Origin of the sequence: Komagataeibacter xylinus, from assembly GCF_009834365.1 — a bacterium.
GTDB lineage: Bacteria > Pseudomonadota > Alphaproteobacteria > Acetobacterales > Acetobacteraceae > Komagataeibacter > Komagataeibacter xylinus_D.
In genome coordinates, this window is sequence record NZ_CP041348.1 from 566,731 (window position 1) to 624,401 (window position 57,671).

The 57,671-nt window shown below is 63.3% G+C and carries 50 protein-coding genes and 1 riboswitch (2 of these 51 only partly in view); of the genes, 17 read left to right on the plus strand and 33 right to left on the minus strand.

From position 1 onward, the window contains the following. The 4 genes in view from FMA36_RS02735 to dusB are tightly spaced (at most 31 nt apart) and all read right to left on the minus strand, a layout consistent with a single transcriptional unit that may run on beyond the window. A protein-coding gene (locus FMA36_RS02735; RefSeq protein WP_159260628.1) for a sensor histidine kinase NtrY-like crosses the window boundary here: on the minus strand, positions 1 to 2,184 show its 5' portion. 84 nt of this gene lie to the left of the window's left edge; the window shows 2,184 of its 2,268 coding nt (coding positions 1–2,184); the start codon lies at positions 2,182 to 2,184; its stop codon lies beyond the left edge, outside the window. Continuing rightward, a complete protein-coding gene (gene ntrC / locus FMA36_RS02740; protein ID WP_159260630.1) occupies positions 2,181 to 3,635 on the minus strand; it encodes a nitrogen regulation protein NR(I) in 1,455 nt (484 codons plus the stop codon). The genes FMA36_RS02735 and ntrC overlap by 4 nt, the downstream gene beginning before the upstream one ends. A gap of 31 nt (positions 3,636 to 3,666) precedes the next feature. Continuing rightward, positions 3,667 to 4,812 carry a two-component system sensor histidine kinase NtrB gene (locus tag FMA36_RS02745; RefSeq protein WP_159260632.1) on the minus strand — a complete coding sequence of 382 codons (1,146 nt, stop codon included), beginning with the start codon at positions 4,810 to 4,812 and terminating at the stop codon, positions 3,667 to 3,669. Continuing rightward, positions 4,809 to 5,870 carry a tRNA dihydrouridine synthase DusB gene (gene dusB, locus FMA36_RS02750; protein ID WP_159260634.1) on the minus strand — a complete coding sequence of 354 codons (1,062 nt, stop codon included), beginning with the start codon at positions 5,868 to 5,870 and terminating at the stop codon, positions 4,809 to 4,811. Before dusB ends, FMA36_RS02745 begins: the two co-directional genes overlap by 4 nt. A 256-nt stretch (positions 5,871 to 6,126) precedes the next feature. Here dusB and ispF point away from each other — a divergent pair, with 256 nt between their 5' ends. Beyond that, positions 6,127 to 7,296, plus strand: coding sequence for a 2-C-methyl-D-erythritol 2,4-cyclodiphosphate synthase (gene ispF, locus FMA36_RS02755; protein WP_159263533.1), 1,170 nt, complete (start codon positions 6,127 to 6,129; stop codon positions 7,294 to 7,296). A 117-nt stretch (positions 7,297 to 7,413) separates the two neighbouring features. Here the strand turns inward: ispF and FMA36_RS02760 are convergent, their stop codons facing one another. The 7 genes from FMA36_RS02760 to fzlA form a co-directional block, all read right to left on the minus strand. Further along, the gene (locus FMA36_RS02760; RefSeq protein WP_159260636.1) at positions 7,414 to 8,175 is read right to left on the minus strand and encodes an ATP12 family chaperone protein; all 762 of its coding nucleotides are present in this window, start codon (positions 8,173 to 8,175) and stop codon (positions 7,414 to 7,416) included. After that, on the minus strand, positions 8,172 to 10,658 hold the full coding sequence (locus FMA36_RS02765) for an AsmA family protein (RefSeq protein WP_159260638.1): 2,487 nt from the start codon (positions 10,656 to 10,658) through the stop codon (positions 8,172 to 8,174). The genes FMA36_RS02760 and FMA36_RS02765 overlap by 4 nt, the downstream gene beginning before the upstream one ends. A gap of 31 nt (positions 10,659 to 10,689) precedes the next feature. After that, on the minus strand, positions 10,690 to 11,667 hold the full coding sequence (locus FMA36_RS02770) for an RluA family pseudouridine synthase (protein WP_159260640.1): 978 nt from the start codon (positions 11,665 to 11,667) through the stop codon (positions 10,690 to 10,692). Continuing rightward, a complete protein-coding gene (locus FMA36_RS02775; RefSeq protein WP_159260642.1) occupies positions 11,664 to 13,052 on the minus strand; it encodes a replication-associated recombination protein A in 1,389 nt (462 codons plus the stop codon). The genes FMA36_RS02770 and FMA36_RS02775 overlap by 4 nt, the downstream gene beginning before the upstream one ends. Positions 13,053 to 13,375: 323 nt before the next feature. Then, positions 13,376 to 14,752: an MBOAT family O-acyltransferase gene (locus tag FMA36_RS02780; protein ID WP_159260644.1), complete on the minus strand. Its 1,377-nt coding sequence runs from the start codon at positions 14,750 to 14,752 to the stop codon at positions 13,376 to 13,378. After that, complete coding sequence (locus FMA36_RS02785) at positions 14,753 to 15,985, minus strand: BaiN/RdsA family NAD(P)/FAD-dependent oxidoreductase (protein ID WP_159260646.1); 1,233 nt, start codon at positions 15,983 to 15,985, stop codon at positions 14,753 to 14,755. It abuts the gene before it with no gap. Between the two features lie 3 nt (positions 15,986 to 15,988). After that, entirely contained in the window at positions 15,989 to 16,657 is a 669-nt protein-coding gene (gene fzlA, locus FMA36_RS02790; RefSeq protein ID WP_159260648.1) for an FtsZ-binding protein FzlA, read from the minus strand. 179 nt (positions 16,658 to 16,836) lie between these two features. On the opposite strand from fzlA, the gene minC reads away from it, so the two are divergent. The 3 genes from minC (at position 16,837) to minE (ending at position 18,774) form a co-directional block, all read left to right on the plus strand. After that, the gene (gene minC / locus FMA36_RS02795) at positions 16,837 to 17,571 is read left to right on the plus strand and encodes a septum site-determining protein MinC (protein WP_159260650.1); all 735 of its coding nucleotides are present in this window, start codon (positions 16,837 to 16,839) and stop codon (positions 17,569 to 17,571) included. 112 nt (positions 17,572 to 17,683) lie between these two features. After that, a complete protein-coding gene (gene minD / locus FMA36_RS02800; RefSeq protein ID WP_159260652.1) occupies positions 17,684 to 18,496 on the plus strand; it encodes a septum site-determining protein MinD in 813 nt (270 codons plus the stop codon). Beyond that, a complete protein-coding gene (gene minE, locus FMA36_RS02805) occupies positions 18,496 to 18,774 on the plus strand; it encodes a cell division topological specificity factor MinE (RefSeq protein WP_159260654.1) in 279 nt (92 codons plus the stop codon). The genes minD and minE overlap by 1 nt, the downstream gene beginning before the upstream one ends. A gap of 24 nt (positions 18,775 to 18,798) precedes the next feature. Here the strand turns inward: minE and FMA36_RS02810 are convergent, their stop codons facing one another. Next, positions 18,799 to 19,473: a GntR family transcriptional regulator gene (locus tag FMA36_RS02810; protein ID WP_159260656.1), complete on the minus strand. Its 675-nt coding sequence runs from the start codon at positions 19,471 to 19,473 to the stop codon at positions 18,799 to 18,801. A gap of 247 nt (positions 19,474 to 19,720) precedes the next feature. On the opposite strand from FMA36_RS02810, the gene FMA36_RS02815 reads away from it, so the two are divergent. Then, positions 19,721 to 20,287, plus strand: coding sequence for a ferritin-like domain-containing protein (locus FMA36_RS02815; protein WP_159260658.1), 567 nt, complete (start codon positions 19,721 to 19,723; stop codon positions 20,285 to 20,287). A gap of 135 nt (positions 20,288 to 20,422) precedes the next feature. Then, positions 20,423 to 21,871: an aldehyde dehydrogenase gene (gene aldA / locus FMA36_RS02820; RefSeq protein ID WP_159263535.1), complete on the plus strand. Its 1,449-nt coding sequence runs from the start codon at positions 20,423 to 20,425 to the stop codon at positions 21,869 to 21,871. 191 nt (positions 21,872 to 22,062) lie between these two features. Here the strand turns inward: aldA and coaA are convergent, their stop codons facing one another. Next, positions 22,063 to 23,040: a type I pantothenate kinase gene (coaA, locus tag FMA36_RS02825; protein WP_159260660.1), complete on the minus strand. Its 978-nt coding sequence runs from the start codon at positions 23,038 to 23,040 to the stop codon at positions 22,063 to 22,065. Positions 23,041 to 23,331: 291 nt separating this feature from the next. On the opposite strand from coaA, the gene FMA36_RS02830 reads away from it, so the two are divergent. Further along, a complete protein-coding gene (locus FMA36_RS02830; protein ID WP_159263537.1) occupies positions 23,332 to 24,657 on the plus strand; it encodes a glycerate kinase type-2 family protein in 1,326 nt (441 codons plus the stop codon). A 111-nt stretch (positions 24,658 to 24,768) separates the two neighbouring features. Here FMA36_RS02830 and FMA36_RS02835 read toward each other — a convergent pair whose 3' ends face one another. The 3 genes from FMA36_RS02835 to FMA36_RS02845 form a co-directional block, all read right to left on the minus strand. After that, on the minus strand, positions 24,769 to 25,149 hold the full coding sequence (locus FMA36_RS02835; protein ID WP_240906460.1) for a hypothetical protein: 381 nt from the start codon (positions 25,147 to 25,149) through the stop codon (positions 24,769 to 24,771). A gap of 106 nt (positions 25,150 to 25,255) precedes the next feature. Further along, complete coding sequence (gene recA / locus FMA36_RS02840) at positions 25,256 to 26,299, minus strand: recombinase RecA (RefSeq protein ID WP_078526443.1); 1,044 nt, start codon at positions 26,297 to 26,299, stop codon at positions 25,256 to 25,258. 179 nt (positions 26,300 to 26,478) lie between these two features. Further along, entirely contained in the window at positions 26,479 to 27,900 is a 1,422-nt protein-coding gene (locus tag FMA36_RS02845) for a gamma-glutamyltransferase (RefSeq protein WP_159263541.1), read from the minus strand. A gap of 247 nt (positions 27,901 to 28,147) precedes the next feature. On the opposite strand from FMA36_RS02845, the gene FMA36_RS02850 reads away from it, so the two are divergent. Next, entirely contained in the window at positions 28,148 to 28,936 is a 789-nt protein-coding gene (locus FMA36_RS02850; RefSeq protein ID WP_159260662.1) for a DsbA family protein, read from the plus strand. Between the two features lie 137 nt (positions 28,937 to 29,073). Here the strand turns inward: FMA36_RS02850 and hemA are convergent, their stop codons facing one another. Continuing rightward, entirely contained in the window at positions 29,074 to 30,375 is a 1,302-nt protein-coding gene (gene hemA / locus FMA36_RS02855; RefSeq protein ID WP_159260664.1) for a 5-aminolevulinate synthase, read from the minus strand. 165 nt (positions 30,376 to 30,540) lie between these two features. Further along, positions 30,541 to 31,005: a hypothetical protein gene (locus FMA36_RS02860; RefSeq protein ID WP_159260666.1), complete on the minus strand. Its 465-nt coding sequence runs from the start codon at positions 31,003 to 31,005 to the stop codon at positions 30,541 to 30,543. 134 nt (positions 31,006 to 31,139) lie between these two features. Between FMA36_RS02860 and FMA36_RS02865 the strand changes: the two genes are divergently transcribed. Genes FMA36_RS02865 through FMA36_RS02875 form a run of 3 tightly spaced genes read left to right on the plus strand, consistent with a single transcriptional unit; the run spans position 31,140 to position 35,340 of the window. Then, positions 31,140 to 33,062: a transketolase-like TK C-terminal-containing protein gene (locus FMA36_RS02865; RefSeq protein ID WP_159260668.1), complete on the plus strand. Its 1,923-nt coding sequence runs from the start codon at positions 31,140 to 31,142 to the stop codon at positions 33,060 to 33,062. Between the two features lie 32 nt (positions 33,063 to 33,094). After that, complete coding sequence (gene gap, locus FMA36_RS02870) at positions 33,095 to 34,117, plus strand: type I glyceraldehyde-3-phosphate dehydrogenase (protein ID WP_159260670.1); 1,023 nt, start codon at positions 33,095 to 33,097, stop codon at positions 34,115 to 34,117. Continuing rightward, positions 34,117 to 35,340: a phosphoglycerate kinase gene (locus FMA36_RS02875; RefSeq protein WP_159260672.1), complete on the plus strand. Its 1,224-nt coding sequence runs from the start codon at positions 34,117 to 34,119 to the stop codon at positions 35,338 to 35,340. The genes gap and FMA36_RS02875 overlap by 1 nt, the downstream gene beginning before the upstream one ends. An 88-nt stretch (positions 35,341 to 35,428) precedes the next feature. On the opposite strand, the gene FMA36_RS02880 is transcribed toward FMA36_RS02875, so the two are convergent. The 4 genes from FMA36_RS02880 to FMA36_RS02895 all read right to left on the minus strand — a co-directional run bounded on the left by FMA36_RS02880 (position 35,429) and on the right by FMA36_RS02895 (position 39,258). Continuing rightward, the gene (locus tag FMA36_RS02880; RefSeq protein WP_240906461.1) at positions 35,429 to 36,067 is read right to left on the minus strand and encodes a LysE family translocator; all 639 of its coding nucleotides are present in this window, start codon (positions 36,065 to 36,067) and stop codon (positions 35,429 to 35,431) included. Positions 36,068 to 36,098: 31 nt separating this feature from the next. Beyond that, a complete protein-coding gene (locus FMA36_RS02885) occupies positions 36,099 to 36,401 on the minus strand; it encodes a hypothetical protein (RefSeq protein ID WP_159260674.1) in 303 nt (100 codons plus the stop codon). 157 nt (positions 36,402 to 36,558) lie between these two features. Continuing rightward, positions 36,559 to 38,451, minus strand: coding sequence for a hypothetical protein (locus tag FMA36_RS02890; RefSeq protein WP_159260676.1), 1,893 nt, complete (start codon positions 38,449 to 38,451; stop codon positions 36,559 to 36,561). A 162-nt stretch (positions 38,452 to 38,613) separates the two neighbouring features. Next, the gene (locus FMA36_RS02895) at positions 38,614 to 39,258 is read right to left on the minus strand and encodes a class I SAM-dependent methyltransferase (RefSeq protein ID WP_159263545.1); all 645 of its coding nucleotides are present in this window, start codon (positions 39,256 to 39,258) and stop codon (positions 38,614 to 38,616) included. Positions 39,259 to 39,344: 86 nt separating this feature from the next. On the opposite strand from FMA36_RS02895, the gene FMA36_RS02900 reads away from it, so the two are divergent. From FMA36_RS02900 to FMA36_RS02920, 5 genes are all read left to right on the plus strand, one after another. After that, entirely contained in the window at positions 39,345 to 39,746 is a 402-nt protein-coding gene (locus FMA36_RS02900) for a VOC family protein (RefSeq protein WP_159260678.1), read from the plus strand. 73 nt (positions 39,747 to 39,819) lie between these two features. Further along, positions 39,820 to 40,644, plus strand: a complete 825-nt coding sequence (gene dapF, locus FMA36_RS02905; RefSeq protein ID WP_159260680.1) for a diaminopimelate epimerase — start codon at positions 39,820 to 39,822, stop codon at positions 40,642 to 40,644. After that, on the plus strand, positions 40,641 to 41,888 hold the full coding sequence (mtaB, locus tag FMA36_RS02910; protein WP_159260682.1) for a tRNA (N(6)-L-threonylcarbamoyladenosine(37)-C(2))-methylthiotransferase MtaB: 1,248 nt from the start codon (positions 40,641 to 40,643) through the stop codon (positions 41,886 to 41,888). Before dapF ends, mtaB begins: the two co-directional genes overlap by 4 nt. Position 41,889: 1 nt before the next feature. Beyond that, complete coding sequence (ftsY, locus tag FMA36_RS02915; RefSeq protein WP_159260684.1) at positions 41,890 to 42,888, plus strand: signal recognition particle-docking protein FtsY; 999 nt, start codon at positions 41,890 to 41,892, stop codon at positions 42,886 to 42,888. Between the two features lie 469 nt (positions 42,889 to 43,357). Beyond that, positions 43,358 to 44,821: a carbohydrate porin gene (locus FMA36_RS02920; protein WP_159263547.1), complete on the plus strand. Its 1,464-nt coding sequence runs from the start codon at positions 43,358 to 43,360 to the stop codon at positions 44,819 to 44,821. Between the two features lie 252 nt (positions 44,822 to 45,073). Here the strand turns inward: FMA36_RS02920 and FMA36_RS02925 are convergent, their stop codons facing one another. The 10 genes from FMA36_RS02925 to FMA36_RS19115 form a co-directional block, all read right to left on the minus strand. Beyond that, entirely contained in the window at positions 45,074 to 46,396 is a 1,323-nt protein-coding gene (locus FMA36_RS02925) for a YaaC family protein (RefSeq protein WP_159260685.1), read from the minus strand. 319 nt (positions 46,397 to 46,715) lie between these two features. Continuing rightward, positions 46,716 to 47,642, minus strand: a complete 927-nt coding sequence (locus FMA36_RS02930) for a hypothetical protein (protein ID WP_159260687.1) — start codon at positions 47,640 to 47,642, stop codon at positions 46,716 to 46,718. A gap of 296 nt (positions 47,643 to 47,938) precedes the next feature. Then, positions 47,939 to 49,126, minus strand: a complete 1,188-nt coding sequence (locus tag FMA36_RS02935) for a zinc-dependent alcohol dehydrogenase (protein WP_159260689.1) — start codon at positions 49,124 to 49,126, stop codon at positions 47,939 to 47,941. Between the two features lie 194 nt (positions 49,127 to 49,320). Then, a complete protein-coding gene (locus tag FMA36_RS02940; RefSeq protein ID WP_167518001.1) occupies positions 49,321 to 50,043 on the minus strand; it encodes an ABC transporter ATP-binding protein in 723 nt (240 codons plus the stop codon). Continuing rightward, the gene (locus tag FMA36_RS02945; RefSeq protein WP_159263549.1) at positions 50,040 to 51,023 is read right to left on the minus strand and encodes a FecCD family ABC transporter permease; all 984 of its coding nucleotides are present in this window, start codon (positions 51,021 to 51,023) and stop codon (positions 50,040 to 50,042) included. The genes FMA36_RS02940 and FMA36_RS02945 overlap by 4 nt, the downstream gene beginning before the upstream one ends. A 35-nt stretch (positions 51,024 to 51,058) precedes the next feature. Beyond that, a complete protein-coding gene (locus FMA36_RS02950) occupies positions 51,059 to 52,111 on the minus strand; it encodes an ABC transporter substrate-binding protein (protein ID WP_240906462.1) in 1,053 nt (350 codons plus the stop codon). A gap of 227 nt (positions 52,112 to 52,338) precedes the next feature. Further along, positions 52,339 to 55,233 carry an aminomethyl-transferring glycine dehydrogenase gene (gene gcvP / locus FMA36_RS02955; protein ID WP_159260693.1) on the minus strand — a complete coding sequence of 965 codons (2,895 nt, stop codon included), beginning with the start codon at positions 55,231 to 55,233 and terminating at the stop codon, positions 52,339 to 52,341. Between the two features lie 32 nt (positions 55,234 to 55,265). Then, on the minus strand, positions 55,266 to 55,631 hold the full coding sequence (gene gcvH, locus FMA36_RS02960) for a glycine cleavage system protein GcvH (protein ID WP_061274479.1): 366 nt from the start codon (positions 55,629 to 55,631) through the stop codon (positions 55,266 to 55,268). Between the two features lie 48 nt (positions 55,632 to 55,679). Further along, positions 55,680 to 56,813, minus strand: coding sequence for a glycine cleavage system aminomethyltransferase GcvT (gene gcvT, locus FMA36_RS02965; protein ID WP_159260695.1), 1,134 nt, complete (start codon positions 56,811 to 56,813; stop codon positions 55,680 to 55,682). After that, entirely contained in the window at positions 56,810 to 56,950 is a 141-nt protein-coding gene (locus FMA36_RS19115; protein WP_167518002.1) for a hypothetical protein, read from the minus strand. Before FMA36_RS19115 ends, gcvT begins: the two co-directional genes overlap by 4 nt. 116 nt (positions 56,951 to 57,066) lie before the next feature. Beyond that, positions 57,067 to 57,154: riboswitch (glycine riboswitch) on the minus strand. A 126-nt stretch (positions 57,155 to 57,280) separates the two neighbouring features. Here FMA36_RS19115 and FMA36_RS02970 point away from each other — a divergent pair. Further along, the gene (locus tag FMA36_RS02970; RefSeq protein WP_159260697.1) at positions 57,281 to 57,592 is read left to right on the plus strand and encodes an antibiotic biosynthesis monooxygenase family protein; all 312 of its coding nucleotides are present in this window, start codon (positions 57,281 to 57,283) and stop codon (positions 57,590 to 57,592) included. A 78-nt stretch (positions 57,593 to 57,670) separates the two neighbouring features. Here FMA36_RS02970 and speE read toward each other — a convergent pair whose 3' ends face one another. Further along, position 57,671, minus strand: partial view of a polyamine aminopropyltransferase gene (speE, locus tag FMA36_RS02975; protein ID WP_159260699.1) — a 1-nt sliver only. It continues 860 nt past the right edge of the window; just 1 of its 861 coding nucleotides falls inside the window; the start codon falls outside the window, past its right edge; the stop codon is cut by the window's right edge — 1 of its three bases falls inside, at position 57,671.

Sequence of the window (57,671 nt, forward strand, 5' to 3'; positions counted from 1 at the left end):
GCCGCCATGATCTTCAAGAATCTTCTTGACGATCGCAAGGCCCAGGCCGGTTCCCTTGGGCTTGTGCGTCACATAGGGCTCGGTCAGCCGGGCGCGATCTTCGACCGGTAGCCCGATCCCGTCATCCTCGACGCGCAGGCGAACATGCGCGCCGTCATTTTCCAATGTAATACGGATGTGGCCAATGACGCCATCCCCGCCCGGCGCCACGCCCGGCGCGCGCATGGCAATGGCGTCGGCCGCGTTCTGCAGCAGGTTGGTCAGCGCCTGGCCCACCAGCCTGCGGTCGCAGCGCACCAGCGGCCCCCGGTCGGGCAGGTTTACATCATAGACCAATTCGGGGTGGGCGTTGCGTTGCAGGATCAGCGCCTCGCGCACGATGCGCGAGAGATCCTCGTTGCGCATCACCGGCTGAGGCATGCGGGCGAAGGCGGAAAATTCATCCACCATGCGCCCGATATCGCCCACATGGCGGATGATGGTGTCCACGCATTGCACAAACGTATCGGGGTCGGATGAAATCTCGCGCAGGAAGCGGCGCTTGAGCCGCTCGGCCGCAAGCTGGATGGGGGTGAGCGGGTTCTTGATCTCATGGGCGATGCGGCGCGCCACGTCCGCCCAGGCCGCCTTGCGCTGCGCCACCTGCAGGGCTGTTATGTCATCAAACGTAACCACATAGCCCTCGGCCGAGACACCGGCCACGCTGCCCTGCATTTCCGCGCCGATTCGCACCAGCAGCGTGCAGGCACGCCCCCCTGCCAGCACCTGCACCTCGCCCGTCAGTTCACGCGCGCCATCCTGGGCGATGCGGTCAAGCATGTCGGCAAGTTCGGGCACCACCTCGATCAGCGGGTGGCCCACGTAATCCGCCATGTCGCGGTGCAGCAGCACGCTGGCCGCCCGGTTGGGCAGTTCGATCATGCGCTGCGAATCCAGCCCGATCACCCCGGCCGAAACACCGGACAGCACGGCCTCGGTAAAGCGGCGGCGTTCATTGATCTGGTTGTTGGCCTGGATCAGCTCGGCGCGCTGGGTGGCAAGCTGGGTGGTCATGCGGTTGAAGGCGCGTGACAGACTGGCCACCTCGTCATCACGGTCGCCCTCAGGCACGTTGCTGTCGAGATCGCCCTTGCTCACCCGCTCCGATGCCAGGATGAGCAGGCCGAGCGGGCGCACGATCTGATTGGCCAGCATCAGCCCGATCAGGATGGCCGCACCAAGCACCAGCACCGCCACGAGGGCGAATATGAGCACGAAAGTGAACTGGATCTTGCCGCGATTGCCATTGAGCCGCTGGTAGTCGGCCACAACCTGTTCGGTGCGGTGCATGTGCTCGAGAATGTCGGGATCGACAGGGCGGGCGATCATGAGCATGAGCGGCGGCGTGTCACCCAGCGTCACCACCGCGCGGACGGTCTTTTCATCCGCCGAATCCAGGATCGCGATCTCGTTGGTGCGGGCCATGAGGGTGGCGGCTGGCGGCGGCAGGTCCTTCATGTTGGCCGCGCGCCCCATCAGCCCGCCCGAGGCCACGACGGTGTTGGTGAACGGGTCGTACACCACCGCCACGTCCAGCCCGCGCAGGGTGGCCTGTGAATCCAGCACCTGCGAGAGCGCATCGGGGTTGTGCAGCAGGTCATCGCCCGAGCCGGCCAGCGCGGTCTGGGCGCTGACCAGATAGTTGGCCAGCGAGAAGGCCTCCGTGCGGATATTGGCGTTATGCTCCTGCAGGTAGCCGCGCGAGGTTTCCAGCGCCTCGTTCAGCGCGGTGTTCACCCGGTCGCTGAACCAGATCTGGATGCCGTAATGAAAGAACACGGCAGCAAACGTGCCCACCACGATGGTGGGCGCCACCGCCACGATGCCGAACAGCGTGACCAGCCGCACATGCAGCCGCGCGCCCGCCAGCCCGCTGCGCCGCTCGGCCAGCACGCGCCCCACCTTCTCGGTCAGCGATGTGGCCAGCAGCAGCAGCACCAGAAAGTTGAGGATGAACACCAGCGCCTGGATTTGCGGGTGGTGGGCCAGCGAATTGCCGCCCGACAGCACCACGAAGGTCGCCACACCCAGCACGAGTGCGAGCAGCACCAGCACCAGGGCCACGTTGCGGCGCACGAGCATGTCGAGCATGCGCTGCGCCAGGCGGTAGGCAACGCCGGTGCGCGGCGGGGCGGGCGTGGTCATGCCCCCCCGCGCACCACGGGAATGTCGAGATCGCGGATTTTCTTGCGCAGCGTATTGCGGTTCAGCCCCAGCATGGCGGCGGCGCGGATCTGGTTGCCGCGCGTGGCCGAGAGCATCATGGCAATGAGCGGACGCTCCACCTCGGCAATCACCTTGTCATAGATATCGCTCATGGGCATGTCATCCTGCCCGGCACCCGCGGCGAGGAAGCGCCTGAGGTGCCGCTCGACCGCCTCGGCCAGGGTTTCGGTGCTGTTGCCCCCCTCGCCCGGCGCGCCGCAACTGCTCACCTCGGCAAGTTCGGCATCGATGATGTCGGCCCCGATGCTCTCCTGCGGGTGGAGTGCGGTGATGCGGCGCATCAGGTTTTCAAGCTCGCGCACGTTGCCCGGCCAGCGATAGGCCTGCAGGCGGGCCATCGCCTCCTCATCAAGCACGCGCACATTGCCCGCGCCATCGGCGTTCTCGTTAAGGAAGTGGCGCGCCAGCAGCGGAATGTCCTCCACCCGCTCGCGCAGCGGCGGCAGGCGCATGGGCACCACGTTCAGGCGGTAATACAGATCCTCGCGGAAGTTGCCTTCACGGATGGCCTGGCGCAGGTCGCGATGGGTGGCGGCGATGATGCGCACATTGGCGCGTATGGGCACGGTGCCGCCCACTGTGGTGAATGCGCCATCCTGCAGCACGCGCAAAAGCCGGGTCTGGGCCTCGGGTGGCATGTCGCCAATCTCGTCAAGGAACAGCGTGCCGCCCGCAGCCTGCTCGAAGCGCCCCGCCACACGGCTCGTCGCCCCCGTAAAGGCCCCGCGCTCGTGGCCGAACAGTTCGCTCTCGATCAGGTTACGCGGAATGGCGGCCATGTTGATGGCCACGAACGGCCCCGCGCGGCGCGGCCCGTAATCATGCAGGGCGCGGGCGACGAGTTCCTTGCCGGTGCCGCTCTCACCCGTAATCATCACGGTCAGGTCCGATGTCGTGAGGCGGGCAATGATGCGGTAGATGTCCTGCATCACCACCGAACGCCCGATGAGCGACATCTGCTCCTCGGGCCGGGGGGCGACGGCTGCGGGCTGCACCGGCATGGCGGGGGTTGCCAGCGCGCGGGCCACGACGGCCAGCACCTCCTTGAGGTCAAACGGCTTGGGCAGATATTCGAACGCGCCGCGCTGGGTTGCCTTGACCGCCGTCATGAGCGTGGACTGCGCGCTCATGACCACCACCCGCAGGTCGGGGCGGATGCGGCGGATGCGCGGAATGAGGTCCAGCCCGTTCTCATCGGGCATGACCACATCGGTAATCACGAGGTCGCCCTCGCCCTCCTCCACCCACTGCCACAAGGTGGAGGCCTGGGCCGTGGCGCGGACCTGATAGCCCGCGCGGCCAAGCGCCTGGCTCAGCACCGTGCGGATGGAGCGGTCATCATCGGCAACAAGAATGGTCGGCAGCGACATACGCTATAAATCTCTCAACTCTGGCGGGGCTTCAGGGCGTGCCGCGGTCTTCGGTCACGACAGGCAGGTGCAGCAGGACCTCGGTGCGGCCGGGGCGGCTTTCCACCTCGATCACGCCGCCATGGTCGCCCACGATCTTGCCTGCCAGCGCAAGCCCCAGCCCGCTGCCCGTGGTCTTGGTGGTGAGGAACGGCTCGAACAGATGCGGGCGGATGTTCTCGGGAATGCCCGGCCCGTTATCACGCACCGAAACCAGCAGCGGCAGCTGCACGCGCTGGCTGCCCGCCCCGGTGGAAACCCAGATGCCGGGGCGGTAGCTGGTGGTGAGCGTGATCTGTGGCGGCGCATCGCCCTCAGGGTGGTCGTGCAGGGCCTCGGCGGCGTTTTTCACCAGATTGAGCAGCACCTGCACCAGTTGGTCGCGGTTGCCCCACACCGGCGGCAGCGAGGGATCGTACACTTCCTCAAAGCGGATATCGGCGGCAAAGCCCTGCTGGGCCAGCCTGCGCACATGCTCGAGCACGCGGTGGATGTTGACCGGCCTGCGCTCGATCGGGCGGTCGCTGAACATGTCCATCCGGTCCACGAGGTCGCGGATGCGGTTGACCTCATCCTGAATCAGCACCGCAAGTTCACGGTCTGATTCGCCTACCGAGGTTTCAAGCAGTTGTGCTGCCCCCCTTATGCCCGAGAGCGGATTCTTGACCTCATGCGCCAGAATGGCCGCCATGCCAGCAACACTGCGCGCCGCCGAGCGGAAGGTGAGCTGACGGTCGAGCACCTTCACGGCCGAGAAATCATGGAATGTCAGCACGACAGAGCCCGGCTCCTCCATCACGGGGGCACCCTGCACGGTCACGCCCTCATGGCGCAGGCGCGGGCTTTCCAGCGTGACCTCGTGCTCGACCACGGTGTGATCCTGTGCCCGCACCTGCTCCATGAGCAGGAAGAGCGGACTGTCACCGGGCAGGATGTCGGTCAGGCGCATCTGCACCAGATGCACGCGCGACATGCCAAAAAATGGCTCGGCGGCGCTGTTGACGTAGCCAATGGCGTTATCGGCACGCACCACCACCACCGGCAGCGCCAGCGAATCGAGTATGACCCGCCCGTTGCCCGTTACGTTATCGGGCGCGCAGGGCACATGGCCGGAGGGTGCGGGCGGGGTATGGTTCATGCCGCGCGCGCTGCGGCCCTTTCCGCCTCCACGGTGGAGGGGCGCGGCCCGCGCACATGGCCTGCGGCGATCTGCCCGTCATAGAATTCATGGATCATGCCGATCACGCCATCGACCGTGTCCATCTTGTTCACGGCAGCGCGGAAGCCTGCCGAACCGGGCAGCCCCGCCGAGTACCATGACACATGCTTGCGCGCGAGCCGCAGGCCGGGATGGGCGCCAAAATGGTCGATCATCATGCCGTAATGCCTGAGCACAATGGCTTTTTCCGCCACCAGATCCGGCTCGGGAATATCCTCGCCATGCATGAGCGCGCGTGCCACCTGGGCCAGAAACCACGGGCGGCCATAGCAGCCGCGCCCGATCATGACACCCTGCGCGCCCGAGCGCTCGAGTGCCACACGGGCATCCTCCACGCTCAGGATATCACCATTGACGATAACCGGCAGGTCCACCGCATCGACCACATTGCGCACGAAGTGCCAGTCCGCCGTGCCGTTATAGAACTGCTGGCGGGTGCGACCGTGCACGGTTACCATGCGAATGCCCGATTCCTGTGCAATTCGGGCCAGCGTAGGGGCGTTGAGGCTGTTATGATCCCAGCCCATGCGCATTTTCAGCGTAACGGGCACATTGACCGCGCGCACCACGCCTTCAAGCAGGCGGCCCGCATGCGCCTCATCCCGCATCAGGGCGGAACCGGCAAGCTGGCCCACCGCCACTTTCTTGACCGGGCAGCCGAAATTGATGTCGATGATGTCCGCCCCGCGATCAACCGCAATCCGGGCCGCCTGGCCCATCGCCTCGGGGTCGCACCCGGCAAGCTGCACGGAATTTGGGCCATCATCCGCCACTTCGGCCATGCGCAGCGTGGTCTCGTTCTCGCGGATCATGGCCCATGACGCGATCATCTCGGACACGACCAGCCCCGCGCCGAGGCTGCGCGCCAGCCTGCGGAACGGCAGGTCGGTCACGCCCGCCATGGGGGCCAGAATGACCGGCGCCCTGAGAATGACCCCGCCACCCAGATCAATGGGCGAGAGCAGTTGAGACGACATGAACCCTACTTCCCCGCCGGCTTTCCAGCCGCATGCGGCAACGTGGAAACAGGCCAGCTACACTATCCATCAAGAATGCTTATGATTTAGGCAGAATACCTGCTCCCGCTGCCCCGTGCAATCAGCTTCGGTGCATGCAGGGAACATTTTTGCCCGCGCGTGACAACCCGAAAGGACGGCCGAAACAGACCCGACATTGCCCCTGCCCGCGCACAATGCTTGACGCGCGGCCCACATGGCCGCATTGCTCCGCATCATGCGTGTTGCAGCCATTCTTCTCGCCGCGGGCCAGGGCAGCCGGTATAGCGCCCAGACCGCGACCCCCGTCGCCAAGCAGTATGTCACGCTCGGCGGCTGGCCCGTCATCCGCCACGCGGCGGATGCCCTTGCCCCTCATGTCGGCCTCATTCAGCCGGTAGGCGATCCAGCCCTGCTCGCCCGTGCGCTTGAAGGCTTTGCGCCTGAAAGCTGCGTCATCCTGCCCGTGGTGCCCGGTGGCGAGACCCGCCAGGCCAGCGTGCGCGCGGGGCTTGAGGCGCTTGACCGCCTGCCCGAGGCTGAGCGCCCCGACCTTGTGCTGATCCATGACGGCGCGCGACCTTACGTGCCCGCCAGCGTGACGCAGGGCGTGATCGCAGCGCTTGCCGAGCATGCGGGCGTGATCCCTGCCGTGCCGGTGGCCGATACCATCAAGCGCGCGAAGGATGGCATCATTACCGATACCGTGCCGCGCACCGACCTGTTCCGTGCCCAGACGCCGCAGGGCTTCCGCTTTGGCCTGCTGCGCGACCTGCACCGCGCGGCCGAAGCCGCCGACGCCACCGATGACGCCGCCCTGCTGGAAAACGCGGGCCACCCCGTGGCCATCGTGCCGGGGGCGGAAGACAACATCAAACTGACCTACAAGGAGGATCTGGTGCGACTGGAACGCCTGATCGGCCCGACCCTGCTGCCGCGCACCGGCACGGGCTACGATGTGCATGCCTTTGCCGAGAACCGCCCGCTCATCATGTGCGGCATCAACGTGCCGCACACGCGCGGGCTTGCGGGCCACTCCGATGCGGATGTGGGCATCCATGCGCTGTGCGATGCCATTTATGGCGCTCTGGCCGAGGGCGATATCGGCCGCCACTTCCCGCCCAGCAAGAATGAATGGAAGGATGCCGACAGCGCGCGCTTCCTCGTGCATGCGGGCGAACGCATTCGCGCGCGCGGCGGCATGCTGGTCAATGCCGATGTGACGCTGATCTGCGAGCGCCCCAAGATCGGCCCGCATTCCGAGGCGATGCGCGCCCGCCTTGCCGAACTGCTCAAGGTTGATGTCGACCGCATCTCGGTCAAGGCCACCACCTCCGAGCGCCTCGGCTTTACCGGCCGCGAGGAAGGCATTGCCTGCCTGGCCAGCGCCACGGTGCTGGTGCCCTGAGGCACGGATAAAACGGACAGTAAATGCTTTTTGGGCCGCCTTTATTTTAATAAAGGCGGCCTTTTTTGAAGCTTTTTGAAAAAGGCTTCACCAGAAACTTTTATCATTAAGGTGGTTTCAAACTGCCCGGCAGAGCTGGAGAAAGCGCGCTGCATCCTCCACTTCCACCGCCTGCAGGCGCAGGGCTTCAAGCAGTTTCGCGTCCTCGCCCCAGATTTCCATCTGGCTGCGCTCATCCACGCTGGCAATCTCGGCCGCCCTGGCCGCGGGGAGTGCACCGGTCACCACCGCCAGCCCCAGCACGATGCTTTTCATTGCGGGCACCATCACCCCCAATGCGGCAAGGGTGGCGTTATCCATTTGCGTCAGCAGCGCCCGCCACGCGTCATGCACGGCGGGTGACTGCACGAGCGGCATGATGCCCGTCGTCACCGCCATGTCGATGTCATGACGCGCGCGCAGCCACGCAAGCTGCGGGTCCCATAACGCCTGCTGCTCGCGGCACAGGGGGGCAGGATAATCGGCGCGGTAGCACAGCAGTTCCCCATCCACGTAATGCAGCAGGGCCGCGACCTGTGCTGCGGGATCAGGGGCCACGCGCTCGATCATGGTGCCCGCGATGCGCGTCATGGGCAGGTCATCGGGCGTGAAATGACCGCCCTTTTCCCCACCTGCCTTCGCCCATTCATCGGCAATGGCCTGTGCCAGCGCGCGCGAGGGCACGCACAGCGCGGTGCCACCGGGCAGGCGGATGCCCCGCCCGTCGAGTTCCACCGTAAAACCGCCACCGGCCACCGGGCTGATCGCGGCCGCGACCCAGAACCGCCTGCGCTTGCCTGCGGTCTGGGGCGTGGGGGGGCGTACGCCGTCCTTCATCATTTGAGGATGCCCAGCCCCTTGAGCAGCCCGCCCACCTTCTTCACATCAGGCGAGGCCTTGGAGTTGTTCAGCAGGCCAGCCGCGCCATTGGCGCCACCTTCCGCCTTGGGCGCAGCCGTGGTGGGCTCGGGGCCGGTTGCCCCTTCACGCGCGGCCTTGAGAGTGGCCGGGCACGGATCGGCCACGGCGTTGCTGTTCGAGCCGCCGAGCAGCAGGCCGATGGCGTAGCGCCCGTCAGACCCCGCATCCATCTTGGGGCGCGGTGCGCTGAGCGTGCCACCCACGCGCAGCGGCACGGAGGCCCCGGTGCCGCTGATCATGAGCTGCGGCACCAGATGCAGGTCAAGCGCCTGCGACGCCATGCCCACCGTGCCCTTGCCGGTCACGGTCAGCGCATTGGTCTGCACGCCGATGGTATCGACATTGGCCGTGCCATCGGCCATGGCCATGTGCAGGCCGAAGCAGCGCAGCGCAATCGGGCCGGAACCCAGTGCGCCACGTGCAGCATCACCCAGCAGTTCGCCCAGCGCGCTGCCGCTGACCGTGCCATTGACCATCGACACGCCCAGATGCCCGTTCATGCCGTTACGCAGTTCGGTGCGGGTGTTGCCCTGCGTCTTGACCGAACCCACGACCTGCAGAGCACCCTGCACCATGTTCGAAAGCCCGGCCTTGCTCTCCAGCCAGGCGGCAGGCAGCACCAGCGTGCCGATCGTGCCGGAAACGGTGGGGGTCCTGCCCGCCGTCGCATCGACCTCGAACTGCCCCGACAGGCGGCGGCCCGTGCCTTCGGCCTGCAGGGGGTCAACCTTCAGCACGCCGCTGCGCAGGTTGATGTGGGTCAGGGCATTGCGGTACGTATCGCCCTCGAATTCCATCTGCGCGACCGTCAGGCGCAGGTCCATGTCCAGCTTGCGCAGCTCATCGAACGGCAGGGCATCGTCATTCGCCTTGGCCTGCGCGGGAGCCGCCGTGACCCCTTTTGCATCCGCCTTGGCGGGCGGGCCCATCAGGGCATCCGCATTGAGCCAGCTTGCATCAATCGTGCCGCTGACCAGCGGCACACCGCCTGTGCCACCATGCACGGACAGGTCAAGCCCGCCCTTGAGCGCAAGCTGCGTGCTCTTGACCACCAGATCGGAAAGCTGGAAATGCGCGCCGTTATCCTCGCTCACCAGATGGGTCGAGGCATCAAGATGATCGAGCACCGCGCCATTGGGCAGCGGAAGCTGCCCGGCCGAGGCCGTGACATTGACCACCGCGCGCGAACCGCCCAGCGTGCCCGCCACCCGCAGCGAGCCCGGATCACCCGACAGGTCGAGCGACAGCGGCAGCGCCTCGGCCAGGTGCGACATCACCGCCGCATCAAGCTGCTGCAGCGAGCCGAGCGTGCCGGTCAGCTTCAGCCCCTTGCCCTGCCACTGGCCCTGGCTGTTGATGGTGACCGCATCCTTCGGCCCCGGCGCATCGATCGACAGGCCCTGCAGGGTCAGGCCCGACAGGTACTGCCCCGCATCGACCGCGCCCGTGTCGAGATGCAGCGAATTGAGCAGTGGCACGCTGCCTTCCTTGTCGGCAGCGCTGCCGTCAACCACATTAGCCTTGAGCGTGAGGCGACGCACGTCGGGCAGGCTCAGCCCCGGCACGAAGGCGTCGATCGCCTTGAGGCTGGCGATGTTGCCATCAACCGTGACGTTATAGCCCTTCATGTGGTCAGGATCAGCCACGGTGCCGTCAAGTGCCACCTGCCCCACCTGCTCGCCGCCTGCCTTGAAGGCCGCCTTGAGCGCCACCGGCCAGCCGGAGCGTGCGGTGGAGGTGAGGTTGATCGATCCCGTATGCCCCGCCAGCGTAAAGCTGCCGGTATCGTTGTGGCCCGCCACGTCGATCTCGGGCTTGCTGCCATCCACATCGGTCAGGTTGATGTGGTCGAGCACCACCTTGCCCTTGCTGCCCGAAAGGCGGTCATCCCAGTCCACATCGGCATTGCTGATGCGGATGCTGCCGATCTGCACCTTCCAGTCTGATGCCGCCTGCTGGGTCGTGGCATCGGGCTTCGCGGTGGCCTGCGCGCCGGTGGGGGTGAGGCGCCAGTTGGCCATGCCCTGCTCGGTGCGCTCGAGGTGGATGACCGGATGATCGAGCTTGAGGCCATCAAGCTGGATCTCGTGGTGCAGCAGCGCCATCAGGCCCACGCTGGCCTGCAGGCTGTCGGCCGTGACCATGTCGGTATAGGCCCCGCCCGCCATGTCCGACAGGCCCACATCCTTCACCGAAAGCGAAAGGGTGGGAAAGACATGAAAGTCCAGCGCGCCCATGCGGACCTGCCGGCCGGTCTGTTTTTCAATCGCGGCAATGGCCTTGGCGCGCACGGCATCGGGGTCGAGCATGGATTTGAGCACCAGCCCCCCGCCGCCCGCTATCACCACAAGGGCGACCGCGCCCCCGATCAGGATCCGTTTTGCATTTCCGTTCTGTGCCATTTTTCTTCCTGTCCTGTGGTGCCGGGCCGCGCTATTTGCGCCGTGCCGGGGCGGCGGCCGGGGCAACGAACCCGATCTGCCTGAATGTCTCGCGCATGTGGGGCGAAAGGTCCGCCTCGACCACCAGCGTGCCGCCAGCGGGGTGCGGTATCTCGAGCCTGCGGGCGTGCAGGTGCAGCCTGTCGGTAAAGCCTGCGACATGCGCCGCATCACCGCCGTATTTCGGGTCGCCCAGTATCGGGTTGCCCAGCGCCTCGCAATGCACGCGCAGCTGGTGGGTGCGACCTGTCAGCGGCGAGAGCGCCAGCCACGACATCTTGCGCGCCGCCGCATCAAGCACCTCGTATTCCGACAGGGCATGCACTGCATCCGCATCGCCACGCTCGGCCACCACGCTGATGGCGCCAGCACCCGCGCCAAGCTTGGTCAGGGGCTGGTCGATGATGCCGGTAGCAGGCGAAGGCCGCCCCACCACCACGGCCCAGTAGACCTTGTGCACGTCACGCCCGCGGAAGGCGGCAGCAAGCTTGGCGGCAACGCCCGGCGTGCGGGCTACGAGCAGCAGGCCCGACGTGTCACGGTCAATACGATGGACAAGGCGGGGGCGCGGATCATCGGGGTTTTCACGCAGCCCCTCGAGCAGCGCGTCGATATGGTGGGTAATGCCGGGGCCACCCTGCACGGCAATGCCCGCGGGCTTGTTGAGCACGATCACGTGGTCATCGCGGTAGATGACCATTTTGTTGATCTCGCGCACCTGCCGCTCATCGAGCGGCTTGACCGCGAGCGGCGGCGGGCGGCTGGCATTGGGGATGGGCGGCACGCGCACGGCCTGCCCGGGTGCCAGGCGGGTGGCGGCGGTGGCGCGCCTGCCATCCACGCGCACCTGCCCCGTGCGGCACAGCTTTTGCAGCGCACCCTGCGTCAGGTGCGGGTAATGCCTGCGGAACCAGCGGTCGAGGCGGATATCGGCTTCGTCATCACTGACGGTAAGGGTAACGACACTCATGACCCACGGCTTTCGCGCACTCTGTTCCAACTGTCCAGCCGTCGCGCGACTTCACGTTCATATCCCCGGTCGGTCGGCTGGTACAGTTTTGGCCTGCGCATGCCATCGGGGAAGTAGTTCTGCCCCGATATGCCGCCCTCCGTATCATGGTCGTATTCATAGCCCTTGCCGTAGCCGATATCCTTCATCAGCGCGGTCGGCGCGTTGAGGATATGGGCGGGCGGCATGAGGCTGCCAGTGGCGCGCGCGGCCCGGCGGGCCATGTTGTAGCCCTTGTATACCGCGTTTGACTTGGGCGCCGTGGCCAGATGCACCACAAGCTGCGCAAGGGCCAGTTCCCCCTCCGGCGAGCCAAGGCGCTCGAACGTCTCCCACGCGGCAACGGCCAGCGGCAGGGCCTGCGGGTCGGCCATGCCCACGTCCTCGGCAGCGAAGCGGGTCAGGCGGCGGGCGATGTAGCGCGGATCCTCGCCGCCCTCGAGCATGCGGGCAAACCAGTACAGCGCGGCATCGGGGTCGGAACCGCGCAGGGATTTATGCAGGGCCGAAATGAGGTTGTAATGCTCCTCGCGGTCCTTGTCATACAGTGCCGCGCGGCGGGCGAGCAGGCGCGACAGGGCGGCGGGATCAAGCGCCTCACGCTGCGGCGGCAGGGCCAGAAGCTGTTCAACCATGTTGAGCAGGTAACGCCCGTCGCCATCGGCCATGGCGCGAAGGGTTGCGCGGGCCTCGGGCGTGAGCGGCAGGGGCCTGCCGGTGGTGGCCTCGGCGCGGTCGAGCAACTGCTCCATCACCGCATCATCGAGCCTGTGCAGCACCAGCACCTGACAGCGCGACAGCAGGGCGCTGTTGAGCGCGAAGGACGGGTTCTCGGTCGTGGCGCCGACCAGCACCACGGTGCCATCCTCCACCACTGGCAGGAAGCCATCCTGCTGGGCGCGGTTGAAGCGGTGGATTTCATCAACGAATAAAAGCGTGCCCCCGCCCGAGGCCGCCGTACGCCGGGCCTCCTCAAACGCGCGCTTGAGATCGGCCACGCCGGAGAACACGGCGGAAAGCTGCACGAAGCGCAGCCCTGCGGCAGCGGCCAGCAGGCGGGCGATGGTGGTCTTGCCCACGCCGGGGCCGCCCCACAAAATCAGGCTGGCAAGCGAGCCACGCGCGAGCATCTGCCGCAGGCTGCCATCGGGGCCGAGCAGATGGTCCTGGCCCACCACCTCATCAAGCGTGGTGGGGCGCAGGCGGTCGGCCAAAGGCTGGTTGCGGGCGGGCTGGGCCGAGGGTGCCTGCGGAAACGCGACCGGGCCACGCGCGGCAGGCTGCGGAGCCGTGTTGCCAAACAGGTCCGCCGGGCCCTCATCCATGCTGTCTCGCCTGCCTGCCATGTGCTCCTGCCTGTGCGTGGTGCAACCATGCCCTGATTATGGGCTGTATCTGCATAGATTGGGAAGCATCATGACCAATACCAGTCCCGGTTGCATGATACTGGCGTATGATATCTTGAAAAACGGGATCTTTTGAAGCTTTTTGGAAAAAGCTTCACCAAAAACTTTCTTTTGATTTTTAGCAGGTTTGGAGGCTGGTTTTAAAATTTCATGGATTGCGCAATGGGCAGCGTGAATATTGCAATAGATCCACAGAATAAAACGAATAAACGTTTTTGCATGCCACTTTTTTTTCAAACAGATGGCATTGGCTGCACAGGCTTTCAGAACTGGAAATAAATGAACGCTTCTGGCGGCCTGCCCCCCACCAGAAACACCAGCAGCACAAAGGCGATCCCCGCTACCACGGCCAGCCAGGGCGCAGGGCGCACGCGCTCCAGCACCACCTGCTGCGAGGCGGGGCCGATCACCGCAATGGCCAGCGCAAGGCCCAGCACCACGGGGTGCGCCACCACCATGCTCCTGCCACCATAGGCGCCCAGCATCCCCGCCAGCACGTGCCCTGCCGTGGGCAGGTCGGCAGCGCGGAACACCACCCATGTCAGCAGCACGAAAAGCATGGTCAACGCGTAGCCCACGCCGCGCGGCAGAACGCGCCCGGTGCGGTCCCACCCGTGGGCTGTGGCGAGGGCTGCGCCATGCAGCAGGCCCCAGACCACGAAATTCCACCCTGCCCCGTGCCACAGCCCGGCCAGCCCCATGGTAACCATGACGTTCACCGCCTGCCGCGCGGGCGCGCAGCGGTTGCCACCTAGCGGGATATAGACGTAATCACGCAGAAAGCGTGACAGCGTCATGTGCCACCGCCGCCAGAAGTCACGCACCGATACGGCACGGTAAGGCGCATTGAAATTGAATGGCAGGCGGATGCCCATCATCAGCGCCATGCCGATCGCCATGTCCGAATAGCCGGAAAAATCGAAATAGATCTGGAGCATGAAGCTGAGCGCTGCCAGCCATGCCGCACCAAATGCGGGCGCGTGGCCCATATGGGCGGCCTCGAATACCGGCGTGCAGATGCTGCCCAGCGTATCGGCCAGCCCCACCTTCTTGCCCAGCCCCACCAGCAAAAGCAGGCCGCCCCGGCCAAGGTTCTCCCACATAGCGGGGCCGCGCGGGCTGGCATCGAACTGCGGAATCAGTTCGTTATGCCGCACGATGGGGCCAGCCACGAGTTGCGGAAAGAAGGTTACGAACTCCACAAAATCCGCCAGCCGGTACACCCGCGCCTGCCCGCGCCCGAGGTCAACGAGGTAGGATATTTTCTGGAACACGAAAAACGACAGCCCCAGCGGCAGGATCACTGACCACGGCGCAGGGGCACGGCCCATGGCGGCCAGCACGCAACCTGCCAGCCAGCCTGCGTATTTGAAGCCGAACAGCACCGCCAGATTGCCCGCAATGCCCAGCCACAGCCAGCCCCGCCACCGCGTGCGCCCCCATAATACGGCAATGCCCTGGCTGAAGCCGGTCATGCCCAGCAGCAGGGGCACGAACCGCCAGTCCCACAACCCGTAAAAGACAAGGGAGGCGGCAATGAGCACGGCCTGCCGCGCGGCCCTGCTGGCGGCTATGGCATAATACAGCCCCAGCACCACCGGCAGGAATAGGAGCAGGAAAGGCTGGGCCGCAAACAGCATTCAGCCGCGACGGTCGGCCACGGCCTGCCCTGCCGCGTGCCCGCTTGCCCACGCCCACTGGAAGTTGTAGCCGCCCAGCCAGCCGGTCACGTCCACCGCCTCGCCCACCATGAACAGCCCCGGCACGTCGCGCGCTTCCATGTCACGCGAGGAGAGGCAGGCCGTATCCACGCCGCCGCGCGTGACCTCGGCCTTCACGTAGCCTTCCGTGCCATGCGGGTTGAGCCGCCAGGCCCCGAGCGTGCTCGCCATGTCGGTCAGCACCGAATCGGGCAGACCCGCAAGCTGGCCCTCGGGCAGGCAGGACTGCGCGAAAAGCTGGGCCAGGCGCTGCGGCAGCAGCATGGACAGCATGGCAACCCCGCCCGCGCGCGGGCGGTCACGCTTGATCTCGAGCAGCCGCGCGGCCGCGTTGATGCCGGGCAACAGGTCGAGCTCGAGCACCTCGCCCGGCTGCCAGTACGATGAGGCCTGCAAGATGGCAGGCCCCGACAGCCCGCGATGGGTGAACACCATGCCATCGCGGAAGGTGACATGCCGCGCCTGCCGCCCCGTGCCCTCATGGCAGGCAATGCCCACATTGACCGAAAGCCCGGCCAGCGGCTCCATCCACTCCCGGTCGCGCGCGCCAAAGGTCAGCGGCACGAGCGCTGGTGCCGGGGCCACCATGCCCAGACCAAAGCGGCGCGCGAGGTCATGCGCCAGCCCCGTGGCCCCGAGCTTGGGAATCGACAGCCCGCCCGTGGCCACGATCAGGTTAGAGGCATGAAACACGCCATGATCGGTCTCGACGCGGTACTGCCCCGCCCCATCACGCGCCACGTCGATGATGCGGTGCGACAGGCGCATCTCCACATGACCTGCAGCGCATTCGCGCATGAGCATGTCCACGATGTCGCGCGCTGAACGGTCACAGAAGAGCTGGCCCGCCGCCTTCTCGTGCCAGGGAATGCGGTGGCGCTGCACAAGGGCCAGAAAATCGGCAGGCGTGTACCGCGCCAGCGCCGACTTGGCAAAATGCGGATTGGCGGACAGGAACTGCCCGGCACCTGCATCCATGTTGGTGAAGTTGCACCGCCCGCCACCGGAGATGAGGATCTTGCGCCCCGCGTGCTGCGCATGGTCAAGCACCACCACCCGCGCGCCACCCTGCCCCGCCGTGGCGGCCGCCATGAGCCCCGCGGCCCCGGCACCCAGCACGATGGCATCATGACCGGCACCTTGCGTTGTCATGCGCTAGAAATCCAGGTCCGCGTAATGGGCGGGCGGCGTAAAGCCCGAAATACGGTCCTGCAGCACGGAGCGGAAACAGGGCCTGCTCTTGACGCGGGCGTACCAGTCCTTGGCGGCAGGCGCACGCGACCAGTCCACATCATCAAGAAAGTCGAGGCACGACAGATGGGCGGCGGCCGCGAAATCGGCCAGCGAGAGCTGGTTGCCCGCCAGCCACCGCCGCGTTTCCGCCAGCCAGTCGATATAGGCGAGGTGGGTGCGGATATTGGCATACCCCGCCCTTAGTGCAGCCCCATCGGGGTTGCCGGTGCCGGAGATGCGCTTGTACACCTTCTCGGTCAGCAGGTTGCGCGAGACCTCACGGCCGAATTTCTCGTCAAACCACACCACCAGCCTGCGCACCTCAACGCGCTCGGCCAGCGTGCGGCCAAGCAGCGGGGTATCGGGGTAGGCTTCCTCAAGGTATTCGCAGATCACCCACGAATCCGGAATGCACAGCCCGGTGTCTTCTTGCAGCATGGGCACGGTGCCGGCGGGGTTGCGATCAAGATAGTCGGGGCGCTGTTCCCACACACGCTCGATCTTGAGTTCAAACGGCAGCCGTTTTTCACCCATCACGAGGCGAACCTTGCGGCAGTAGGGCGAAAGGGGAAGGTGGTAGAGGATGCGCATGTTCCCGCTTTATTGCATTGCCACGCCCTTCGCCAAGCCTTGAGTGCGCGCGCATGCCCGCATTGATGCAAAACCCGCCCTGCATGCCCTTAAAGAGTCAGGATTTCCTCGACACTCGCAGCCCGGCGCGGTAGCTGAAACAGACAGGCCCCATTGACCCAGAGCAGGACAGGAACACGTTGCCAGACGAACTGCGTCCCACACCCAAGATCCGCGCCCGTGGCCGGTCCTTCCTGGCCCTGGTCCTCTCGCCCGAACCCCTGCTGGCCGACTGGCTGGCAGGCCTTGATGCGCAGATCGCGCGCTCGAGCGCCTTCTTTGCGGGCAAGCCGGTCATTCTCGACCTCTCGCTGCTCGAGGCAGGGACCGAAGGACTGGCCGAGCTATACCCCGCGCTGCGCGCGCGCGGTATCCGCATCATCGGAATCGAAGGCGGCGATACCTCCTGGGCGGCCTGCGCCGGGTGGGACTGGCCCGCAGGCTTTCAGGGCGGACGCGCCTCGGGCGCCGTGGACATCCCCGAAGATACGGCGCCTGCGCCCGTCGAGCCGCCACGCGGGGGCTCGATGATCATCGAGCAGCCGATCCGCTCCGGGCAGGTCATCATGAACCCTGATGGCGACATCATCATCCTCGGTTCGGTCGGCTCGGGGGCAGAGGTTACGGCAGGGGGGTCGATCCATGTCTATGGCCCGCTGCGCGGCCGCGCCATAGCCGGCATGAACGGCCAGCCCGATGCCCGCATCTTCGCCCATTCCATGCAGGCCGAACTGCTTGCGATCGACGGTTATTATATCACCGCCGAGGAAATCGACCCGCGCTATGTTGAAAAACCGGCGCAGATCATTCTCAATAATGACACACTTGTGGTCCAGCCGCTTGTGCCGCCCCCCCTCAGGGGCCGCAAACCCTGAGCTTTAACTCCCGCCCCCGTTGCGCTTCAGGCGCGCCCATCCATATTACAACCGTATCCATCAGGTCATGAACAAGAAAACACCCCCCAAAAGCGCACAAGGAACTACCCCCATGGCAAAAGTGCTGGTTGTCACATCCGGCAAGGGCGGCGTCGGCAAGACAACGTCTACGGCGGCACTCGGCGCGGCGCTGGCAAAGACAGGCCAGAATGTGGTGGTGGTTGATTTCGATGTCGGACTGCGTAACCTCGACCTGGTCATGGGGGCCGAACGGCGCGTGGTGTTCGACCTGATCAACGTCATCCAGGGCGATGCCAAGCTCTCGCAGGCGCTGATCCGCGACAAGCGGATCGAGACGCTCTCCATCCTCCCCGCCTCGCAGACACGCGACAAGGATGCGCTGACCGCCGAGGGCGTGGCCAGCGTGATGGCGCAGCTGCGTGAAAAATTCGACTGGGTGATCTGTGACAGCCCCGCCGGGATCGAGCGCGGTGCACAGCTTGCGATGTACCATGCCGACCACGCCATCGTGGTGACCAACCCCGAGGTTTCATCGGTGCGTGACAGCGACCGGATCATCGGCATGCTCGACAGCACTACCGAGAAGGCCAAGGGCGGCGGCAAGATCGAGAAGCACCTGCTGCTCACCCGCTACGACCCCGCCCGCGCCGCCCGTGGCGAGATGCTGCGCATCGAGGACGTGCTCGAGATCCTGTCCATCCCGCTGCTCGGCATCATTCCGGAAAGCGAGGAAGTGCTGCGCGCCTCCAACCTCGGCGCGCCGGTCACCCTGAGCAGCCCCGACAGCCCGCCCGCCCGCGCCTATGCCGAAGCCGCGCGCAGGCTGGAAGGCGAGAAGCTGGAGGTCACCGTACCGGTTGAGCGCAAGGGCCTGCTGGCACGCCTGTTCAAGGGGAAAAGCTGATGAGCCTGTTTGGTTCCCTCTTTGGCCGTAGCGCCAAGACCTCGGCCCCTGTCGCGCGTGACCGCCTGCAGATCCTGCTGGCCCACGAGCGCACCGGCAATGGCAATGAATCCGACCTGCTGAACAAGCTGCAGGCCGAAATTCTTGAAGTGATCAAGCGGCATATTGCCGTTGACCAGGACAAGGTTCAGGTGAAGCTGGACCGGGGCAATTCCGTCTCGATGCTGGAAATCGACATCGAAGTGCCGCAGCAGATGCGCCCCTCGGGCCAGCCTTAAGGCGGCCCGAGGCAGCCCCGCCGGTTACGACAGACGGGGCTCGATCCAGCGCCGCGCATGCTCGAAATCACGCGTGACGGCCGCCTGGGCCGCCACCACGTCGCGCTGGCGTAGTGCGGTGATCAGGTCTTCATGCGGGTGAGTGCGGCCTTCGTGCTCGGCCAGGATCATCGGGCGCGACAGGGCGTAGATCGGCCCGATCCGCATCCACAGGTTGCGCAGGATGTTTGCCGTGAGCGGCAGTTCGGCCAGGGCTGCGACCGTGGTGTGAAAATCGGCATTGAAAGCCGCCATGCCCCCGTCATCCCGCGCGCGCGAGGCATCCATGAACTGGTGCTGCAGGATGATCAGCGCCTCGATACCGTGAGAAGAAGCGCGCTGGGCGGCAGCGGCGGCAAGGCGCATTTCCAGATCCATCCGCAGGTCATGGATCTCGGCAAAGCTGCGCTGGGTCATGGCGGGCACGACAGCGGTATTGCGATCATTCAGTTCCAGCGCATGTTCGGATACAAGCCGCAGCAGCGCCTCGCGCACCGGCGTCGGGCTCAGCCCGAGTTCAGCGGCAAGCGGGCGCAGGACCAACCGTTCGCCCGAGCGATACCGGCTACGGATCAACCCACGACGCACATGATCATAGGCCTCCTCGCTCAAGGCGCGGCGGGGAAGCTTTTCGGGCTGGCCTGCGGTGAATGCTACCATGCGCTTGAGTCATCCTTAATGCAAATAGGTCTTATTAATGCAGATCAATAATGATCTGGCCGTGAATGGCAACGCCTGCACGGGCGAAAAACCTGCCTTACTGCTCATTTTCTTGGGTTTATGGGCGTTTTGTCATGAAAGGCAGGCCATTTGGGGGGAACCACGCGCTCTTTCGGTCCGTTACGCCTGCAACCCCTTCAATAGACCTGCCTCCTGTGCAGGCCACCACAATACAGGGAAACCCATCATGGCCGATGTTGCTGAAAATACGTTCCTGACCGACGTGAAGACCCTGCGCGAACGCGCGAAGAAAGCGATTGAAAAGGGCGCGCTCACCCCCGCCTATCAGGGTAACGTGCAGACCGCCATCGACCTGTTGCAAACGGTGGTGGCGACCGAGCTTGTATGCGTGCTGCGCTATACGATGCATTCCATCTCGGTCGAGGGCATTACCAGCGAGAGCGTGGCTGCCGAGTTCGCCACCCATGCCAAGGAAGAACGCGCCCATATGATGTGGGCAGCCGACCGCATCGACCAGCTTGGCGGCGTGCCCAACCTCTCGCCCGAGGGGCTCGCCACACGCTCCGCCACCGAATACGGCAATGGCGGCAACCTCGTTGAAATGGTGCGCCAGAACCTGGTGGCCGAACGGCTGGTGATCGAGCATTACCGTGAACTGATCCGCTATTTTGCCGATCACGACCCCACAACGCGCATCATGCTCGAAAAGATCCTGGCGGAAGAGGAAGAACACGCAACCGACATGCACGACCTGCTCGTGGCCCATGAGGGGCGTCCGTTCCTGGAATCCTGACCCGGCGCCCTGCCCCTGCTACTTTATACCCTGCGCGCATCCATCCTGCCCCATACCTCCGGGGGCGGGTAGTCTTGCCGCGCGCGTTATACTCCCCTGACCCGAACATGGAGAAACCGGACCATGAACCAGATCATGTCCAAACCGAAAACCTACAACCTGTTCATTGGTGGTGAATGGAGCGCGCCCGGCACGCCCGAGCGTGACACCATCCACAACCCCGCCACTGGCGAGGTACTGGCCAAGGTGGCCGTCGCCAGCGAGGAAGATGTCAACCGCGCACTACAGACCGCACAGAAGGCTTTCCCCGCATGGAGCAGGCTGGTTGCGACCGATCGGGCGGACTACCTGTACCGCCTGATCGAACTGATCAAACGCGACAGTGAAAAACTGGCCCGCATCATCACCTCCGAAAATGGCAAGCCGCTCAAGGAAGCCCGCATCGAGGTCAACTTCGCCATCCAGCTCATCCGCTTCGCCGCCGAGAATGTGCGCAGGCTTGAAGGCAACATCATTCCCGGCAGCCGCCCCGGCGAGAAAATCCTGATCGAGAAGATTCCCCACGGGGTGGTGGCAGGCATCTCGGCATGGAATTTTCCGCTTGCACTCACCGCGCGCAAGCTTGGCCCGGCCCTAGCTGCAGGCAACACATTCGTCATCAAGCCGCATGAACTGACACCGCTGGCCACTTTCGCACTGGCTGAACTCTCGGTCGAGGCGGGCTTCCCCAAAGGCGTGTTCAATGTCGTGACCGGCGGCGGCGCCACGGTGGGCAATGCGCTGGTGACCAATCCCATCACCAAGCTCATCACCATGACCGGCAGCACGCCCGCAGGCCGCAAGATCATGGCAGCTGCCTCGGAAGGGCTGAAGGAAGTGCGGCTTGAACTCGGCGGCAAGGCCCCATTCATCGTGATGGAGGATGCCGATATTGAAAAAGCGGTGGATGCTGCTGTTGCCGCACGCTTCATGAATTGCGGGCAGGTCTGCACGGCCAACGAGCGCACCTATGTGCACACCGCCGTATATGATGGATTCCTTAAACGCCTGCGTGAGAAGGTGGCCGCACTCAAGACCGGCAACCCGCTTGATGAAGCCACCGACATGGGCCCCAAGATCAGCGCCGCCGAGCTCGAAAAGGTCGATGCGATCGTGCAGAAGGCCATCAAGCAGGGTGCGAAGGTCGAACTCGGCGCCAAGCGCCTGACTGGCGGCGCATATGACGCGGGCAACTTCTACGCCCCCACCCTGCTGACCGATGTCACGGCGGATATGGATATTGCGCAGAACGAAGTGTTCGGCCCCGTGCTGTCGCTGATCCGGGTGAAAGACTTCGATGATGCCATCGCCCAGGCCAACAACTCGCGCTATGGCCTGTCAGCCTACATGTTCACGCAGAACCTGAAGAACATCATGCGCATGACCAACGAGCTGAACTTTGGCGAGATCTATGTCAACCGTGAAGGTGGTGAAGCGGCACAGGGCTTCCACCACGGTTATGGCGATAGCGGCATTGGCGGCGAGGATGGCCAGTACGGGCTTGAAGCCTATGTCGATACCAAGACCGTCTATCTGAACGCATAAGGCCTGGCAAACACACCCGAAGCCAGAGCGGCCCGGAGCAATCCGGGCCGTTTTTGTGTTGGCCTCCACGCCTGCGCCATCACGTAACGGATAAAAGTTTCTGGTGAAGCTTTTTTCAAAAGCTTCAAAGAACGCCGCCTTTTTGAAAAAAGGGGACACCCAGAAACCTTTACTCTTTTAACAACCGTTTTTTAAATCTGGCGCATCCACACCGTATCGATCGCATGGCTAGGGCTTTTGTGCATGACCACGCGGGCGCGCTCGCGCGTGGGCAGGATGTTCTGCTGCAGGTTGGGCAGGTTGATGCGCCGCCAGATGTCGCGCGCAAGCTGCTCGGCCTCGCGTTCGGGCAGGTCGGCGTAATGGTGGAAATAGGATGTCGGCTTGCGGAAGGCGGTTTTCTGCAATAGCAGGAAGCGCCGGACGTACCAGTCCTCGATCACCCGCGTATCTGCATCGAGATAGATCGAGAAATCAAAGAAGTCGGACGCCATGAACGGCTGCTCGGACACGGTCTGGAGCACGTTCAGCCCCTCGAAGATCAGGATATCGGGCTGGTCGATCACCTGATGGCGGCCGGGAATGATGTCATAGGCCTCATGCGAATAGACCGGCACCTTGAGGTTGCGCCCGCCCGCCTTCAGCGCTGAAAGGAAGCTGATCATCTGCCGCAGGTCATAACTTTCGGGGAAGCCCTTGCGGTGCATGAGGTTGCGCTTTTCCAGCTCGCGCGTGGGCAGCAGGAAGCCATCGGTCGTGACCAGCGCCACATTCGGGTGGTCGGGCCAGCGCGACAGCACGGCCTGCAGCAGGCGGGCAAAGGTGCTCTTGCCCACCCCCACGCTGCCCGCGATGCCGATCACGAACGGCATGGTCACGCCCGGCCTGCCCATGAACGCGCTCTTGACCATGCTGTTCAGGCTGCGGGTGGCCATGACATGCAGGTTGAGCAGGCGCGACAGCGGCAGGTAAATCTCGGTTATGTCCTCGAGCGAGACCGGCTCGTTATGTCCGCGCAGCGTGGCGATATCGGCCTCGCCCAGTGATTGCGGCACATTGGCGCGCAGGGCCGCCCATTCGGGGCGGGGAAAGATCAGGTAAGGCTGCACCGGGCCGGGGGCCGGATGCGTGGAGATGACGGGACGCGCGTCCAGCATGCAGTCCTCCATGCCCTTGTCCTTTCTGCTGTGGCAGTCTGCCCATGGGGGCAGGCCATCTGCCGCGTATCACCATCGCCTGCGCCAATCCAGAGATGGGCCGCCCAATTTAGCGTGTACGCCCTCCACAACCCGCCGCATTCCGCCCATCCTGACACAGACGTGACAATTGTGACACACCGCGCCATGCTGCATGAATGGTATGGACCCCACCGCGCCTCCACCGGGCATCCCGCCCGCAGGCAGGCCATCCGCCCCATGGCGGCTCATATGCCGCGCCACGCCAATGACAGGGATAGCGTCATGAACGACCCGACCATCCACCCGTTTTCCGCCGCTCCCCGGCAGAGCATGCCTGCGGACTGGACGGACGGGCACGCCCGCGCCACCCTGCGCCGCATTCTTGATTCCGCTATCCACAGTGCCCTGCCCGCTCAGGTGCTGGAGCGCTACCTGCCTTCAAAGCCAAAGGGCCGGTGCATTGTGGTGGGCGCAGGCAAGGCGGCGGCAACCATGGCAGCCGCCCTTGAACGCGCCTGGCCGGATGTGGAAATGAGCGGCTGCGTGGTCACGCGCGATGGACACGCCGCACCCACACAGCGCATCCGCGTGCTGGAAGCCGCCCATCCCGTGCCCGACGACCGCAGCGTGGCCGCAGGCCACGCCATGATGGCGGAAGTAGCCGGTCTGGGGCCTGATGACCTGGTCATCGCACTGATTTCCGGTGGTGGATCAGCGCTGCTGGAGTTGCCCAAAGCGGGCGTGACGCTCGATGACCTGCGCACCATCAACCGCGCCCTGCTGCATAGCGGGGCCAGCATACGCGACATGAACGTGGTGCGGCGCCACCTCTCGGCGATCAAGGGCGGCGGGCTGGCCGCGGCCGCCTGCCCTGCCCGGGTCGTGACACTGGCCATAAGCGACGTGCCGGGCGATGACCCGCTGACCATCGCGAGCGGCCCTACGATGGCGGACCCCACCACACCCGCCGACGCGCGCGCCATCATTGCCCATTACGGCATTGCCCTGCCCGAAGCCGCCCGGAACGTGCTGGAACACGATGCCGGGCCGATGGTGCTTTCGCCTGCCAATCAGGTCACGTTGATCGCAACGCCACTGATGGCGCTGCAGGCGGCAGCCAGCATGGCACGCGAATGCGGCCTGACGCCGCTGATTCTGGGGGATGCGCTGGAGGGCGAAAGCCGTGATGCCGGCACGCTCATGGCTGGCATTGCCCTGTCGGCCCGGCTGCATGGCCTGCCCGTGGCGGGGCCCGCCGTGCTGCTTTCGGGCGGCGAGACGACGGTCAGCATCAACCCGGCCGGTCCCGCGCCGGGGCGGGGCGGGCGCAATACCGAGTTCCTGCTCTCCATGGCCTGCGCCCTGCAGGGGCAAGCGGGCATCTGGGCCATTGCAGCGGATAGCGACGGTATTGATGGCACGGAGGACGCGGCGGGTGCGATCATCACCCCCGACACGCTGGCCCGCGCCGAAGCCGCAGGCTGCAACCCGCGCGCCGCCCTGCGCGCGCATGACAGTTACACGGTGTTCCGACAGACGGGCGATCTGGTCATGACCGGTCCCACCCTGACCAATGTGAACGATATCCGGGCCGTGCTGGTGCTGTAAGAGCGTATCTGGAAAACAATATAAAGTTTTCAGGCGCTGCATTTTTTCAAAAAGGCAGCGTTCTTTAAAGCTTTTTGAAAAAAGCCTTACCAAAAACTTCTTTACAGGCGGCTATTTTCTGCCCGGCTTGCCGAAGCTGACCTGCGTGTCAGGCACAACAAAATGCTTGCCATCATCACTGTCGGACTGGTCATCATCGCCAGCCTGATTGGCGTCGTAACCCGATGAGATCATCCGCATCGCCTCAGCATCAGGGGGCGGATGATAATCCTCGGTCGCCCCGTCTTCATTGGGGGTGGGCGGCTTGGGCAGGTGGCGCGAGAGCGGGCGCAGGGCATTGTCTGCATGCGTGGCGTGGTGTCCCTCCCACGCGCTGCGGCCGAGCGGGCGGGGGGCTTCATCCACATCGGCCGGATCATTATTGTCGTCATGCCCGCCGCTACAGGCGGCAAGGCAGGCCAGCAAGCCGATCATTGCAAGACGTGGTCTCATTCCGGCTGCCCTTACCCCCGCTTTTCAGACCCTGCTTCCGCCATGGCACAGGCCACGCCAGAGCGCAGGGACGATAGCCTGTTACAATGGAACAGGCCAAGGGCAATCAGTCCGCCCCTTCCTCATCGGGACCGACCAGCATGGCCTCGGCCACGACACCGGCCTGCTCGCGCACACGGCGCTCGATATCGGCGGCCATTTCCGGGTGGTCGCGCAGGAACTGCTTGGCGTTTTCACGCCCCTGCCCGATCCGCTGGCTGTCACATGAGAACCAGGCGCCGGACTTTTCAACAATGCCTGCCTTGACGCCAAGGTCGATCAGTTCACCTACCTTGCTGATGCCTTCGCCATACATGATATCGAACTCGACCTGGCGGAAGGGCGGCGCCATCTTGTTCTTGACCACCTTGACGCGGGTCTGGTTGCCCGTCACCTCGTCCTTGTCCTTGATCGAGCCGATGCGGCGGATGTCCATGCGCACGGAGGCATAGAACTTCAGCGCGTTGCCGCCCGTTGTCGTTTCCGGGCTGCCGAACATCACGCCAATCTTGAGGCGGATCTGGTTGAGGAAGATCAGCATGGTGTTGGAACGCGAGACCGATCCGGTGAGCTTGCGCAAAGCCTGGCTCATGAGGCGGGCATGCAGGCCGACATGGCTGTCGCCCATATCGCCCTCAAGCTCGGCGCGCGGCACCAGGGCCGCCACGCTATCGACCACCAGCACGTCAATCGCGCCCGAGCGCACCAGCGTATCGGCAATCTCGAGTGCCTGCTCGCCCGCATCGGGCTGGCTGATCAGCAGGTTGTCCACATCCACGCCCAGCTTGCGGGCATAGCCGGGGTCAAGCGCGTGCTCGGCATCGATGAAGGCGCAGGTGCCGCCCTTGCGCTGCGCCTCGGCAATGGCGTGCAGCGCCATGGTGGTCTTGCCCGAGCTTTCGGGGCCATAAATCTCGACAATGCGGCCACGCGGCAGGCCGCCAATGCCCAGTGCTATGTCTAGGCCGAGCGAACCGGTGGAAATCACGTCCACCTGCTCGGACGGACGCTCGCCCATGCGCATGATCGAGCCCTTGCCGAACGCGCGCTCGATCTGGCTCAATGCCCCTTCCAGGGCCTTGCTTTTATCTATACCCGGAGCCTGTGCCATTGCCTGCCTACCTGGTTCGTGTGGAATGAAACCTTAATAACGGGCATTCCGCCCTGCCACGCCAGCCTGAAACAGGGGGCGGGTCATGTTCTGCAATATGGAACAAAACAGGATCATTTACAATGGTCCTGTTCCTTTCCCGCCCTGATAATGATGGCCTGCCAGGCAATAATCGCCGTTCAGCGCGGCCCCATGGCCAGCCCCGCCCCACGCGGGTCGGTCACGGCGGTGCAGGTTGCGCCATCGCCCGGCAGGCCGCGCGGGCAGGAAATGGCGTTTACGCGGCCCTGTGCCGTAACAGGATGGGAATCAGGTGTCTGGCCCGCAAGCAGTTGCCGCATGGCGATGCCGGTAGCCGCGGCCGCATCATTCTGGCCCGACCCCGCCACCACCGCACGGAAGGCGCGGCCCTGGCTGGCAATGGCGGCAGCATAAAGCGGCTGCGGCAGGCGCGCGGGCGAGGCACCGAGCACGATGCCGGTATTGCCCGCCATGCGCCCGGTACCAAACAGGTTGTCCATGCTCAGGCTGCATGCAACTGCCATGCCCCCGTGGTCAACCACGGTAAATGAGGTGGAAGCCGGCAGCGACGGCAACCCGCCGCCCCCTGCCCCGCCTGCATTGACAAAGGCCTGCGCGCGGGCGGTCAGGTCATCACCCGTGCCGCTGGCGTGGCTGCCATTCTGTGCGCGCCAGCCCGCAACACTGGCCTGCGCGCGCGTTGCCGCATCGGATGAGGATGCGGCACGGAACGCCACCGCAGCACCCAGCCCGCCATCGGCCGGCGGCGGCAGGAAGCTGACCTGCGTCTCGCCACTGCTCACGGAGAGCGGCAGCCGCTCGGACGGAATGGCCCCTCGCATGTCGGCCATGGTCAGGCCACCGCCAGCCTTCTGGCTGCCCGCCACGAAGGACTGGCCCAGCGCCCCATTATAAAGATCGCCCACGCCCATGCTGCGGATCTGGTCCAGCGCGCCGGAAAGATGGGTCTGCACCAGCGCATCGCCCTCGGCCAGCGCCTTGCCATCCGAGCGGGCGAATACAGCGCGCACGCCAGCATCAGCCAGAAGCGGCACCTGGACTGCGGCCAGATCGGTGGCAAGCTGGCGGCTCACATTGACGCCATTGGCCGCGAGCGTGATCGCATCCGGCACCATCTCGGAAAATGCGGCCGAGCCATATTGCAGGTGCATGAGGTACAGCCCGCGCGCCAGCATGGGCACCGCTGCCGGGCGGTCGGCATGCGACATGCCCGACCCGTCGGTCGCCCCAGCCACTGGCAGGAACATAAAGGCGCGGCCCCCGTTCTGGTCACCCGGACGGTAGGCAAGGCATGCGCCGCCCGCGCCAAGCGAGGCACGCGAAGGCAGTGTCACGGCCAGGGCCAGCCCCATGGCCGTGGCCGCATCCGCCGCATTGCCGCCGCGCTGGAGAATGTCTCGCCCGACCAGCGTGGCCTGCGGCTCATCGGAGGAGACAGTGCCGATCAACTGCCCCGGTGAGGGGCCAAACATGCTGGAAACGATCTTGACGGGCGAATAGTTCTTGAAGGCGCAGCCCGTAACCGAAAGGGCCAGAACGGCACAGAGCGCCGTACGCATGGACCGACGGGCGACAGGGGTGATCGACGAATGCTCAGGCACGCAACGCTTCTCCAATGGGCAGGTCGGCTTCATTCCGTTCAACAACGCGTAACGACCGCGCGATCATAGCAGACCCTTCACGACTTAGCGGCGTTCCGGGCCATCGGCAACAGGCATGGCGCCCCCACGGCCCCATGGCCCATTTCTTTCCGCTGCCCGATCCTTTACACACCACCCTATCGCGACATGACAACGGAGCAAACCCGTGACCTTTCTTTCGCCCCGCCGGAACCGACCACGCCTGCTGCCCACCCTGCTCGCCACGGGGGCAATCCTGGCTGCCACGGCGGGCGCGGGCAGGGCTGCTGAGGCACAGGCCAGCTTCACCCCTGCCCAGCGGCAGGAAATTGTCGAGATCATGCGCAATGCGCTGAAAACCGACCCCACCATCCTGTCAGACGCCATTGCCGCCCTGCGCAGCAACGCCAATGCCGCCCAGCAGAACGCGGCCCGCTCCGCGCTGGAAAGCCACCACGGCGACCTGACCACGCCCACCGCAAGCGATGGCGTGCTGGGCAATGCCAGGGGGCAGACCACCGTTGTCGAATTCTATGATCCGCGCTGCCCCTACTGCCGCAAGGTGCTGCCCGACCTCGACCGCCTGACGCGCGAGAACAAGGACCTGCGCATTATTGAAAAGGTCATTCCCGTGCTCGGCCAGCCCAGCCTGATTGCATCGCAGGCGCTTGTAGCGGCCTTCGTGCAGGGCGGGCAGGACGCCTATTTCCGCATGCAGGGCGTGGTGATGAACGATTCCGTGCAGCCCACGGTCGAGCGCATGCGCACGCTGGCTGGCCAGGCGGGGCTGAACGCCACCCAGCTGGTCAGTGACATGAATGGTGCAAAGGTCACGTCCATCCTGCAGGCCAACATGGAACTCGCGCGTGCGATCGGGCTCGATGGCACGCCCACCTTCGTGTTCAATGCCCGCCAGATCATTCCCGGCGCCGTCAGCTACGATGACCTGAAAAAGGCCATCGCGCAGAATCATTAAGAGAATAGAAGTTTCTGGGCACCGCCTTTTTCCAAATAAGGCGGTGTTATCCTGAAGCTTTTCTCTGTTGCAGGGTATCGGATCAGGCCCTTTCCCGGCTCCCATGATGGCGGGCGACCGGGAAAGGGCATGTGGCCTCAGGCCATGGCCACGGCAGATGCATCGGCCAGGTCATTGACCCGCAGCAGGTGGCCAAGGGCCGCCACCATCTCGTCCATCATCGCATCCGTATGGCGCGGCCCCGGCGTCAGGCGCAGCCGCTCCGTGCCACGCGGCACGGTGGGGTAGTTGATGGGGGTGGTGTACATGCCGTAATCATTGAGCAGCCGGTCGCTCAGTTCGCGGCAGCGCCGGGCATCGCCCACGGGGATGGGCACGATGTGGCTCGGCGTCATGTTGAAGGGAATGCCCGCTGCCCTGAGCTTGGTGCGGAAGGTATCGACACGCTCGAAAATGCGCTCGCGCCGCCAGTTGTCCTTGCGCACCTGCTTCACGCTTGCCAGCGCCGCCGCCACGACCGCAGGCGGCAGGGCTGTGGTAAAGATGAAGCCCGAGGCGCTCAGGCGCAGATATTCCACGATATTGCTCGAGGCGGTGATGTAGCCGCCATGCACGCCAAAGCCCTTGGCCAGCGTGCCCTCGATGATGTCCACCTGATCGGCCACGCCATCGCGCTGCGACACGCCGCCGCCCTGCGCGCCATACAGGCCCACGGCATGCACTTCATCAAGGTAGGTCATGGCGCCGTATTTGCGGGCCAGCGCGCAGGTGCCCGCGATGTCGGCAATGTCGCCATCCATCGAATACACGCTCTCGAACGCAATCAGCTTGGGCGCATCCTTCGGGGCCGCAGCCAGCTTCGCTTCAAGGTCGGCAAGGTCGTTATGCTCGAAAATGATCGTGCTCGACCCGCGCGCGCCCTTGATGCCCGCAATCATGGAAGCATGGTTCAGCCGGTCGGAAAAGCAGATCCAGCCGGGCATGCTTGTCAGGATGGTCTGGAGCGAGGCCTGGTTCGACACATAGCCCGAGCCGAACAGCAGCCCCGCCTCCTTGCCATGCAGATCAGCAAGCTCCGCCTCCAGCGCGGTGTGCACCGGGCTGGTGCCCGCGATGTTGCGCGTGCCGCCCGCACCCGCCCCATGTTCATGGATGGCGCGGATCGCGGCCTCGGTCACAACCGGCTCGACACCCATGCCAAGGTAGTCATTGGAGGACCAGACCACGACCTCCCGGTCTTCGGGGCAGGCGGGGGTGGATGGCGTGGGTGCGGTCTCGGGCTGCTCGTATAGCGGGTAGCGGTCGGCCAGCCGTGACAGGGGCGTAAACTGCCGGTATCGCCCCTGGGCGCGGATATCGGCCAGCGCCGTCTGGCAGAACCGGAAAAACGGATGCCCATCCACATGATTACTGGACACTGCTGGTTTTCTCCATGGCATACCCCGATCGTGTTTACGGGGCCTTCATTCATTACGCCCACCGTGCGGGGTGGCCCAGGCCGGGGGCGTGAAACCGCCCCTCATCGGTGCCAGGGCTGGCGGTTAACCACCGGCAACGGGGCCTTTATGGCATGATGGGGGCGGAAATTGCAAAACCGCATTGGACTACTCGACGTAAATGCAGACCTGCGTTGCGCTGCCGGCGGGCACGCCCCGGGCATCCATCTCGGTCTGGGCGGTGCCTGCGCCCGCATCCATCACCGCCTGCAGCACCGGCTGGCCATCCGTATCCACCGCCGCCTTCATCTCCGGCAGGCCGCTTGCGCCCCCCACCGGCACATTGACCACGATGGTGAACAGCGCGTTGGGCTTGCGCGCAAGCGCATCGGCCACGGCAGCCCTGACTGCAGGCTGCCAGTGCGCAGGCGGCGTGCCCGCCACGATGGTGACAAGCGGCGGCGCCTCGATGGCCACGATCCTGTGCGCCGGCATGGCAGGCGGGCTGGGCGGATCGCCTGCGTGGCGGTTGAAGGTTTTCTGGCTGACCAGCCGGCACCCGCCCATGGCTGGCAGGCACAGGACCGCCACAATAATGGCACGGCGGGCGAAACGGGGGGACGGACGGAGCATGACCTGCTACCGATACAGTATCCGCCACGCCGGGCATAGGGGCGCGTGCAGCAATGTTGCCGCAGCGCACCGGGCGCAGTAACAGTACTCCACCGGCTCCGACTGATCATACCCTGCTCCATGGACGACGCCGCATGCCCGAAGACCAAGAAGCCCTCGAGATCTCACCTGCCCTGCCGCCAGCGGCCCCTTCCATGCCCGAGCGGCTGGCAACGGCGATCCGCCATGCCATCGGCGTGCATGAAACCGACCGGCGTCATGCCCCGCATGCGCGCGTCATGGCCGGTCTGTGCGCGGTGCTGTGGAGTCGTTTCCTGCGCTTCGACCCGGCCAGCCCCGACTGGCCGGATCGTGACCGCCTGGTCATCTCCTCGCCGCGCTACCGGGTGCTGCCGCGCATCATGGCCGAACTGTCGGGGCAGGCCCCCCGCCCCGACACGCCTGCCGTGACCGACCGGCAGGCCTGCGGCCCCAACGGGCAGGGGCTGGGCGCTGCGATCGGCATGGCGCTGGCCGAGCAGAAGCTGGCGGCCCGCTTTGGCCGCTCGGTGGTCAATCACCGCGTGTGGGCGCTGGGGTGCTGGAGCGAACTTTCCACCGGCGTGGCGCTGGAAAGTGCCGCCCTGGCAGGCCAGCTCGGCCTTGACCGCGTAACCCTGGTGGTGGGCCTGTGGAGCACCGAGCGCGAGGAGGTGGACACCATCCTGCCGCGCTACAGCGCATCGGGCTGGTCGGTGCGCAAGGTCGATGCGGGCAATACCGAACAGATTGCAAGCGTCATCGCCTCGGCCCAGCGCACGCACAAGCCCTGCCTGATCGCGTGCATCGCCCCGCCCGAGACCGATCCGCCACCGCCCTTTGTCGATGATCCGGGCCTGTGGGCGGGGGCTGCGCGGCGGGGTGCCAGCGCGCGGCGCTCGTGGCTGCGCCGCCTGTTCAAGGACCGGCAGAAAGCCGAGTTCGAGCGCATGGCCCGCAACCAGCGCCCCGCCTTCTGGCAGCCTGACTGGCAGCGTTCATGGCGCGAGCACAGTGCGCTGCTGGCCCGTGCCTCGCCAGCTTTCTCGGCCCGGCGCGGACTTGAAACCCTGCATGAACTGCTGCCCGAACTGACCTGCCTGCGCTCGCGCCAGGGCATGATGGCCGATTTTTCCGCCCTGCGGCGCAGCAGTGCCGAGCCCGATCTTTCATGCGGCACGCAGGTGCATGGCATGGCCGCCCTGCTCAACGGCATTGCACTGCATGGCGGGCTGCTGGCTTTTGGCGCCACCACCATCATCGCGGTGGACCGCATGCGCCCCGCCCTGCGCTACGCCGCCATGACCGGCCAGCAGGTGATCTACCTGCTCAGCGATGACGACATGCCGCGTGGCGAGAACGCGGGCGGCTGGCAGCCTGTCGAGCAACTGGCAAGCCTGCGCGCCATGCCCAACATGGCGCTGTTCCGCCCTGCCGACCACCGCGAGACCATGGAATGCATGGAACTGGCGCTGCGGCGTACGACCGGGCCAAGCCTGCTGGTGCTGGAATCCGCCCCCTCGATTGCCGCTGCCGTGCCCGAGCGCGAACAGCATGGCCTGACCAACCTGTGCGCACGCGGCGGCTATGTGCTGGCCGAGGCCGAAGGCCAGCGGCAGGTCACGCTGGTGGCTACGGGGCACGAGGCCATCGTGGCGCTGGCGGCGCGCGCGCTGCTGCGCGCGGCGGGCATCGGAGCGGCGGTTGTATCACTTCCGTGCTGGGAACTGTTCGCCGCCCAAAAAATGACGTATCGTGCTGCCGTGCTGGGAACAGCGCCCCGGATCGGAATCGAGGCCGCATCGGGTTTTGGATGGGATCGCTGGCTTGGGCCGGACGGGCTGTTCGTGGGCATTGACGGGTTCGGGGCCTCCCCCACGCCTGATGCGCCCGACAGCCTGGCTGACATCACGCCCGAGCGGATCTGCCGCGACGCCATGCGGCTGCTCCACGCCCATGCCGGAACCGCGATGGAAACCATGGGAGGAAACGGCGCGCCTCCACCACCCGGGCTGGCATCGCTCGATGCCAGTGTGTGAACATGTCTGACCCTTACGGAGATAATAAGAACATGGCTGTTAAAGTCGCAATAAACGGTTTTGGTCGCATTGGTCGCCTCGTGCTGCGTGGCATCATTGAAAGCGGGCGCACCGACGTGGTGCCGGTCGCGATCAATGACCTTGGCAGCGTGGCCGACAACGCACATCTGCTGTCCTATGACAGCGTGCACGGGCGCTTCCCCGCCGAGGTGAAGGTCGAGGGCAACCAGATCATCATCACCGCCAATGGCCGCACCTACGCGCCCATCACCGTCTCGGCCGAGGCCGACCCCACGAAGGTGCCCTTCAAGGGCGTGGACGTGGCCCTTGAATGCACCGGCCGCTTTACCGACAAGGGAAAGGCCGCCCAGCTGATCACGGCAGGCGCCCGCAAGGTGATCGTGTCCGCCCCGGCCTCGGGCGTGGATGCCACCATCGTCTATGGCGTGAACCAGGACGTGCTGACGCCTGACATGACCGTCATCTCGAATGCCTCATGCACCACCAACTGCCTTGCCCCGGTAGCCAAGGTGCTTGATGATACGTTCGGCATCGAATGTGGCTACATGGTCACCATCCACTCCTACACCGGCGACCAGCGCACGGTGGACACGCTGCACAAGGACCTGCGCCGCGCACGCGGTGCCGCCCTGAACATGATCCCGACCTCGACCGGGGCCGCGCGCGCCGTGGGGCTGGTGCTGCCGCACCTCAAGGGCCGGCTCGATGGCACCGCCATCCGCGTGCCGACCCCCAACGTGTCGCTCGTCTCGCTCGACTTCGTGCCCAAGAAGGCGCCTGCCTCCGTTGAAGAGGTCAACGAAGCCATGCGCAAGGCCGCCGAGTCGGGCCCGCTCAAGGGCATCCTTTCCTACAATACTGCTCCCCTGGTCAGCACCGACTTCAACCACTCGCCCGCCTCCTCCACCTTTGACGCCACCCAGACGGCGGTGATCGATGGCGGCAAGCTGGTGCGCATCTGCAGCTGGTACGACAATGAGTGGGGCTTCTCCAACCGCATGGCCGACACGGCCGCCGCATTCGGGGCACTGTAATGAGTGCCGCAAGCTTCAAGACGCTGGATGACCTTGATGCCACGGGCAAGAAGGTTCTCCTGCGCGCTGATCTGAACGTTCCGGTGCGCAACGCCCAGATCACTGATGCAACCCGCATCCTGCGCCTGCTGCCCACCATTCAGGAACTGGCCCAGAAGGGGGCGAAGGTGATTGTTGTCAGTCACTTCGACCGCCCCAAGGGCAAGCCGGTGCCAGAAATGTCGCTCGGCCCCATTGCCGATGCGCTTGGCGATGCGCTCGGCCGCCCGGTCACCTTTGTTGATGACTGCACCGGCCCCAAGGTGCAGCAGGCCGTTGATGCCATGCACGATGGCGACGTGGTGGTGCTGGAAAATACCCGCTTCTACCCCGGCGAGGAGCAGAACGACCCGGCCCTGGCCAAGGAATTCGCAGCGCTGGCCGACTATTACGTCAATGATGCCTTCTCCGCCGCCCACCGCGCCCATGCCTCGACCGAGGGCGTGGCCCGCCTGCTCCCTTCCTTTGCAGGCAGGCTGATGGAGACGGAACTCAACGCGCTCAACATCGCGCTTGAGAACCCCGCCCGCCCGGTGGGTGCCATCGTCGGCGGGGCCAAGATCTCGACCAAGCTCGACCTGATCGGCAACCTGCTTGAAAAAGTGGACGTGCTGATCATTGGCGGCGCGATGGCCAATACCTTCCTTGCCGCACAGGGCGTGGATGTGGGCCGCTCGCTGCAGGAGGCCGAGATGCACGACACCGCGCGTGACATCATGGCCAGGGCGAAGGAAAAGAACTGCACGATCATCCTGCCGGTTGATGTCGTGACCGCGACCGACTTCAAGGCGGATGTGCCCACGCGCACGGTGCCGGTCAGCGCCATTCCGGCTGATGCCATGGCGCTAGACGTGGGACCGGAAACGGTCAGGCTGATCAACGAGAAGCTCACCACGCTCAAGACGCTGGTCTGGAACGGCCCGCTTGGCGCGTTCGAGATCACGCCGTTCGATACGGCCACCAATGAAGTCGCCCGCGAAGTCGCCCGCCTGACCGATGCGGGCGCGCTCAAAAGCATTGCGGGCGGTGGGGATACGGTCTCCGCCCTGCGCCATGCGGGGGTGGAGAAGCATATCTCCTACATCTCGAGTGCGGGTGGTGCCTTCCTTGAATGGCTGGAAGGCAAGACCCTGCCCGGCATCATGGCGCTTGAAGCCGTGTTTGAGCGGGCCATGCCCATCTGACAGGCCATGCAGTCATGACGTGAAGGAAGGGACCATCATCTGGTGGTCCCTTTTTTCATGGGCGCGCCGCTTTTTTTCAAACAGCCGTTCAGTACCGCGACAGGCCCAGCCGCAGCCCGAAGCCGATGAAGACACAGCCGGTCAGGCGGTCCATCAGGCGTGCCGTCGCCCCCCGGCGCAGCAGGCGCGCGAAGGAATGCGCCATGCAGCCCACCACCACCAGCCATAGCAGGCTCACCCCTGCCTGCACGCCCGAGAGCACAAACAGATAGGGACCGACCTGCACATGCGCCGGCACGAATTGCGGCAGGAAGGAAATATAAAAGACCCCGATCTTGGGATTGAGCAGATTCTGGCACAGCCCACGCAGGAAATGGCCCCGTGGCGGCCCGCGCCGGACGGTATCAGGGGGCAGCATGTCACTGCGGGGCCGCAGCAGCATCTTCACCCCCATCCACAGCAGGTAGGCTGCGCCGCAGACACGGATCGCATCAAACGCCAAACGCGAGGCCGCAAGCAGCGCCCCCAGCCCGGTTGCGGCGGCAAGTCCCCACGCCAGGCAGCCACAGGCGATGCCCATGGCGGTTTCCACCCCTTTCCCCCACCCATCCCGCGAGGCCGTGCGCAGCACGAGCGCCGTATCCAGACCGGGGGTCAGCGCCAGAATGAGGGCCGCAAGCACAAAGGAAAGAAGGGATTGCGAAACCGTCACGCTGGTCTTCCTCATGCCATCGGGGCTGAAATTCCGCTGCTGCCGCCTAGCGGTTGTAGGGGTTGGTATCCACGCGCACGGCCTTGCCGGTGCGGTCGTAATACAGTACGGCGGTGCCGCGTTTCTCCGCGTAGCCATCCGGCTCGCCGGAGGGCGTCCAGAACAGCAGGCGGTTCACGTCTGGCTGTTCCTTGATGCGGTCACCCTTGGGAATGAAGCGGTACTGGCTGTAATCCATATGCAGGGTGGGCAGCGGCGGCTTTTTGGAAAGCTGGTGCATGGTGGCATGGCGCTGCGAGGCCTCGCCGGGGTCTTCATTGCCTGCATCGGCATGACCGCTCTCCGCCATGGCCATACCTGGCGCGACAGCAGCGCCCAGCCACGCAGCAAGGACCAAATGCCGTAACCTGATAGACATGAGCGCAGGCCTTTCCGTTCTTCCCGATTGCGGGGCCACCATCCCCCTTTTCCCGGCCTGACGCAATATCCGCCGTGGCACGCCTGCCTTACTGGAAAGGCAGGTAGCGGAAATCAAAGAAAATTTCGCTCAGGCTGGTCGTGGGCGCGCCGCCCATGCCACCCCATGTATGCACGCGCGAATAGGCCAGTTGCGTGCCAGCCTGCACCGTGCCGTACTGGCCGTGGATGAAACGGTACCATGCCCCGATGGTGAACTCCTCCACCGAGCGGATATTGGCCGTGCAGTTGCCCAGCGCGGCACTGACCGCATCGGAGGCCTCGGTCTCGCAGCCGGTATTGTTGGCCATGGGGTTGCCGTAACCATAAACCCCGCCATTTTCATCAAAATAACTGCGCCCCGAACGCTGCATGCCAAAATAGCCATACACGTCGATCGTTTTGTTGGGGTGCGCGATCACGCCTGCCGTGGTCTGCGCACTCGACAGCAGGGCGGGCGCGCCATTGGCACGCAGCGTGGCATCAGGCAGCAGCACCGAGCCGTAACGGCCAATGCCCTTGCCCGCCAGGCCAGCCAGCCGCACTTCCAGCCGGTGGGGAATGACCGGCAGGATCATCGAGCCACCCACCCCCCAGGCAATGGCGGTGTGGTTCTCGCCCACGCCGTTGCTCATGACCGAACGGTCATGCGGGAAGTGGACAACGCCCTCGACCTCGTAATGGCCCCATGAGGGGTCCCATGCCACCTTGCCAATGACGTCGGGCGCGATCTCGTTGGAATAGTTGGTGGTGGCGCTGCTCAGCCCCACGCCGTTCGAGCCAAGCTTGGCGTAGCCGCCGTTGGCCAGGCTGTATTCACCATTGTCACCCGCGGCAGAGAAGCCGGTGGTGTCATAGATGGTGGCCGGGTTCTCGATCGACAGGCCGGTCCACAGGCGGTGCTTGAGGAAGTCCTTGACGATGCGCACCTGCCACTGCCGCGACCAGGTCTGGCCCGCGAGGATGGAGGATTCAATCGTTTCGGGCAGGCTTTCCTGGCGGGGCACGATGCCCACGCGGTCCGGCGTGAGCATGGTCCAGGCCTGACCGATGAGGAAATGCAGGTCCGCACGCGAATCATCCAGCGTCAGGTAAGCCTGCCGCAGCCGGGGCACGTAGGAATTGCTCTCGTACGGGTTGGTGGTCTCGGCACTCGCGCCAAAATCGGTTTCAACAAAGCCCGCCACGGTCAGATGCGGGTTGAGCTGCCCGCGCGCCATGAGCGAGAAACGCGAATACCGCGCATCGCCATTGAAGTTGGTGGTGTGGAAGTTCGAGCTGTTGCGGAAGGGAATGGCGTTCCAGTAGTTGAAGATGCCCGATGAAACCTGACGGTTCTCGACCAGCGCCGCCGCATCGAAAAACCCGCCAAGGATAATCGCCACCGGGCCAAGGTGGAACACCTTGCTGCCCAGCGCACCCGCCGACTGCGCGCCCACCGTCTCGCGGTTATGGGGGCCGACATTGTTGTTGGCCATGTGCGAGATCAGGTCTTCCTCGCGGTGCGCCACCACGGATTCAACCGTAGGCTGGTCACCAAGTGCGGATGTGGGGTCGGAATAGCCGCCAATATGGGGGCGGCCCGCCAGTTCGCCGCCTGCCACCGCCTGCTGCGTTGCATGGCCTTCCACCGGCACCCAGCCGCCGCGCACATGCCCGCCCGAGCCCGTGACCTCAAGCGGATGGCCCGCGCTGCCACTACCTGCCGCCGACGTGCCGCCAAGGCGGGCGCGATGCTGGGCGATCTGCTGGTGCATGGCGGCGAGTTCGTTCTGCAGGGCCTGCTGCTGCTGCTGCAGGTGGGCCATCTGGCGTTCCATGATATCCAGCGATTCGGGGTCCTCATCGCCCCATGCGGCGGCCATGGGCACCAGAACGGAACACAGCATGAGCAGGCTGGCCAGACGGCCGGCAGGCTTGCCGGAGAGGAACGGAATCTGCATGTATCGCCAGAAGGCCCCAGAACAGGTTTAAGACAGGATGTGACAAAACATGTCCGGCAGGCCGGGTAAATGATAATTTGTTTTAATAAGTCATGATCCGCCGCGCCGTGCTGTTTGTGCCACGCGCTTCGTGGCGGAATACAGCGCTGCGTGCCGCCAATGTTACAAAATGTCAGGACGGCGGGCCGTCAGCGCCATGACCGCATCCTTCCAGAACATGTCCTCCGGCGCGGGGGTCACGCTGCCGGTATCCACCGGGCCGAAACCCGCGCGCTGCAGCAGCACGCCAAGCATGCGCCCGCGATCATCGGGTTCAAGCGCCTGCCACAGCGCCGTGGCCTTTTGCGGTATGAAGCGCGTGCCATATGTAATGATGATCAGGCCACCGGGTTGCAGCACGCGCGCAATTTCACGAAACACCTGCACCGGCTGGCGCAGGTAGGGCACCACATCGCACACAAGCGCGGCATCCATGCTTTCATCAGCGAGCGGCAGGTCGGGGGTTTCGTTGATGTCCTCCACCACTCGGTCGGTCAGGCGGGTATTGGCATCAAGCGCCTGCGCGTTCACGCCGATGCCGATCACGCTGTCGAATTCCATGTCGGGCGGCAGGTGGCTGTCAGGGCCTGCCATCAGGTCGAGAATGTTGCCATCCTCGGGCAGGAGCGTGCGATAGAGCGCCGTGATGGCCGTCTGCGCACCCTGATCGAGCAGGGGGCCGGTAGGTCTGCGCGAATAGAACAGCGTATCGGACTCAGCCGAGGCGACGGTGAAGGAATGCGGGTGAAACCCGTGCAGGTCGTTCATGAATGTGCCAGACAGTGCAGGTGTAACAATGCGATACGGGGTGGGCGTATCACGCCCCATGCCGTGGAGAACAGGAGAAAAGCCGAATGGCCCGTATGATCCATTCCATGATCCGCGTGCTTGATGAAGCCGCGAGCCTTGCCTTCTATGAAACCGCCTTCGGCCTGAAAGTGGCCGACCGGCTTGTTTTTGATAGCTTCAGCCTTATCTACCTGTCGAATGATGAACAGACATTCGAGCTGGAACTGACCGTAAACCACGGCCGCACAAAGCCCTATGATCTTGGTGATGGCTATGGCCACCTTGCCGTGTCGGTGGCCGATGTGGATGCCGAGCATGCCCGGCTGACAGAGGCCGGCCTTGCCCCGCTGGCCGTGAAGGACATGGCCTGTGGCGAGCGGTTCGTGGGCAGGTTCTTCTTCATCACCGACCCCGATGGCTACAGGATCGAGGTGCTGCAGCGCGGAAAGCCGGGGCGTTTTATCTGATCGGGCTTGCAAGCGGGCGCGGGCGGTGTCATCCCGCTCGCATAAAGGGGTAGCGAACCGCTATACAGGACGGATGATGACCGGTTTTTTGAAAATGCACGGGCTGGGCAATGATTTTGTGGTGGTGGATGAGCGCGCGCAGCGCCATGACCTCACGCCTGCCCGCATTGCCGCCCTGTCCGACCGGCACACCGGCATTGGCTGCGACCAGTTCGTGATCCTGCGCCCGGCCTGTGCCGAGGGAGCGGATGTGTTCGTACGCTTTTTCAACGCCGATGGCTCGGAAGCCGGTGCCTGCGGCAACGCCTCGCGCTGTGTGGCCGACCTTGTGGCGCGTGAGAGCGGTCGCACCAGCGTTGGCTTGCAGACCCGCGCGGGCGTGCTGCCCGCCACCATCATCCGCCCCGGCATGGTTACGGTGGATATGGGCGTGCCCGCTCAGGGTTGGGAAGATGTACCGCTGGCCGAAGCCATGGACACGCTTTACCTGCCCATTGCAGGCGACCCGGCGGCGGTGTCGATGGGTAACCCGCATGCGACCTTCTTCCTGCCCACGCCCGATGCGGTGAACCCGTGCGTGGCGGGGCCGGAACTCGAGCACCACCCGCTTTTTCCCCAGCGCGCCAATATCGGCTTTGCCCATGTCACAGCACCTGATGCCATGCGCCTGCGCGTATGGGAGCGTGGCAGCGGGCTGACACGCGCCTGTGGCTCGGGTGCCTGCGCCGCCGTGGTCAACGCCATACGGCGCGGACTGGTCGGGCGCACCTGCACCGTGGCGGTGGATGGCGGCGAACTGAACATTACGTGGCGCGAGGCCGATGGCCACGTGCTCATGACCGGCCCCGCCGTGACCAGCTTTACGGGCCATTTCAACCCTGAAGACTATCCCCGATGACCAAGCCCGAAATCCTGACCTTCGGCTGCCGCCTCAACACCTATGAGAGCGAGGTGATGCGCAGCCATGCCGCGGGGCTGGACAATGTAGTGATCGTGAACACCTGCGCGGTCACGGGCGAGGCCGAGCGGCAGGCACGCCAGGCCGTGCGCCGCGCCCACCGCGAGCGCCCCGATGCCCGCATTGTGGTGACCGGCTGCGCCGCCCAGATCGACCCCGAGCGCTGGGCGGCCCTGCCCGGCGTAACCCGCGTGCTGGGCAACCGCGAGAAGCTTGAAGCCGCAAGCTGGAGCGAGATGGCGCTGGGCGAAGGCCATGCCGTGTCCGACATCATGGCCGCGCGAGAGACAGCGCCGCATCTGGTCACCGAGTTTGCCGGGCGCACCCGCGCATTTGTCGAGGTGCAGCAGGGCTGCGACCATCGCTGCACCTTCTGCATCATTCCCTTTGGTCGCGGGCCGTCGCGCTCGGTGCCGGTGGGGGCTGTGGTGGAGCAGGTGCGCGCCCTTGTGCAATCGGGCTACCGCGAGGTGGTGCTGACCGGGGTGGATATTACATCATGGGGGCATGACCTGCCGGGCAAGCCGCTGCTGGGGCAGTTGTGCCGCAGGCTGCTTGCGCTCGTGCCCGAACTCGAGCGGCTGCGCCTCTCCTCGGTTGATCCGGTGGAGATTGACGAAGATATCTGGAAACTGCTCGAGGCCGAGCCGCGCTTCATGCCTTACCTGCACCTGTCGTTGCAGGCGGGGAGCGACATCATCCTCAAGCGCATGAAGCGCCGCCACCTCACGGCCGATGCCGCCGCTGTCGTGGCGCGCGCGCGGGCGCTCAGGCCCGATATCGGCATCGGGGCGGACATCATTGCAGGCTTCCCGACCGAGGATGATGCGTTGTTTGAACAGACACTCGAATTCGTGCGGGCCAACGCCCTGCCCTACCTGCATGTCTTCCCCTATAGTGAACGCCCCGGCACGCCTGCGGCGCGCATGCCCGCCATTGCGGTGCCCGAGCGCAAGGCGCGCGCGGCACGCCTGCGCGCGGTAGGGGCGGAGGCGGCACGCGCGTTTCATGAACGCCTGCGCGGGCGCACCCTGCGCGTGCTGATGGAAACCGACACGGCGGGCCATTCGGAAGAATTCGCGCCCGTGCGGCTGGCGCAAGGTGCTGTGTCGGGTGCGGGGCGGATCGAGACGGTGCGCCCGGTGGCGGTTGACGATAACGGACTGGTGGCGGAAATTCTCTGATATGGCTCTTGGCTTCTTCTCACGTCTCAAGGCGGGGCTTTCGCGCTCCACGCAGAAACTCAGCGGCGGGCTGACCGCCGTCTTTACCCGGCGCAAGCTTGATGACCAGGCGCTCGAGGATCTGGAAGACCTGCTGATTTCCGCCGATCTCGGCCCCAGCGTTGCGGGCAAGGTGATCGAATCCTTCCGCCGCTCCAAATTCGGCAAGGAAGTGACAGATGAGGAAGTGCGCCAGGCCCTGGCCGAGGAAATTGCCAACATCCTCCAGCCCGTCGCCATTCCGTTCGAGCCTGACCCGAAGCACAAGCCGCATGTAGTGCTGGTGGTGGGCGTGAACGGCACCGGCAAGACCACCACCATTGGCAAGATGGCCCGCTATTATGGCGAGCAGGGCAAGAAGGTGATGATGGTGGCAGGCGATACGTTCCGCGCTGCCGCCGTCGAGCAGCTTCAGGTCTGGGGCGAGCGCACTGGCGTGCCGGTGATTGCGGGCAAGCCCAATGCCGATGCGGCGGGGCTCGCGTTCGAGGCGCTGAAGCGCGCCACAGCGGAAGGCGCCGACCTGCTTTTAGTCGACACCGCAGGCCGCCTGCACAACAAGAGCGCGCTGATGGAGGAACTGGCCAAGATCATCCGCGTCATGCGCAAGTTTGATGAAACGGCTCCGCATTCCGTGCTGCTGGTGCTCGATGCCACCACCGGGCAGAACGCGGTGGAGCAGGTGCGGGTGTTCAAGGAACTGGTCAATGTGACCGGCCTTGTGGTGACCAAGCTCGATGGCTCGGCGCGTGGCGGCATTGTGGTCGCACTGGCCGATGCGTTCGGCCTGCCGGTACATCTGGTGGGTGTAGGCGAACAGGCCGAGGATCTGCGCCCCTTCTCTGCCGAAGCCTTTGCCAAGGGGCTGGTGGGTGATTCCATCAAGGTGGTTGAACGCGACGATGCCCCCGCTACCGAAGCGGACGAGACGCCCGAAGCCGGTCAGCCTCCGGCGCAGTAATGTCCGCGCCCCGGCTTTTGGGGATAACAGATCAAAGTTTCGGGGTGCCGCCTTTTTTCAAAGGGGGCGGCATTCTTTGAAGCTTTTTGAAAAAAGCTTCACCAAAAACTTCTTTATGATTAAAGCGCGTTCAAAGCGCTTTCATCTTTTCTCCTGCTAAAGAAATACATATATTTTTAAGGCCACCCGGCAGCATGGTGATGTATTTTCGAGAAGAAATATTCTTCTTGACAATACTTTTACCATATCTTGATCCATTTCGCAGCACAGGCCTATCGTGATTGCGGCTTCAGGCGCGTTTATGGGCAAAAATTTACTAAAAATTCGGATTTATGAACATTTTTTAATTATTTTATTTTAAATAGCAGGTATTTTACATCAATTCACCCTTATTTTATTAAATATGTTCAAAATATTACAAATTAATTAGATTTTATAGTTTGAAGTCAATTATGAAAATAATGCAATTATCGGGAAATTCTGGAACGGATTCCTCGTGAAGCAAATACTGACATCGATTGCTTTGATTTTCATAGTCGTGATCTGCATTGATGATGCGTTTGCCCAGAGTGAAACCTCCAAGTCCTTGCCCGTCGAGCTTGAACCTTACGCCGCCCATGCCTTTCCGCTTGAAGGCTGGGGCAACGCCGTGGTTGACCCGCAGGTGCCCACCCTGCATGGCGCACCGCATCTGCTTGGCCAATGGTTTGGCGCACGCCGGTGGCTGAACAAACATGGCCTGTACCTTAACTTCGCGGTCAATGAAGAATTCATGGGCAATGTGCGCGGCGGGCGCACGCGCTCCGACGTGCTGGCAGGCCAGGTTGCCGGTGAGCTGGATATTGACTGGCAGCGGCTTGCGCATGTGAGCGGGTTATGGACCCACATGCTCGTCATCAACGGTCACGGGCGCAACTTTGGCTACAACCTTGGTGATTCGGTCACCAACCCCGAGCAGATCTATGGCGGGCGCGGTAATGTCGTGGCGCATCTGGTGGCGATGTATGCCGAAAAGACATTCCTGCACAAACGGATTGTTGTTTCCGGCGGTGATATTCCGACCGGCAGCTTCTTTGCCTATGATTACGTGGCCTGTTCTTTCATGAACGTGTCGGTGTGCAGTAATTTCGCGCCGGGCAAATACGTGCCGGGCGGGCGTGACTGGCCTTCGGGCAATCTGGGCGGGGTGCTGCGCGTTTTCCCGGCCAAGAAAGTCTATCTCATGGGGGGCATCTTCATGGTGTCACCCCATTCCTATAACGGCGGCATTTCTGGCTGGGCGCTGGCCCAGAGCGGGATGAGCAAGGTCACATCACAGGTTGAGCTGGGCTGGATGCCGTGGTTTGGCAAACATTCGCTGCGCGGCAACTACAAGCTTGGTGCGTGGTATGACAATTCGCGTTATCCCAACCTCTATTCCGATATTCATGGCAACTCCTTCCAGCTTACGGGCCAGCCGCGCCGGTATGAGGCGGGCATGAGCACGGCGTGGTTCATGTTCGACCAGATGCTGGTGCGCAACGGCCCCGGTGTGGCGGAGGGCCTGGTGGCAGTGGGCGGTGCGGGCTATTCGCAGGGCAACCTGGTGGCCATGCGCGACCATGAATGGATTGGCCTTGTTGAATCAGGCTCGCCCTGGCACCGCAGGCAGGACCAGATCGGGGCCATGTTCCAGCATATGGACATGAGCAGCACGCTGTCGCTGCAGCAGGAATCATCGCGCGCGCTCGGCCTGCCCTACCTGAGCAACCAGTGGGGGCCGGTATGGGGCGTGCAGCATTGGGAAAATGTATACGAAGCGTTTTACAGCACGCACGTGCTGCGCAATTCCACCACGATGCAGTTTGACTTCCAGTACCTGCAACACCCCGGCGCCACGACGACCTTCCATGATGCTGCTGTGCTTGGTATTCAGTTGACGGCTAACCTTTAAGGGCACGTGGGAAAGACGAGCGGTGTCCGGCATTGTGTCGGCCTACCGTAACCTTTCCATTTTCATCTCTTGTCGCGCATAGCAGACTGGCAGGATACGCCTTCTTTGCGGACGTAAGAAGCTCTGAGCAGCGTTCGCATAGCGGACATACTCGGTTCCAGCTTAACGCGGCCGCTTCGGGCCGATAGCGCTCGCCGTCATGTCAGACGATAAGGGGATCAAGCTATTTTTCACAAAGTGGTCACATTCGCTTTATATTGTATAAGGAATAAATCTTGAAGATGCTCTCAAAATTACAAGCATAAATTTTCTTTGAAAAGAGGAAAAATAATGCCTTGTGAGAAGAGAAATATTTGATGAAACCTCATTCAATAATACGCTACCCCATTCGTCAGGGCGATACCTCATAATGTTAGAAAATATACTTGTAATCAAAAAGTGAACGGCAATTTCTGGCAACATAACCGGAAAAAACGGATTTTCAACAAACCATAAATTTCCTCTAAGATCGGTATAAATTATTGCATTTAACTTGGATGAATTAGCCGCAGGCACCGTAACGATTGTTTTCCCAAACCGCTCAGTCACATTGAACCCATTAAACGCTTGCTCAATTGATGCGCTTGAGGGGCGTGTTTCACCATTACCAATCTGAAATTCCCAAGTAACACTTCTAATATTGTTTGTGCTGGAAATTTCCATTGGAAAGCATCGGCTTTTATTTCCTGTAGTTAAGTGGTAATAATCAGCCATTTCAGGAATCATACTAAGTAAAGTTCCTAAGCTTACATCAAATCTATTTTCATAGAAAGCAATTAGGGAATGAGAGCAATCTATATTAAAAGAAATACCAGGAGCTTTAATTAAATGAGTCGGAAATGCACTAACTAAATCGCTAAAAGTACCACGAGCGCAATCGCCACCAAATTGCGCTTGGATACTGGCCGGAAGATATGCCATCCCATGCGAGCCCGGCAACATATCTTTTCTATAACGGAATGGACTATTTAAAACAATCACACCATATGTATAGGCAGTTAATGCATAGAAGAAATTAAGTGGTTTAACCATTAAAGAGCCATTTCTTCCCGAAAGGAAGAGCTCTCGACCTTGGTTAAAGCAGTTTTTTAATTTTGCGGCTTCTTCTGCTGATATTCCTGCATTTGAACTATTTCCAATAGATGCTTTCCTTATCTTGTATAGTTCTCTTATTTCAGTAATATTCTCTAAACTCTCCGCTAGTTCGAGAGCGGCATCATCAAAATCGAGTGGTTCGATTGGCAACAAACTTAATGGATCTTCACGTGAGAGACGCCTTTTAATTTCATTATGAAGAAGATAGGTATTTTTGGACGGTAAAAGAGCGGGATCTTTGATATCTAGCAGACCATTTTCAATTTCGAATTTGCGCAAGCTGCCAAATTCTCTTTGCTTATCTTTTTCTAATGTCTTCCATTTTCCAAGAATACTATCCTTCTCTTGCAGAAGAGACTCGTAATCAGGGGTTGTAGAAAACATTGGCTGGTTAGATGCAGATGTCTTTTTTAGTTTATCTTGAGAAATTTCTTCAAGCATTTTCAGTAATATTCCAATATTTTATCATTAACAATGATTGAAACAATTTTTTTGCAGTTATTATTAGGTGATAGCATAGAGTATCTCGTTATAACAGAAAGCCTAGACTGTCGCAAACCTGCAATATATGAACGACTGCTTTCTGTTGATGGTACCCGAAAGGTGACATTCAACTCCCCTCCCCAACGAAGTCTGTACAATTGCCGGGCGTACTCCGCTGATGACGTTTCTACGTCTTCGACGAAAGCGAGGCTTATTGAGGTTGCAGAACAGTATCGAAACCGCTGCTGCGGTCCGGAAAACCTTTGTTTGAACCCGCCTAACGTAAGTTAGGATGATTGATGGGCGTCCACGTGGTCGACTGCTGGGGGACTACGTAACAATCTTCTATTGGCCAGGGTTCGCCTTCGACCGTAATTGAGCGTTTAAGATCATCGGACAGTCCAGCTTCACCACACTGTGCTACGAGTAGTATCGCACAGGCGGCGACCGCCTCAATGGCATTACAGAGGGATGCACGTTTGAACTGGCCCTCTCGGTCGTGCTTCACTGCGTTGTATGCGTCATACCATTTGAGTGACACTGTGGGCTTATCGCGAAGCCATTCTGCGAAAGGCTTAATTTCGTCCACTTCGGGGTAGCGTTTGAAGCGGACCGAGTAGCTGCGAAGTCTTAGTGGTTCTGCAAGTTTTATATAGGAAAGAGTGTTTTTGCGCTCATCTTTATTACCATTTGAGACCATGATTCCGGCCATGTGCATTTCGACTTCGGTCGCAGCTAGAATAAGAAGATTGCGAATTTCATGGCCATAAACTTCAAGAGTAGCCTTAGATGGCTCTACGACACGGCAAATCGCGGCAAGATCAGAGACTAATGCTTCCAACTGCGTTTGAGCACTGCGAAAATAGCGTTGTTCGTTGTTGCAATCTGGCAGTCGTGCTTGGACGGTACAGAATTTATCGAGGAGGCCTCCGATAATTGGGCATGCCATGCGGGGGAAGAATTGGCCTGGAGAGTGACGTAGAGGCACGAATGGTCCCGGCGCCTCCAGTCCGTCCAGCCAAGGCGTTTCTTCCCTTATTGCGTCCCAGACAGTTCCACCAGATTTGGCATGGAAGCAATTACCCGGTCCATTCTCAGTGTTCGCTCTGCCCATAAGAAGTGCGCGACTGTTGGTGAACTTCCATATCTGGAGTTCATCCTCGAGGGGGCGAGCAAACCACTCATCGGCTGGGGTGTTTGTCATCACTAAATCAACTCTGTTCGGGATATTCCTGACGGGCAGGATAGGCGATTTTGTAAGAATGCGTTTTCATGGCTCTTTTACGACCAGATTACGGGACAGCGGTATCAGAAACCGTCCGCACGCAGCAAATGGTGCGGGCACGGATGAATGTCCCATGAGTTGAAACACAGTTCTCCGCAAGCTCTTCCAAAATTTCAGTTGAACTTCGACTGCCCCCCACCTGGCAATGCGGAAGGCCACTTCTCGCCTATTCCACTCTAATAGAAGACAGTCTGCTGCCCCCCCAAACCCGCCTATCACCCATTCCCATGCGGGTAAAACACCACCTTGATGCAGTCATCCTTCTTGTCGCGGAATTTCTCATAAAGGGCTGGCCCCTCCTCAAGATCGGCCGAACGATGGCTGATAACGAAGGAGGGGTCGATCTCTCCCTTCTCAATACGCTCAAGCAGGGGCTGAAGATATTTCTGGGCATTGGTCTGTCCCGTGCGCAGGGTCAGGCCCTTGTTCATCAGCAGTCCGATCATGACTGGCCCGAGGGCGCCTGCGTAAACGCCGGGCATCGACACGATGCCGCCGGGGCGGCAGCCCAGAATGGCCTGGTTGAGGGCAAAGGGCCGCTCGAGCGTGGTGGCCGAAAGCAGGGCCGAGCCGACCTTCTGCATCATGGTATCCGCGCCATGGGCTTCCATGCCCACCGCCTCGATCACCGCATCCGGCCCCAGCCCGTGGGTCATTGCAACGAGGGTCTCCTGGATGTTCTCGGTGCCAAAATCGATTGTCTCGGCACCCGCAGCCCGCGCCATGGCCAGCCGCTCGGGCACCTGATCTATGGCGATGACGCGCCTGGCCCCAAGCAGAAAGCATGAGCGGATCGACATCTGCCCCACCGGGCCGCAGCCCCATACGGCGATGGTCTTTTCGGCCTCGGGCGTAATGTCGCAGTATTCGGCGGCCTGATAGCCGGTGGGAAAAATATCGGACAGAAAAAGAACCTGATCATCACTCAGCCCTTCAGGCACGATGATCGGGCCCACATCCGCGTGCGGCACCCGCAGGTATTCCGCCTGCCCACCGGGAAAACCACCCGTAATGTGCGAATAGCCAAACAGCCCTGCCAGCGGGTAGCCGAATGTCTCGGCCTGCTGGCGGCCATTGGGGTTGGTGCGCTCGCAGCAACTCCAGTTGCCCCACCTGCATTGCCGGCACGCCCCGCATGAGATGGTAAAGGGCACCACCACCCGGTCGCCTACCGTAAGGCGGGTGTTTTCTCGGCCCACCTCGACCACTTCGCCCATGGTTTCGTGGCCGAGGATGTCGCCGCACTGCATGGTCGGCATCATGCCGTCCATCAGGTGCAGGTCGGAGCCACAGATGGCGCAGGCCGTTACCCTGATAATGGCGTCATGCCCATCCATAATGACAGGATCAGGCACGCTTTCACAGGTGATCTTGCCTTTTTTCTGCCAGGTCAGTGCTTTCATGGGAAAACGTCCTGCTTGAGGGGAATATCAGGCAGACGCATGGGGGGCGGTATGGTTTTCTGGCCCCCATAAAAGAGAGATCCTGTTCAAAATAGTCCTGATGAAAAACCGAAGTTTTCGGGTGCCCCCTTTTTTCAAAAACACGGCGTTCTTGGAAGTTTTTTGAAAAAAGCTTCCCCAAAAACTTTTATTCTCTACCGCGGGGCATAAAGCTGCTCCAGCATGGGAGCGTCAAGCACATCGGCTGCAGGCCCGTCCGCCATGATCCGCCCCTGTCGCAGTGCAATGGCGCGGTCAAACACGCGGGCGGCGGCAAGCGGGTCGTGCGTGGTGGCCACAATGGCATGGCCCTGCGTGGCGAGGTCGTGCAGCAGGGCGTAAAGCCGCTGCTTCTGCCCGTAATCCAGCCCGGTTTCCGGCTCATCGAGAATGAGCGTGCGCGCCCCCTGCGCCAGGGCACGGGCCAGCAGGACCGCCTGCCGCTCGCCGCCCGAAAGTTCGGTATAGGGCCTGTCCGCCAGATGGATGATGCCCAGCGCGTGCAGGGCGTGGGTGACTTCATCGCGGTCATGGCGGGGCAGGCCCAGCGCAAAAGGTGTTTCCGCCAGGCGGCCCATGCCCACGATGTCACGCACGCTGTAGGGAAAGAGCGGCACATGCCCCTGCGGCACATAGGCAATGCGCCGCGCCACCTCGCGCCGCGTCCATGCCTGCATGGGCTGGCCCTCCAGCAGCACCTGCCCTGCCTCCGGTCGCGTCAGCCCCAGCAGCAGGCGCAACAGCGTGGTCTTGCCCGCGCCATTATGGCCGAGCAGCGCGGTCATCTCCCCTGCCCTGATGCCGAACGAAAGGTCATGCAGCACGGTGCGCCCGGCATGGCTGAAACTGACATGATCCATGCTCAGCACAACACTCATGCCCGCCACCCCCGCCGCAGCAGCGGCAGCACGGCCACGAACAGCGCCACGCCGAGCAGATCGGCAATCAGGCCCACGGGAATTTCCTCAACTGAAAGCGTGCGCGCCAGATCATCGCACACCAGCAGGAACATGCCGCCAAGGCATGCGCTTGCAGGCAGCACCCGCATGTTGCACGGCCCCACCAGCAGCCTTGCCACATGTGGCACCACCAGCCCCACCCAGCCAATCATGCCCGCAACCGAGACCGTGAGTGCTGCCAGCACTGTTGCAGCCCCAATCACGCCATAGCGCAGCGCCATGACCGGAATGCCCAGCGTGCGGGCCTCCTCATCGCCCATGGCCAGGCCATCGAGCATGCGCCCGCAGGCGCTGAGCAGCACGATGCCCACAACCACCGGCCCCACCATCATGCCCAGCGCGCGTGGCGTGACCTGTGTCAGGCTGCCCAGAAGCCAGAACACGATGTCAGGCAACTGGTTCTGCGGGTCAGCCACGTATTTGAGCAGCGACAGCAGCGCCGTAAACAGCGCCGAACTGATCAGCCCGCCAAAGACCAGCATCAGCACGGAAGCCGCATCAAACAGATGCGCCACCCCCACACCACAGGCCACCGCGAGCAGCCCGCCGATGAATGACAGCCCCCCGACACCCGCTGGCCCAAGCCCCCACACAATGCCAAGTGCCGCCCCCGTGCCCGCTCCCGCCAGCACGCCGAGCAGACCGGGCGAGACCAGCGGATTGCGAAACACCGCCTGATACGCCGCCCCCGCTACCGAAAGCGCCGCCCCTACACAGATCGCGCCCCCAATGCGCGGCAGGCGCGCGCCAAAGATCACGCTATGCACCATATGCGCCTGTGGCGTATCGGCCTGTGCCACCAGCCCCATGCTGGCAGCCAGCGCATGCAGCACCTGCACGGGCTGCACCGCAAAGCGCCCGATACAGGCCGAGAAAACCGCAAGCCCCATCAGCCCCATGGCCGCGAGTGCTGCAATCGTCAGCCCGCGCAGCCTCAAGGGGCGTTACCCGGCACGGGCTGTGGCGGCAGGCCTGCAAGGATGCGCTGTGCGTCGTTCTCACCCAGATTGTAGTGGAAATAGGTGCGGTAGAAGTCCCGCGTCAGCGCCACGGGGTCGATGTCCGCAAACAGATCGGGGTGCAGCGTTTTCGCGGCCCAGCTGATCTGGAGCGGCAGTTCGCTGCCATAGCGGTCCCACGGGAACACGCCGGATGGATTGGCATGAACGCGCCCGTTGCGCACGGCATCCAGCCGCTGCCACAGCCCGCCATCGGCAGCGGGATCGATAGTGCCACAATCGGGGCCGAGGATGATGACATCGGGGTTCCACGCCGCCACCTGCTCGGGGGTGACCGGCTTCATGTTGCCACTCACCCCGGTTGCGGCATTGCGGCCGGCCGCCAGCGTGATCCATTCATCCACGATGCTGTCCGCCCCATCCACCCGCAGCGGATGCAGGGACTGGATGTGCAGCACGCGCGGGCGCGCGGCCTCGGCCACATTGGCAAGACGCTCCTGCACGTCATTAACCGTCTGCTTCATCATGGTGCGGTAATGGGTGGCGGTGGCGTGCGCGTGCTCGGTGCCCAAAGCCGTAGCCGTCATATCCACCACGCGCAGCAGGCCATCGACATCCTGAAACGAGGAGACAAGCACCGGAATGCCCACCGCGCCAAAGGCTGTAATGGCAGCCGAGGCCTGCGGCACGAACACAAGATCCACCTGATCACGCAGCAGCGATTCCGCATTGACCTGCGGCCCGTTGACCACCCGCGCCTGCGCAAGCGCGGGAAACACCCGGTACATCCACGGCCGCGCCTGCGGGCTGTCCACCGTCATGACAATCTGCTGCACGCCACCAAGCATCAGCAGCAGTTCGTTATGGGCGAACCACAGATCGGCAATGCGGGCGGGGTGATCGGGCACGGCCTGCGCATGGCCTGCCATGTCCGTTATCTCGCGCGCGCCAGCAGGCGTTACAGCAAGGCCCGTTGCCACGGTGCAGGCCCACAGTGCCGTGACTACAGTCGATCTCCCCCAGTTCACGGTCCTGTCCTCTCTACTGGCCGGTTATTATATCCTTGCAGATATATAGACTAACCGGCCCGGCGCAATCAGCCCCGCAGCGGTTACCTGAAAAGGCCATCCACAAAACATCTCGAAAACATAAGGAAGTTTTTGATGAAGCTTTTTTCAAAAAGCTTAAAAAAAATGCCGCCTTTTTGAAAAAAGGCGGCATTCGGAAGCTTTTAGTGTTTTTTCAAATCTGCCCCTCAGGCTTCATAGGTACTCATATCAGGGCAGGAGCAAATGAGGTTGCGGTCGCCATAGGCATTGTCCAGCCGGTTGACGGGCGACCAGTATTTGCTCGCCGGATGCACCCCGCCGGGCAGGCAGGCGCTTGCGCGGTCATAGACACGTGCCCAGTCGGGGTCGGTCAGGTCTCGCACGGTGTGCGGCGCGTGGCGCAGGGGGCTTTCCTCAATGGTGAGTTCGCCTGCCGCAACCGCGCTGATCTCCTTGCGGATGGCGATCATCGCATCGCAGAACCGGTCCAGCTCTGCCCGGCTTTCGGACTCGGTCGGCTCGATCATGAACGTGCCCGCAACCGGAAAGCTGACCGTAGGCGCATGGAAGCCATGGTCAACCAGCCGCTTGGCAATGTCATCGACCGTAACACCCGTCTCGTCCTTGAGGGGGCGCAGGTCGATGATGCATTCATGCGCCACTCGGCCATTGGCACCCTGATACAGCACCGGGTAATGGGCCGAAAGGCGGGTTGCAATGTAGTTGGAGTTCAGGATCGCGACCTCGGTGGCGCGTTTGAGCCCGGCATCGCCCATCATGACCATGTACATCCACGAAATGGGCAGCACATCCGCCGAGCCAAACGGTGCGGCCGAAATGGCATTGGCCTCGCCATTGTGCGGCGCGCCCGGCAGATAGGGCGCCAGATGCGCGCCCACCCCGATCGGCCCCATGCCGGGGCCACCACCGCCATGGGGAATGCAGAAGGTCTTGTGCAGGTTGAAATGGCTGACATCGCCGCCATAAACCCCTGGCTGCGCAAGGCCCACCTGCGCGTTGAGGTTTGCGCCATCAACGTAAACCTGCCCGCCTGCCGCGTGCACCAGTTCACAGATCTCGCGCACGTTCTCCTCGAACACGCCATGGGTGGAGGGATAGGTGATCATGATCGCGGCCAGCGCATCGGCATGCTTCGCAATCCGGGCCTTCAGGTCCTCGATATCGACATTGCCGTTGCTGTCGCACGCCACAACCACCACCTTCATCCCCGCCATCTGGGCGGAAGCCGGGTTGGTGCCATGTGCGGAAGCCGGGATGAGGCACACATCGCGCCCCATATCGCCCCGCGCGCGATGGTAGCCGCGAATGGCCATAAGCCCCGCGAACTCACCCTGCGCACCCGAATTGGGCTGGAGCGAGACTGCCGCATAGCCGCTGATCTGGCACAGCATGCGTTCAAGGTCGGCAAACAGGCGGGCATAGCCCCGCATCTGGTCGGCAGGCGCGAAGGGATGGATGTTGCAGAATTCCGGCCACGTAATCGGCAGCATCTCCGCCGTGGCGTTGAGCTTCATGGTGCACGAACCCAGCGGGATCATGGAACGGTCAAGCGCCAGATCACGGTCAGCCAGGCGGCGCATGTAGCGCAGCATATCTGTTTCCGACTGGCAGGCCGAGAAGATCGGCTGGGCCAGAAGCGCACCCGTGCGCACAAGGCTTGCGGGGATGGCGCTGCCTGCGGCGGCAAGCCCGGCCTCGATCTGTGCCGCGCGGGCGGCATCGCCACATATGGCAGCCCATATGGCGCGTACCGTGTCCGGTGTCGTGGTCTCATCAAGGCTGATGCCGACATGCGCCCCGTCGACCCGGCGCAGGTTCATGCCCGCATCAAGCGCGCGCGCCATGACCGCATCGGTCTGTGCGCCGGTATTGACGGTGATGGTATCAAAGAACGCCTGCGTCACCACCTCGGCACCAAGAGCGCGTAGCCCTGCGGCGAGGATGGTCGTCAGCCGGTTGATGCGCGTGGCAATCGCCTTCAGCCCCACCGGCCCATGATACAGCGCATACATGGACGACACGATGGCCGGCAGCGCCTGTGCCGTACAGATGTTCGAGGTCGCCTTCTCGCGGCGGATGTGCTGCTCGCGTGTCTGGAGTGCCAGACGGTAGGCGGGCTTGCCGCGTGCATCGATCGACACGCCCACAATGCGGCCTGGAATGTTGCGGCGGAAGGCATCGCGCACCGCCATATAGGCTGCATGCGGGCCACCGGCCCCCATGGGCATGCCGTAGCGCTGCATGGAACCGACTGCAATATCGGCCCCCAATGCACCGGGGCTTTGCAGCAGCATCAGCGCCAGCGGGTCGGCGCACAGGGCGGCGACGGCACCGGCTTCATGCAGCTTTTCAATCCACGCGCGCGGGTCACGGATTTCCCCCGTCGAGCCGGGATACTGGAACACCGCGCCAAACACGGCCTGCGCATCGAGGTCGGTGGCAGGATCGCCCACCACAACCTGCCAGCCCAGCGGCTCGGCGCGGGTGCGGATGACGGCGATGGTCTGCGGGTGGCAGTTGACATCGACAAAGAAGGCATTGGCCTTGCTTTTCGCCACGCGGCGGGCCATGGCCATGGCCTCGGCTGCGGCGGTGCCTTCATCGAGCAGCGAGGCGTTGGCGACGTCCAGCCCGGTCAGTTCAATGACAAGGGTCTGGAAGTTGAGCAGCGCTTCAAGCCGCCCCTGGCTGATCTCGGGCTGGTAGGGCGTATAGGCCGTGTACCAGGCCGGGTTTTCCAGCACGTTGCGCTGGATCACGCCGGGCAAGATGGTGTCGTAATAGCCCTGGCCGATCAGCGAGGTCAGCACCCGGTTCTCGGCCGCAATGGCGCGCAGGCGGGCCAGCGCCACATGCTCGGGCACGCCTGCGCCAAGGCCCATGCTGCCTGCAAGGCGGATGGAGCCGGGCACGGTCTGGGCCATCAGGATGTCGAGCGTATCCGCACCCACCACGCGCAGCATGGCCGCCACGTCATTTGCATCGGGGCCGACATGCCGGGCGCAGAACGCCCCGGCGTCAGCGCCTGTATCTTGCCACAGGGAAGAAGAACCGCAGGAAGAAGACGTCACGGCCAGCATACTCCGTAAGAGGTGGGAACGAGGGGGAAAAATCAGCCAACCAGCGCAGTGTAGGTGGCGTGGTCCATCAGCCCTTCAAGCTGGGTGGCGTCGGCCACGGTCATGCGCACGATCCAGCCTTCGCCCTCGGGGTCGCGGTTGATGAGGGCCGCGTCATCGGTGAGCGCATCATTGAAGGCCAGCACGTCGCCCGTGACGGGGGCATAGATGTCGGATGCCGCCTTGACGGATTCGACCACCGCCACGCTGTCGCCCTGCTCCACGGTGGTGCCGGGGTCGCGGGCTTCGGAAAACACGATTTCGCCGAGTTCATTGGCCGCGTGCGCCGTAATGCCGACCACGGCCACATTGCCTTCAACGCGCAGCCACTCATGTTCCTTGGTGTAATAGACGGTCATGTTCGTGCTTCCTTGATGTGAATATGGGTTTGAAAAAACAGCGAAAAACTAGCGCTTGAACGTGGCTGGCACGAAGGGCAGCGCCACGACGGACACAGGCAGCAGCCGCCCGCGCACGCTGGCAAACAGCCGCGTGGCCACAACTGCATGATCAGTCGCCACGTAGCCCATGGCCACCGGACCACCCACGCTCGGGCCAAACGCACCTGAGGTGACACGCCCCGCAGGTATCTGCCCCGCCTCATCGGCAAACAGTTCCGCCCCGCCACGCACCGGGGCGCGGCCTTCGGCGCGCAGGCCCACGCGGCGGCGCGTGGTGCCATCGGCGAGCTGGTCGGCCACGACCTGCGCGCCGGGGTAGCCACCCGCGCGCGCGCCACCGGGCCTGCGGCTTTTCTGGATGGACCACTCAAGCGCGCCTTCCACCGGGGTGGTGGTCAGGTCGATATCCGCGCCATACAGGCAAAGACCTGCTTCAAGCCGCAGGCTGTCACGCGCGCCAAGGCCTACGGGGGCCACATCGGGCTGGGCCAGCAGGGCGCGGGCCACGGCCACGGCGCCCTCATTGTCCATGCCGATCTCGTAGCCATCCTCGCCGGTATAGCCCGAGCGCGAGACAATGCAGCTTGCGCCTGCGAGTTCCATCTGTGCCACATCCATGAAGCGCATGGCGGCGGCGGCAGGGTTCAGGGCAACGAGTGCGGCCTCGGCGGCAGGGCCCTGGAGTGCGATCAGCGCGCGGCTATCGAGCATCTCGACCGTGCAGGTTTCGTTCAGGGCCTTGTGCACATGGGCGAAATCGGCCGCCTTGCACGCGGCATTGACCACGAGCAGCAGCCAGTCCCCCATGTTGGTGACCATCAGGTCATCGCTGATGCCGCCATCATCGGTGGTGAACACGGCATAGCGCTGGCGGCCGGGCCTGAGGCCCACAATATCGGCAGGCACCAGTGCCTCAAGCGCATGAGCGGCATCGGCAATGTTGCCCGAGCGCGGGCGGATGCGCACCTGCCCCATATGCGAGACATCGAACAACCCCGCCTTGCTTCGCGTGTGCAGGTGCTCGGCCATGACGCCGGCAGGGTACTGCACCGGCATGTCATAGCCTGCAAACGGCACCATGCGGGCGCCGAGTTCGATATGAAGGTCGTAAAGCGGGGTGCGCAGCAGGGGCTGGGTCATGCGGGCTGGGCCTTGTGCAGGTCCGCAGGCACGCGCGCGGCCCCGCATGCCGGGCATGCGGGCAGGCAGGCACGAAACGCGCCAGCGGAACAGATCGGGGGAAATGCGGAGAACACGGTAACGAACAACGTAGGCATGCGGGACTCCTGTCGAATCCTGTGTGGATTCTGAAGTGCCCCTTCTGTCGCATGTGCCTGAGATCGCTATCCCGTCGGCGGGCATCCGGGTTGGCGGACACCTCTTTCCAGAAGTCTTGGCCGACCGGTCCTTTGGCCTGAGAGTTTCCGGGGCGGTTGCTCCTTCGGCGCTGGCGCGGGGCCAGTCTCTCCCGTGTCGACAGAGCTGACTTGACATGACCGGATGCGCCAAGTCAATCCATGAAAATGCGCCATGGTCGTGCACACCATGACACCGCCCACCGCAGGCATTACGTTCTGGGCCTGTAACGTAAAAAGGATGATCCCTTCATGACCACAAGCCCGCTGACCATCGTGGCCGAATTCCGCATTCCCGCCGAACACCGTGACCACTTTCTCGAACTCTGCGCCTATGACAGCGCCCATTCGGTCGCTGATGAAAGCGGCTGCCAGCGCTTTGAAGCCGTCTGCCCGCTCGATGACCCGCAGACCGTGATCCTGGTGGAAGTCTATGATGATGAAGCTGCCTTCGAGGCCCATCTCGCCACCCCGCATTTCAAGGTGTTCGAAGTGGCCGTGAAGGAGCTGGGTGCAGATCTGGTCAGCCTGCGCAAGACCGCCCGCATCGCGCCCCGCGGCTGATCACCTGCCTGCAAGCGCAACAAAAAAGGGCCGGAGGGTTCATACCCCTCCGGCCCTTTTTTTATCTGTGCACCACGAT

Bases quoted from the DNA above. Each gene is read 5' to 3' on its own strand.
- ntrC (WP_159260630.1), bottom strand. From the start codon at position 3,635: ATGTCGCTGCCGACCATTCTTGTTGCCGATGATGACCGCTCCATCCGC.
- FMA36_RS02745 (WP_159260632.1), bottom strand. From the start codon at position 4,812: ATGAACCATACCCCGCCCGCACCCTCCGGCCATGTGCCCTGCGCGCCC.
- dusB (WP_159260634.1), bottom strand. From the start codon at position 5,870: ATGTCGTCTCAACTGCTCTCGCCCATTGATCTGGGTGGCGGGGTCATT.
- ispF (WP_159263533.1), top strand. From the start codon at position 6,127: ATGCGTGTTGCAGCCATTCTTCTCGCCGCGGGCCAGGGCAGCCGGTAT.
- FMA36_RS02760 (WP_159260636.1), bottom strand. From the start codon at position 8,175: ATGATGAAGGACGGCGTACGCCCCCCCACGCCCCAGACCGCAGGCAAG.
- FMA36_RS02765 (WP_159260638.1), bottom strand. From the start codon at position 10,658: ATGGCACAGAACGGAAATGCAAAACGGATCCTGATCGGGGGCGCGGTC.
- FMA36_RS02770 (WP_159260640.1), bottom strand. From the start codon at position 11,667: ATGAGTGTCGTTACCCTTACCGTCAGTGATGACGAAGCCGATATCCGC.
- FMA36_RS02775 (WP_159260642.1), bottom strand. From the start codon at position 13,052: ATGGCAGGCAGGCGAGACAGCATGGATGAGGGCCCGGCGGACCTGTTT.
- FMA36_RS02780 (WP_159260644.1), bottom strand. From the start codon at position 14,752: ATGCTGTTTGCGGCCCAGCCTTTCCTGCTCCTATTCCTGCCGGTGGTG.
- FMA36_RS02785 (WP_159260646.1), bottom strand. From the start codon at position 15,985: ATGACAACGCAAGGTGCCGGTCATGATGCCATCGTGCTGGGTGCCGGG.
- fzlA (WP_159260648.1), bottom strand. From the start codon at position 16,657: ATGCGCATCCTCTACCACCTTCCCCTTTCGCCCTACTGCCGCAAGGTT.
- minD (WP_159260652.1), top strand. From the start codon at position 17,684: ATGGCAAAAGTGCTGGTTGTCACATCCGGCAAGGGCGGCGTCGGCAAG.
- minE (WP_159260654.1), top strand. From the start codon at position 18,496: ATGAGCCTGTTTGGTTCCCTCTTTGGCCGTAGCGCCAAGACCTCGGCC.
- FMA36_RS02810 (WP_159260656.1), bottom strand. From the start codon at position 19,473: ATGGTAGCATTCACCGCAGGCCAGCCCGAAAAGCTTCCCCGCCGCGCC.
- FMA36_RS02815 (WP_159260658.1), top strand. From the start codon at position 19,721: ATGGCCGATGTTGCTGAAAATACGTTCCTGACCGACGTGAAGACCCTG.
- aldA (WP_159263535.1), top strand. From the start codon at position 20,423: ATGTCCAAACCGAAAACCTACAACCTGTTCATTGGTGGTGAATGGAGC.
- coaA (WP_159260660.1), bottom strand. From the start codon at position 23,040: ATGGAGGACTGCATGCTGGACGCGCGTCCCGTCATCTCCACGCATCCG.
- FMA36_RS02830 (WP_159263537.1), top strand. From the start codon at position 23,332: ATGAACGACCCGACCATCCACCCGTTTTCCGCCGCTCCCCGGCAGAGC.
- FMA36_RS02835 (WP_240906460.1), bottom strand. From the start codon at position 25,149: ATGAGACCACGTCTTGCAATGATCGGCTTGCTGGCCTGCCTTGCCGCC.
- recA (WP_078526443.1), bottom strand. From the start codon at position 26,299: ATGGCACAGGCTCCGGGTATAGATAAAAGCAAGGCCCTGGAAGGGGCA.
- FMA36_RS02845 (WP_159263541.1), bottom strand. From the start codon at position 27,900: ATGCGTACGGCGCTCTGTGCCGTTCTGGCCCTTTCGGTTACGGGCTGC.
- hemA (WP_159260664.1), bottom strand. From the start codon at position 30,375: ATGCCATGGAGAAAACCAGCAGTGTCCAGTAATCATGTGGATGGGCAT.
- FMA36_RS02860 (WP_159260666.1), bottom strand. From the start codon at position 31,005: ATGCTCCGTCCGTCCCCCCGTTTCGCCCGCCGTGCCATTATTGTGGCG.
- FMA36_RS02865 (WP_159260668.1), top strand. From the start codon at position 31,140: ATGCCCGAAGACCAAGAAGCCCTCGAGATCTCACCTGCCCTGCCGCCA.
- gap (WP_159260670.1), top strand. From the start codon at position 33,095: ATGGCTGTTAAAGTCGCAATAAACGGTTTTGGTCGCATTGGTCGCCTC.
- FMA36_RS02875 (WP_159260672.1), top strand. From the start codon at position 34,117: ATGAGTGCCGCAAGCTTCAAGACGCTGGATGACCTTGATGCCACGGGC.
- FMA36_RS02880 (WP_240906461.1), bottom strand. From the start codon at position 36,067: ATGAGGAAGACCAGCGTGACGGTTTCGCAATCCCTTCTTTCCTTTGTG.
- FMA36_RS02885 (WP_159260674.1), bottom strand. From the start codon at position 36,401: ATGGCGGAGAGCGGTCATGCCGATGCAGGCAATGAAGACCCCGGCGAG.
- FMA36_RS02890 (WP_159260676.1), bottom strand. From the start codon at position 38,451: ATGCAGATTCCGTTCCTCTCCGGCAAGCCTGCCGGCCGTCTGGCCAGC.
- FMA36_RS02895 (WP_159263545.1), bottom strand. From the start codon at position 39,258: ATGAACGACCTGCACGGGTTTCACCCGCATTCCTTCACCGTCGCCTCG.
- FMA36_RS02900 (WP_159260678.1), top strand. From the start codon at position 39,345: ATGGCCCGTATGATCCATTCCATGATCCGCGTGCTTGATGAAGCCGCG.
- dapF (WP_159260680.1), top strand. From the start codon at position 39,820: ATGATGACCGGTTTTTTGAAAATGCACGGGCTGGGCAATGATTTTGTG.
- mtaB (WP_159260682.1), top strand. From the start codon at position 40,641: ATGACCAAGCCCGAAATCCTGACCTTCGGCTGCCGCCTCAACACCTAT.
- ftsY (WP_159260684.1), top strand. From the start codon at position 41,890: ATGGCTCTTGGCTTCTTCTCACGTCTCAAGGCGGGGCTTTCGCGCTCC.
- FMA36_RS02925 (WP_159260685.1), bottom strand. From the start codon at position 46,396: ATGCTTGAAGAAATTTCTCAAGATAAACTAAAAAAGACATCTGCATCT.
- FMA36_RS02930 (WP_159260687.1), bottom strand. From the start codon at position 47,642: ATGACAAACACCCCAGCCGATGAGTGGTTTGCTCGCCCCCTCGAGGAT.
- FMA36_RS02935 (WP_159260689.1), bottom strand. From the start codon at position 49,126: ATGAAAGCACTGACCTGGCAGAAAAAAGGCAAGATCACCTGTGAAAGC.
- FMA36_RS02940 (WP_167518001.1), bottom strand. From the start codon at position 50,043: ATGAGTGTTGTGCTGAGCATGGATCATGTCAGTTTCAGCCATGCCGGG.
- FMA36_RS02945 (WP_159263549.1), bottom strand. From the start codon at position 51,023: ATGGGGCTGATGGGGCTTGCGGTTTTCTCGGCCTGTATCGGGCGCTTT.
- gcvP (WP_159260693.1), bottom strand. From the start codon at position 55,233: ATGCTGGCCGTGACGTCTTCTTCCTGCGGTTCTTCTTCCCTGTGGCAA.
- gcvH (WP_061274479.1), bottom strand. From the start codon at position 55,631: ATGACCGTCTATTACACCAAGGAACATGAGTGGCTGCGCGTTGAAGGC.
- gcvT (WP_159260695.1), bottom strand. From the start codon at position 56,813: ATGACCCAGCCCCTGCTGCGCACCCCGCTTTACGACCTTCATATCGAA.
- FMA36_RS19115 (WP_167518002.1), bottom strand. From the start codon at position 56,950: ATGCCTACGTTGTTCGTTACCGTGTTCTCCGCATTTCCCCCGATCTGT.
- FMA36_RS02970 (WP_159260697.1), top strand. From the start codon at position 57,281: ATGACCACAAGCCCGCTGACCATCGTGGCCGAATTCCGCATTCCCGCC.